General features: G+C 70.3%; 51 protein-coding genes, 1 tRNA gene and 4 pseudogenes (2 of these 56 cut by a window edge). 19 read left to right on the top strand and 37 right to left on the bottom strand.

The features are described from left to right. The 3 genes in view from R2740_RS10000 to hrcA are tightly spaced (at most 39 nt apart) and all read right to left on the bottom strand, a layout consistent with a single transcriptional unit that may run on beyond the window. A protein-coding gene (locus R2740_RS10000) for a 16S rRNA (uracil(1498)-N(3))-methyltransferase (protein ID WP_371302531.1) crosses the window boundary here: on the bottom strand, positions 1-360 show its beginning. It extends 381 nt beyond the left edge of the window; only the first 360 of its 741 coding nucleotides appear in the window; it begins with the start codon at positions 358-360; the stop codon falls past the left edge of the window. Then, a complete protein-coding gene (dnaJ, locus tag R2740_RS09995; protein WP_371302530.1) occupies positions 360-1,511 on the bottom strand; it encodes a molecular chaperone DnaJ in 1,152 nt (383 codons plus the stop codon). The genes R2740_RS10000 and dnaJ overlap by 1 nt, the downstream gene beginning before the upstream one ends. Positions 1,512-1,550: 39 nt before the next feature. Then, the gene (gene hrcA, locus R2740_RS09990) at positions 1,551-2,579 is read right to left on the bottom strand and encodes a heat-inducible transcriptional repressor HrcA (RefSeq protein WP_371302529.1); all 1,029 of its coding nucleotides are present in this window, start codon (positions 2,577-2,579) and stop codon (positions 1,551-1,553) included. Positions 2,580-2,676: 97 nt separating this feature from the next. Between hrcA and R2740_RS09985 the strand changes: the two genes are divergently transcribed. Both R2740_RS09985 and R2740_RS09980 read left to right on the top strand, forming a co-directional pair. Next, the gene (locus R2740_RS09985; RefSeq protein WP_371302528.1) at positions 2,677-3,525 is read left to right on the top strand and encodes an MBL fold metallo-hydrolase; all 849 of its coding nucleotides are present in this window, start codon (positions 2,677-2,679) and stop codon (positions 3,523-3,525) included. A gap of 53 nt (positions 3,526-3,578) precedes the next feature. Continuing rightward, the gene (locus R2740_RS09980) at positions 3,579-4,433 is read left to right on the top strand and encodes a DUF3097 domain-containing protein (protein WP_371302527.1); all 855 of its coding nucleotides are present in this window, start codon (positions 3,579-3,581) and stop codon (positions 4,431-4,433) included. 18 nt (positions 4,434-4,451) lie between these two features. Here R2740_RS09980 and R2740_RS09975 read toward each other — a convergent pair whose 3' ends face one another. From R2740_RS09975 to R2740_RS09945, 7 genes and pseudogenes are all read right to left on the bottom strand, one after another. Beyond that, the gene (locus R2740_RS09975; protein WP_371302526.1) at positions 4,452-5,021 is read right to left on the bottom strand and encodes a TM2 domain-containing protein; all 570 of its coding nucleotides are present in this window, start codon (positions 5,019-5,021) and stop codon (positions 4,452-4,454) included. A 35-nt stretch (positions 5,022-5,056) separates the two neighbouring features. Beyond that, positions 5,057-6,271, bottom strand: coding sequence for a radical SAM family heme chaperone HemW (gene hemW, locus R2740_RS09970; protein WP_371302525.1), 1,215 nt, complete (start codon positions 6,269-6,271; stop codon positions 5,057-5,059). A 44-nt stretch (positions 6,272-6,315) separates the two neighbouring features. Further along, positions 6,316-6,852 (bottom strand): hypothetical protein, encoded by a 537-nt coding sequence (locus R2740_RS09965; RefSeq protein WP_371302524.1) that lies wholly within the window; start codon positions 6,850-6,852, stop codon positions 6,316-6,318. Between the two features lie 14 nt (positions 6,853-6,866). Continuing rightward, positions 6,867-8,132, bottom strand: coding sequence for a long-chain fatty acid--CoA ligase (locus R2740_RS09960; protein ID WP_371302523.1), 1,266 nt, complete (start codon positions 8,130-8,132; stop codon positions 6,867-6,869). Positions 8,133-8,253: 121 nt separating this feature from the next. Beyond that, a complete protein-coding gene (locus R2740_RS09955; protein ID WP_371302522.1) occupies positions 8,254-9,066 on the bottom strand; it encodes a substrate-binding domain-containing protein in 813 nt (270 codons plus the stop codon). An 85-nt stretch (positions 9,067-9,151) separates the two neighbouring features. Continuing rightward, positions 9,152-9,247, bottom strand: a pseudogene (locus R2740_RS09950) (LacI family DNA-binding transcriptional regulator); the annotation flags it as partial. Between the two features lie 126 nt (positions 9,248-9,373). Beyond that, a complete protein-coding gene (locus R2740_RS09945) occupies positions 9,374-10,051 on the bottom strand; it encodes an MOSC domain-containing protein (RefSeq protein WP_371302521.1) in 678 nt (225 codons plus the stop codon). A 104-nt stretch (positions 10,052-10,155) separates the two neighbouring features. On the opposite strand from R2740_RS09945, the gene R2740_RS09940 reads away from it, so the two are divergent. Together R2740_RS09940 and R2740_RS09935 are read left to right on the top strand one after the other, a co-directional pair. Then, complete coding sequence (locus R2740_RS09940; protein WP_371302520.1) at positions 10,156-10,602, top strand: CBS domain-containing protein; 447 nt, start codon at positions 10,156-10,158, stop codon at positions 10,600-10,602. Beyond that, positions 10,602-11,891, top strand: a complete 1,290-nt coding sequence (locus R2740_RS09935; RefSeq protein ID WP_371302519.1) for an ArsB/NhaD family transporter — start codon at positions 10,602-10,604, stop codon at positions 11,889-11,891. Before R2740_RS09940 ends, R2740_RS09935 begins: the two co-directional genes overlap by 1 nt. 4 nt (positions 11,892-11,895) lie before the next feature. Here the strand turns inward: R2740_RS09935 and R2740_RS09930 are convergent, their stop codons facing one another. Genes R2740_RS09930 through lepA form a run of 3 tightly spaced genes read right to left on the bottom strand, consistent with a single transcriptional unit; the run spans position 11,896 to position 15,260 of the window. Further along, positions 11,896-12,834 carry an aminoglycoside phosphotransferase family protein gene (locus R2740_RS09930; protein WP_371302518.1) on the bottom strand — a complete coding sequence of 313 codons (939 nt, stop codon included), beginning with the start codon at positions 12,832-12,834 and terminating at the stop codon, positions 11,896-11,898. Further along, a complete protein-coding gene (locus R2740_RS09925; RefSeq protein WP_371302517.1) occupies positions 12,831-13,379 on the bottom strand; it encodes an adenylate kinase in 549 nt (182 codons plus the stop codon). The genes R2740_RS09930 and R2740_RS09925 overlap by 4 nt, the downstream gene beginning before the upstream one ends. Positions 13,380-13,382: 3 nt before the next feature. After that, on the bottom strand, positions 13,383-15,260 hold the full coding sequence (gene lepA / locus R2740_RS09920; protein ID WP_371302516.1) for a translation elongation factor 4: 1,878 nt from the start codon (positions 15,258-15,260) through the stop codon (positions 13,383-13,385). Positions 15,261-15,420: 160 nt separating this feature from the next. Between lepA and R2740_RS09915 the strand changes: the two genes are divergently transcribed. After that, a complete protein-coding gene (locus R2740_RS09915; protein ID WP_371302515.1) occupies positions 15,421-16,371 on the top strand; it encodes a hypothetical protein in 951 nt (316 codons plus the stop codon). A gap of 268 nt (positions 16,372-16,639) precedes the next feature. After that, positions 16,640-16,897, top strand: a complete 258-nt coding sequence (gene rpsT, locus R2740_RS09910; protein WP_371302514.1) for a 30S ribosomal protein S20 — start codon at positions 16,640-16,642, stop codon at positions 16,895-16,897. Between the two features lie 94 nt (positions 16,898-16,991). Here rpsT and holA read toward each other — a convergent pair whose 3' ends face one another. The 8 genes from holA to leuS form a co-directional block, all read right to left on the bottom strand. Continuing rightward, positions 16,992-17,975 carry a DNA polymerase III subunit delta gene (gene holA, locus R2740_RS09905; protein WP_371302513.1) on the bottom strand — a complete coding sequence of 328 codons (984 nt, stop codon included), beginning with the start codon at positions 17,973-17,975 and terminating at the stop codon, positions 16,992-16,994. A gap of 46 nt (positions 17,976-18,021) precedes the next feature. Beyond that, on the bottom strand, positions 18,022-19,839 hold the full coding sequence (locus tag R2740_RS09900) for a ComEC/Rec2 family competence protein (protein WP_371302512.1): 1,818 nt from the start codon (positions 19,837-19,839) through the stop codon (positions 18,022-18,024). Continuing rightward, positions 19,823-20,407, bottom strand: coding sequence for a DUF4131 domain-containing protein (locus R2740_RS09895; RefSeq protein WP_371302511.1), 585 nt, complete (start codon positions 20,405-20,407; stop codon positions 19,823-19,825). The genes R2740_RS09900 and R2740_RS09895 overlap by 17 nt, the downstream gene beginning before the upstream one ends. Next, positions 20,404-21,324: a helix-hairpin-helix domain-containing protein gene (locus R2740_RS09890; RefSeq protein WP_371302510.1), complete on the bottom strand. Its 921-nt coding sequence runs from the start codon at positions 21,322-21,324 to the stop codon at positions 20,404-20,406. Before R2740_RS09890 ends, R2740_RS09895 begins: the two co-directional genes overlap by 4 nt. A 212-nt stretch (positions 21,325-21,536) precedes the next feature. Beyond that, a complete protein-coding gene (locus R2740_RS09885) occupies positions 21,537-22,427 on the bottom strand; it encodes a DegV family protein (protein ID WP_371302509.1) in 891 nt (296 codons plus the stop codon). Positions 22,428-22,458: 31 nt separating this feature from the next. Then, on the bottom strand, positions 22,459-23,547 hold the full coding sequence (locus tag R2740_RS09880) for an amidohydrolase family protein (protein WP_371302508.1): 1,089 nt from the start codon (positions 23,545-23,547) through the stop codon (positions 22,459-22,461). Between the two features lie 59 nt (positions 23,548-23,606). After that, positions 23,607-23,876 (bottom strand): DUF1876 domain-containing protein, encoded by a 270-nt coding sequence (locus R2740_RS09875; protein ID WP_371302507.1) that lies wholly within the window; start codon positions 23,874-23,876, stop codon positions 23,607-23,609. 147 nt (positions 23,877-24,023) lie between these two features. Beyond that, positions 24,024-26,522: a leucine--tRNA ligase gene (leuS, locus tag R2740_RS09870; RefSeq protein WP_371302506.1), complete on the bottom strand. Its 2,499-nt coding sequence runs from the start codon at positions 26,520-26,522 to the stop codon at positions 24,024-24,026. A gap of 186 nt (positions 26,523-26,708) precedes the next feature. On the opposite strand from leuS, the gene R2740_RS09865 reads away from it, so the two are divergent. Further along, positions 26,709-28,511, top strand: coding sequence for an FG-GAP repeat domain-containing protein (locus tag R2740_RS09865; RefSeq protein ID WP_371302505.1), 1,803 nt, complete (start codon positions 26,709-26,711; stop codon positions 28,509-28,511). Between the two features lie 54 nt (positions 28,512-28,565). Here R2740_RS09865 and R2740_RS09860 read toward each other — a convergent pair whose 3' ends face one another. After that, positions 28,566-29,003: a DUF4870 domain-containing protein gene (locus R2740_RS09860; RefSeq protein ID WP_371302504.1), complete on the bottom strand. Its 438-nt coding sequence runs from the start codon at positions 29,001-29,003 to the stop codon at positions 28,566-28,568. A gap of 177 nt (positions 29,004-29,180) precedes the next feature. On the opposite strand from R2740_RS09860, the gene R2740_RS09855 reads away from it, so the two are divergent. Further along, the gene (locus tag R2740_RS09855) at positions 29,181-29,942 is read left to right on the top strand and encodes an SDR family NAD(P)-dependent oxidoreductase (RefSeq protein ID WP_371302503.1); all 762 of its coding nucleotides are present in this window, start codon (positions 29,181-29,183) and stop codon (positions 29,940-29,942) included. Continuing rightward, entirely contained in the window at positions 29,867-30,568 is a 702-nt protein-coding gene (locus R2740_RS09850) for a histone deacetylase (RefSeq protein WP_371302502.1), read from the top strand. Before R2740_RS09855 ends, R2740_RS09850 begins: the two co-directional genes overlap by 76 nt. 12 nt (positions 30,569-30,580) lie before the next feature. Here the strand turns inward: R2740_RS09850 and R2740_RS09845 are convergent, their stop codons facing one another. The 3 genes from R2740_RS09845 to R2740_RS09835 are packed head-to-tail and all read right to left on the bottom strand — an operon-like array spanning position 30,581 to position 32,552. After that, positions 30,581-31,177: a malonic semialdehyde reductase gene (locus R2740_RS09845; protein ID WP_371302644.1), complete on the bottom strand. Its 597-nt coding sequence runs from the start codon at positions 31,175-31,177 to the stop codon at positions 30,581-30,583. 56 nt (positions 31,178-31,233) lie between these two features. Further along, complete coding sequence (gene mmuM / locus R2740_RS09840; RefSeq protein WP_371302501.1) at positions 31,234-32,118, bottom strand: homocysteine S-methyltransferase; 885 nt, start codon at positions 32,116-32,118, stop codon at positions 31,234-31,236. Next, positions 32,115-32,552 (bottom strand): universal stress protein, encoded by a 438-nt coding sequence (locus R2740_RS09835; protein ID WP_371302500.1) that lies wholly within the window; start codon positions 32,550-32,552, stop codon positions 32,115-32,117. Before R2740_RS09835 ends, mmuM begins: the two co-directional genes overlap by 4 nt. A 118-nt stretch (positions 32,553-32,670) precedes the next feature. Here R2740_RS09835 and R2740_RS09830 point away from each other — a divergent pair, with 118 nt between their 5' ends. Next, complete coding sequence (locus R2740_RS09830; RefSeq protein WP_371302499.1) at positions 32,671-33,678, top strand: intradiol ring-cleavage dioxygenase; 1,008 nt, start codon at positions 32,671-32,673, stop codon at positions 33,676-33,678. Positions 33,679-34,415: 737 nt separating this feature from the next. Further along, positions 34,416-35,600: pseudogene (locus R2740_RS09825) on the top strand (IS481 family transposase); the annotation flags it as partial. A gap of 372 nt (positions 35,601-35,972) precedes the next feature. Here the strand turns inward: R2740_RS09825 and R2740_RS09820 are convergent. Further along, a protein-coding gene (locus R2740_RS09820) for an IS3 family transposase (RefSeq protein ID WP_371302498.1) occupies positions 35,973-37,153 on the bottom strand; the annotation gives its coding sequence in 2 pieces (ribosomal slippage) (positions 35,973-36,866 and positions 36,869-37,153; 1,179 coding nt in all). 393 nt (positions 37,154-37,546) lie between these two features. On the opposite strand from R2740_RS09820, the pseudogene R2740_RS09815 reads away from it, so the two are divergent. Beyond that, a pseudogene (locus R2740_RS09815) lies at positions 37,547-38,721 on the top strand (IS3 family transposase). A gap of 920 nt (positions 38,722-39,641) precedes the next feature. Here R2740_RS09815 and R2740_RS09810 read toward each other — a convergent pair. From R2740_RS09810 to R2740_RS09795, 4 genes and pseudogenes are all read right to left on the bottom strand, one after another. After that, positions 39,642-39,854, bottom strand: a pseudogene (locus R2740_RS09810) (integrase core domain-containing protein); the annotation flags it as partial. Between the two features lie 36 nt (positions 39,855-39,890). Further along, on the bottom strand, positions 39,891-40,379 hold the full coding sequence (locus tag R2740_RS09805) for a hypothetical protein (RefSeq protein WP_371302497.1): 489 nt from the start codon (positions 40,377-40,379) through the stop codon (positions 39,891-39,893). A 193-nt stretch (positions 40,380-40,572) separates the two neighbouring features. Continuing rightward, positions 40,573-40,869: a transposase gene (locus R2740_RS09800; protein ID WP_371302496.1), complete on the bottom strand. Its 297-nt coding sequence runs from the start codon at positions 40,867-40,869 to the stop codon at positions 40,573-40,575. Between the two features lie 246 nt (positions 40,870-41,115). Beyond that, positions 41,116-41,385, bottom strand: a complete 270-nt coding sequence (locus R2740_RS09795) for a transposase (RefSeq protein WP_371302495.1) — start codon at positions 41,383-41,385, stop codon at positions 41,116-41,118. A gap of 2,163 nt (positions 41,386-43,548) precedes the next feature. On the opposite strand from R2740_RS09795, the gene R2740_RS09790 reads away from it, so the two are divergent. Next, a complete protein-coding gene (locus R2740_RS09790; RefSeq protein WP_371302494.1) occupies positions 43,549-43,908 on the top strand; it encodes a hypothetical protein in 360 nt (119 codons plus the stop codon). Between the two features lie 288 nt (positions 43,909-44,196). After that, the gene (locus R2740_RS09785; protein WP_371302643.1) at positions 44,197-44,325 is read left to right on the top strand and encodes an Imm8 family immunity protein; all 129 of its coding nucleotides are present in this window, start codon (positions 44,197-44,199) and stop codon (positions 44,323-44,325) included. Positions 44,326-44,587: 262 nt separating this feature from the next. On the opposite strand, the gene R2740_RS09780 is transcribed toward R2740_RS09785, so the two are convergent. Beyond that, on the bottom strand, positions 44,588-44,686 hold the full coding sequence (locus R2740_RS09780) for a hypothetical protein (protein WP_371302493.1): 99 nt from the start codon (positions 44,684-44,686) through the stop codon (positions 44,588-44,590). Between the two features lie 37 nt (positions 44,687-44,723). Next, positions 44,724-44,999, bottom strand: coding sequence for a hypothetical protein (locus tag R2740_RS09775; protein ID WP_371302492.1), 276 nt, complete (start codon positions 44,997-44,999; stop codon positions 44,724-44,726). A 792-nt stretch (positions 45,000-45,791) separates the two neighbouring features. Between R2740_RS09775 and R2740_RS09770 the strand changes: the two genes are divergently transcribed. Both R2740_RS09770 and R2740_RS09765 read left to right on the top strand, forming a co-directional pair. Next, on the top strand, positions 45,792-46,160 hold the full coding sequence (locus tag R2740_RS09770) for a DUF4279 domain-containing protein (RefSeq protein WP_371302491.1): 369 nt from the start codon (positions 45,792-45,794) through the stop codon (positions 46,158-46,160). Between the two features lie 194 nt (positions 46,161-46,354). Next, positions 46,355-46,591, top strand: a complete 237-nt coding sequence (locus R2740_RS09765) for a hypothetical protein (RefSeq protein ID WP_371302490.1) — start codon at positions 46,355-46,357, stop codon at positions 46,589-46,591. Between the two features lie 805 nt (positions 46,592-47,396). On the opposite strand, the gene R2740_RS09760 is transcribed toward R2740_RS09765, so the two are convergent. After that, positions 47,397-47,690 carry a hypothetical protein gene (locus R2740_RS09760; RefSeq protein WP_371302489.1) on the bottom strand — a complete coding sequence of 98 codons (294 nt, stop codon included), beginning with the start codon at positions 47,688-47,690 and terminating at the stop codon, positions 47,397-47,399. 2,125 nt (positions 47,691-49,815) lie between these two features. Between R2740_RS09760 and R2740_RS09755 the strand changes: the two genes are divergently transcribed. From R2740_RS09755 to istB, 3 genes are all read left to right on the top strand, one after another. Beyond that, on the top strand, positions 49,816-49,971 hold the full coding sequence (locus R2740_RS09755; RefSeq protein ID WP_371302488.1) for a hypothetical protein: 156 nt from the start codon (positions 49,816-49,818) through the stop codon (positions 49,969-49,971). Positions 49,972-51,435: 1,464 nt separating this feature from the next. Then, on the top strand, positions 51,436-52,989 hold the full coding sequence (gene istA, locus R2740_RS09750) for an IS21 family transposase (RefSeq protein ID WP_371302642.1): 1,554 nt from the start codon (positions 51,436-51,438) through the stop codon (positions 52,987-52,989). After that, positions 52,989-53,777 (top strand): IS21-like element helper ATPase IstB, encoded by a 789-nt coding sequence (gene istB / locus R2740_RS09745; RefSeq protein ID WP_371302487.1) that lies wholly within the window; start codon positions 52,989-52,991, stop codon positions 53,775-53,777. The genes istA and istB overlap by 1 nt, the downstream gene beginning before the upstream one ends. Positions 53,778-55,336: 1,559 nt before the next feature. Here the strand turns inward: istB and R2740_RS09740 are convergent. The 4 genes from R2740_RS09740 to nadD all read right to left on the bottom strand — a co-directional run. Continuing rightward, positions 55,337-55,409 (bottom strand) — tRNA-Ala (locus tag R2740_RS09740). 40 nt (positions 55,410-55,449) lie between these two features. Then, positions 55,450-56,154 carry a histidine phosphatase family protein gene (locus tag R2740_RS09735; protein ID WP_371302486.1) on the bottom strand — a complete coding sequence of 235 codons (705 nt, stop codon included), beginning with the start codon at positions 56,152-56,154 and terminating at the stop codon, positions 55,450-55,452. Continuing rightward, positions 56,147-56,560 carry a ribosome silencing factor gene (gene rsfS, locus R2740_RS09730; protein ID WP_371302485.1) on the bottom strand — a complete coding sequence of 138 codons (414 nt, stop codon included), beginning with the start codon at positions 56,558-56,560 and terminating at the stop codon, positions 56,147-56,149. The genes R2740_RS09735 and rsfS overlap by 8 nt, the downstream gene beginning before the upstream one ends. Then, on the bottom strand, positions 56,557-56,920 hold the 3' portion of the coding sequence (gene nadD, locus R2740_RS09725) for a nicotinate-nucleotide adenylyltransferase (protein WP_371302641.1). It continues 284 nt past the right edge of the window; only the last 364 of its 648 coding nucleotides appear in the window; the start codon falls outside the window, past its right edge; its stop codon occupies positions 56,557-56,559. The genes rsfS and nadD overlap by 4 nt, the downstream gene beginning before the upstream one ends.

Here is a 56,920-nt window from a genome sequence, read left to right as displayed (position 1 = left end):
CCAGACCGCGACCGACCGGGAGGCGGCCCACGGCACCACGACGTCGACGCCGACCTCGGTGAGCACCTCGACGGCCAGCTCCCCGCGGTCGCCCTTCGGCAGCGCCTGGACGACGGTGACGGCCGGCTCCGGCCGCGCCACCCGCGTCACGGTCTCGGCCACGGCCGTCAGCTCCCGCTTGCCGGTGACCTCGACCACGGCCTCCACCCACGACCCCCGGCCGTCGGTGAGCGCGACCCGCTCCCCCACCCGGAGCCGGCGTACGACGACCGCGTGGTGCGCCTCGTCACCGGTCAGCACGACCCGGTCTCCCGCGGCGACCCCGACGAGGTCCGGAGCCAGGTGGACCGGCAGGCTCATCAGCCGTTGAACGCGTCGCGGAACCGGCTGAAGACCGACTTGTGCGAGGCCTTCATCGACCCCGAGGGCGCCTCCTCGTCGCGGATCGCCGCGAGCTCGCGGAGCAGCTCCTCCTGCCGCGGGTCGAGCCTGGTCGGCGTCTCCACGAGCACGGTCACCACCAGGTCGCCCCGGCCGCCCCGGAGCCCGGGCACGCCGAGGCCGCGCAGCGTCTGCTCGGTGCCCGACTGGGTGCCCGGCCGCAGGTCGAGCTCGAAGCTGGTGTCGGTGCGCGACTCGGCATCGGGCAGGTCGGCCTCGAGGGTGGGCAGCGTGAGCGTGGTGCCCAGGGCGGCCGCGGTCATCGGCACGGTCACCGCGCAGCGCAGGTCGGCACCGGCCCGCGAGAAGGTCTCGTGCGGCGCCACGTGGATCTCGACGTAGAGGTCGCCGGCGGGGCCGCCCCCCGGCCCGATCTCGCCCTGGCCGGCGAGCTGCACCCGGGTGCCGGTGTCGACGCCGGCCGGGATCTTGACGTTGAGCGCACGGCGAGACCGCACCCGGCCCTCGCCGGAGCACTCGCGGCACGGCTCGGGGATGATCGAGCCGTAGCCCCGACAGGCCGGGCAGGGCCGGAGCGTGCGGATCTCGCCGAGCAGCGAGCGCTGCACGTGGGCCACCTCGCCGGTCGCCTGGCAGGTCTCGCACGGCACCGGCTGGCTGCCCGCGGCGGCGCCCGAGCCGCGGCACGCGGTGCAGAGCACGGCGGTGTCGACCTTGAGCTCACGAGTGACGCCGAACGCCGCCTCGGCGAGCTCGACCTCGAGCCGGATCAGGGCGTCCTGGCCACGGCGTACCCGCGGCCGCGGACCGCGCGAGGCCCCCTGTCCGCCTCCGAAGAAGGCGTCCATGATGTCGGTGAACGAGAAGCCCGCGCCCTGACCGAAGCCGGCCCCGTCGAAGACGTCGCCGCCGCGGTCGTAGGCCGCCCGCTTCTGGGGGTCCGACAGCACCTCGTAGGCCATCGTGACCTCCTTGAACCGCTCCTGGGTCGCGGGGTCGGGGTTCACGTCGGGGTGCAGCTGACGGGCGAGCCGCCGATAGGCCTTCTTGATCGTGTCGGCGTCCGCGTCGCGCGGCACGTCGAGGATCGCGTAGAGGTCCTGGCTCACGGGGTTCCTTCTCGGTCGTGGGAATGCTCGGTGACGGGCTCAGGCCTCGTCGAGGATGCGGGAGACGTAGCGAGCCACCGCGCGTACGGCGGCCATGGTGCCGGGGTAGTCCATGCGGGTGGGGCCGACGATGCCGAGCGTCGCCAGCGCCTCGTCACCGGGGCCGTAGCCGCTGGCCACGACGCTGGTCGCCGACAGCTCCTGGTAGGGGCCCTCGTGGCCGATCCGCACGGTGACGGCGTCGCCGGTGTGCGCCTCGCCGAGCAGCTTGAGCAGCACGACGTGCTCCTCCAGCGCCTCGAGCAGCGGCCGCACCGCGGAGTCGAAGCTGTCGCCGTAGCGGGCCAGGTTGGCGGCTCCGCCGACGGCGACGCGCTGGTCGGAGCGGTGGTCGGACATCGCCTCGCAGAGCGCGGCCACCACGTCGTCGGTCACGTCTCGGTCGAGGCCGCCGGCCGTCTCGGGCGCACGCAGCGCCTGCAGCGCCGCGCCCGCGTCGGCGATCACCTCGCCGACCGTCGCCCGCAGCACCGTGGAGCGCAGCTCGGCCAGCTGCTCCTCGGTGATCGGCCGGTCGACCTCCACCAGCCGCTGCTCGACCCGGCCGGTGCTGAGGATCAGCACCAGCAGCAGCCGGCTCTCGGTCAGGGCGATCACGTCGATGTGCCGGACCGTGGAGCGCGAGAGCGTGGGGTACTGCACGACGGCGACCTGGCGGGTCAGCTGCGAGAGCAGCCGCACCGAGCGGTGCACGACGTCGTCGAGGTCGACCGCCTCGTCGAGGAAGGTGGCGATCGCGCGCCGCTCGGCCGAGCTCATCGGCTTGACCGTGGTCAGCCGGTCGACGAACAGCCGGTAGCCCTTGTCGGTGGGCACCCGCCCGGCGCTGGTGTGCGGCTGGGCGATGTAGCCCTCGTCCTCGAGCGCCGCCATGTCGTTGCGAACGGTGGCCGGGGAGACCCCGAGCCCGTGCCGCTCGACGAGGGCCTTGGAGCCGACCGGCTCCTCGGTCGCGACGTAGTCCTCGACGATGGCGCGCAGGACGTCGAGCTTGCGGTCGTCCGACACGTCCCGACACCTCCCTCACGCCCAGCCTCGGGCCAGCCCTGCCTCGCCGGACTGGCACTCGTCGCCACTGAGTGCCAAGCCTACTAGGCTCGCGCCCATGAGCGGCTTCATCGAGGTGGCCGACCGGGTCTGGGTGGCGCGCTACCCCTGGTGGGACGCCAATGTCACCGTGGTCGCGGGGTCCGCCGGTCTGGTCGTGGTCGACACGCACGCCTCCACCGCCGCGGGGCGCGCCGTGGTGGCCGACGTACGCCGGCTGGGCGCGGGCGAGGTGACCGCCGTGGTCAACACCCACTGGCACTTCGACCACACCTTCGGCAACGCGGCCTTCCGCGAGGCGTTCCCCGGCGTCCCGATCCATGCCACCGAGGAGGCGCAGCGCAACCTCGTCGAGTGGGGCGAGGAGGCGCGCGCCCGTCGGGCCGACGATGAGCCCGATCGCCGCGAGGAGCTGCTGGCCACCGAGCTGGTGCCGCCCGACACGACCTTCTCCTCGGCCGCGGCGCTGGACCTCGGCGACCGGCTGGTGGAGCTGGCCTTCCCGGGTCGCGGACACACCGCCGGCGACCTGGTGGTGCGGGTCCCCGACGCCGACGTGGTGCTCGCCGGCGATCTGGTGGAGGAGTCCGGTCCGCCGTGGTTCAACACCGACGCCTGGCCGCTGGAGTGGCCGGCCACCGTCGACGTGGTCGCCGGACTGCTGACCGGGAACACCGTGGTGGTGCCCGGCCACGGAGTGCCGGTCGACCGCGACTTCGTCATCTCCCAGGGGCTCGACCTGGCCCGGGTGTCGCGCACCATCCAGGAGCTCGCAGCCGCGGGCGTGCCGGCCGACCGGGCGCTCGCCGAGGGCGAGTGGCCCTGGCCGCGTGAGCACCTCGCGGAGGCCGTGACCTGCGGCTACGCGCAGCTGCCCCCGGAGGCGAAGCGACTGCCGCTGGCCTGAGCCGTCGGCGCGCCGCCCCGACACCGGGGGCGGCCGGCCCTAGCGTTGCCTCGGTGACCACCCGGCTTCCCGACCGCTACGGCTCCGACGTGCTCGCCGGCGACTGGCGGGCTCCGGCCCGCGGCCGTGCGACCGACGTCGAGGCCGAGGTCGGCATGGTCGTCGAGGAGGTCAGCGCCGACTGGGTCGGCGAGATCGTGGCCGTCGAGCGCGACCTGCGCACCCTCACCCTCGAGGACCGCCGGGGCAAGCGCCGCACCTTCCCGCTCGGGCCGGGCTTCCTGCTCGAGGGCCGACCCGTGGTGCTGCTCCCGCCCGTACGCCGGCGGGCGCCCGCCGCTCCCACCCGCACGGCGTCCGGCTCGGTCGCGGTGCCCGACGCCCGGGCCCGGGTGGCCCGAGCCAGCCGGATCTTCGTCGAGGGCCGCCACGACGCCGAGCTCGTGGAGAAGGTCTGGGGCGACGACCTGCGGGTCGAGGGCGTCGTCGTGGAGTACCTCGGTGGGGTCGACGACCTGGCCGCCGAGCTCGCCGACTTCGCCCCCGGCCCCGGCCGGCGCGTGGGCGTGCTGGTCGACCACCTCGTCGCCGGCAGCAAGGAGAGCCGGATCGCCGAGGAGGTCCGGCGCTCGACGCTGGGGCAGCACGTGCTGGTCGTCGGCCACCCGTTCATCGACATCTGGCAGGCGGTGCGACCCGAGCGGCTCGGGCTGAGCGCCTGGCCCGAGGTGCCCCGCGACGAGGACTGGAAGCGCGGCACCTGCCGGCGTCTCGGCTGGCCGCACGACGACCAGGCCGACCTCGCTCGAGCCTGGCAGCACATCCTCTCCCGGGTGTCGTCGTGGCACGACCTCGACCCGGCCCTGCTCGGCAGGGTCGAGGAGCTGATCGACTTCGTGACCGGGTGACCCGGCGCCGACGTCGGGTCAGCTGCGCAGCGGTCGTCCGTAGGAGTCGAGCGTGTTGTCGTTGACGAGGATCATGATCCCGTCGATGAACGGCCACAACGAGCCGATGCCGCAGGTCACCAGGGCGACGATCAGCTGGATCACGCCGGTCTGGGTGTCGCCGATGTACATCCGGCCGATGCCGAAGGGCACCAGGATCTGCAGCAGCCCAGCGACCAGCTTGGACTTGTCGGAGTAGGGCACGCCGGTGACCGGGTGGACGCCGTAGGGAGCGCCCGGGTGCGGCGGGGGGTAGCCCGGGGCGGCGCCGTACGCCGGCGGGGGCGGCGGGTAGCCCGGCGCGCCGTACGGCGGCGGCTGACCGTAGCCGGGCTGGCCCTGACCCTGCTGCTGCCCCGGCTGGCCCTGCCCCGGGTAGCCCTGCCCCGGCTGGCCGTAGCCCGGCTGGGGGCCCGCTGCCGGGGCGCCGTACGGCGCCGTCGGCTGCTCGGTCGGCGGCGGAGAGGTCGGCGGCTCGGCGGGGGTGCCCGCAGCGGAGGACGAGGGGTCGTGCGGGTCGGGCGTGGTGGCGTCGGGTCCGGTCGTCACGCCCTCACCCTACGGCGACCAGACCGCGGCGAGCGTCAGGGCAGCAGCCGACGCACCACCGCGTCGGCCAGGAGCCGGCCGGGACGGGTGAGCACCAACCGATCGCCGCGGAGCGAGACCAGGCCCTCCTCGGCCAGTGCGGGCACCTGGGCCGACCCCGCGTCGCCGAGCACCGCGACGTCCAGCCCGCTGCTCAGCCGGAGCTCCAACAGCACTCGCTCGACCCTGCGGGTCTCGGCGTCCAGCACCTCGCGCGCCGCCGCGGGGCTCCGGCCGGCCGCGAGTCGCTCGGCGTACGCCGCCGGGTGGCGGAGGTTCCACCAGCGGGTGCCGCCGACGTGGGAGTGCGCGCCCGGGCCGACGCCCCACCAGTCGGCACCGGTCCAGTAGAGCTCGTTGTGCCGGCAGCGGGCGGCGTCGTCGCGGGCCCAGTTGGACAGCTCGTACCACGCCAGCCCCCCGGCCCCGAGGAGCCCGTCGGCGAGCAGGTACTTGTCGGCGAGGTCGTCGTCGTCGGGAGGCGGCAGCTCGCCGCGTCGCACCCGACGGGCCATGGCGGTGCCGTCCTCCACGATGAGCGCGTAGGCCGACACGTGGTCGGGACCGCAGGCCAGCGCGGCCTCCAGGGAGCGTCTCCAGTCGTCGGGCGTCTCGCCCGGGGTGCCGTAGATGAGGTCCAGGCTGACCTGCTCGAAGCCGGCCTCGCGCGCCCAGCCCACGGCGCGCGGCACCCGGGCCGGGTCGTGGGTGCGGTCCAGGGTGGCCAGCACCGACGGCACCGCCGACTGCATGCCGAACGACACCCGGGTGAAGCCGGCCGCGCGCAGGGCCGCCAGCGACTCGGGCGAGACCGAGTCGGGGTTGGCCTCGGTGGTCACCTCGGCGTCGTCGACCAGGCCGAGCTCCGACCGCACCGCATCGAGCACTGCGGCCAGCTGGTCGGTCGCCAGCAGGGTCGGCGTGCCGCCGCCGACGAAGACCGTGCTCGCCGGCGGCGGCTCGCCCAGCACCCGCCGGGCCAGCCGGACCTCGGCCACCGCCGCGTTGGCGTACGACGCCTGCGAGGCGCCGGGCGCGCTCCCCAGCTCCGCGGCGGTGTAGGTGTTGAAGTCGCAGTAGCCACACCGCACCGCGCAGAACGGCACGTGGACGTAGACGCCTAGCGGTCGCTCGCCCAGGCCGGCCAGCGCCGACTCCGGCAGCGAGCCGTCGTGCGGCGCGGGGTCGCCGTCGGGCAGGGCGCTGGGCACCCGGTCATCGTGTCAGACGGCACCCGGGAGCCCCGGGCCCGCGGTCAGCTGTAGAAGCCGTCGATCACGTCGCTGTAGTTGGTCTCCACCACGTTGCGCTTGACCTTCATCGACGGGGTCAGCTCGCCCGACTCCACCGAGAGGTCATGGTCGAGCAGCTCCCACTTCTTGATCGTCTCCCAGCGGTTGAGCTGGGTGTTGAGCTCGTCGATGTAGCCCGACACCAGCTGGCGGCAGGCGTCGGAGGCGACGATCTCGGCATAGTCACCCGAGATGCCCTCGCCCTTGGCCCAGTCGCTGATCGCGTCGGGGTCGAGGGTCACCAACGCGACGCAGAAGTTGCGCTCGTTGCCGAACACCATGAACTGGCTCGCGTAGGGGCAGATCGCCTTGAACTTCGACTCGATGGCCGGTGGCGCGATGTACTTGCCACCGGAGGTCTTGAAGAGCTCCTTGATCCGGCCGGTGATCCGCAGCATCCCGTCGTCGTCGAGTGCGCCCTTGTCGCCCGTGCGCAGCCAGCCGTCGTCGGTGAGGTTGGCCGCCGTCTCCTCGGGCAGGTTGTGGTAGCCCTCCATCACGCCGGGCCCCTTGATCAGGATCTCGTCGCCCTCGCCGAGCTTGACCTCGCTGCCCGGGAAGACCGGGCCGACGGTGCCGAAGCGGTAGTTCTGGGGTGGTTGACGAACGACCCCGCAGACGTCTCGGTGAGGCCGTATCCCTCGAGGATGACGATGCCGGCGGCGTGGAACCACTCGGCGATGTCGCGGTTGAGCGCGGCGGCGCCGGAGATGAAGAACCGGACCCGGCCGCCGAAGCGCTCCCGGACCTTGCTGAACACCAGCTTGTCGAAGAGTCCGTGCTGCAGCTTGAGGGTCAGGGGGACGGGCTTGCCCTCGAAGGTGAGCTGGTCGACCTTCTTGCCGACCTCGAAGGCCTTGAGGAAGATCTTCTCCTTGGCGCCACCCTCGGCCTGCTGCATGGTGATGATGCGCGCGTGGGCCTTCTCGAAGATGCGGGGGGCCGCGCCCATGAACGTCGGCTGGACGACGCCGAGGTTCTCCACGATCTTGTCGACCCGGCCGTCGATGGCGGCGGCGAAGCCGCAGGCCATCTGGGTCGACATCAGCACCTTGCCGAAGGAGTGCGCCATCGGCAGCCACCGGAACTCGAGATCGGTCTCGTCGAGGATGTCCTGAGCCCTGATCGCCTCGCCCTCGTAGACCCACGACACGTGCCGCAGCCGCACACCCTTGGGCCGTCCGGTGGTGCCCGAGGTGTAGATGAGGGTGGCCAGCTGGTCGGGCGTGATGGCCGCGGCCGCCTCCTTCATGGCGTCGGGGTGCTCGGCGAGGTAGGCCTCCCCGAGCTTCTCGAGATCGGCGAGGCCGATCACCCAGTCGCCGTCGGAGGCGCCGTCGAAGGTGACCACCTTGGCCAGCGCCGGCAGCTCGGCCTTGCGCGCGGACAGCTTGGCGATCTGGTCGTCGTCCTCGGCGAACACCACGCGGCACTCGGAGTCGCTCAGGATGTACGCCGTGTCCTCCTCGTTGGTCGAGGGGTAGACGGTGGTCGTGGCGGCGCCGGCACACATGACCGCCAGGTCGGCGAGGATCCACTCGTAGCGCGTGCCCGAGGCGATGCCGACGCGCTGCTCCGACTCGATGCCGAGCGCCATCAGCCCCGCGGCCAGCCGGGCCACCCGGTCGCCGGCCTCCTTCCAGGTCACCGACTCCCACGCCTCGCCCACCGGATAGCGGAACGCCTCACGTTGCGGGGAGCTGGCCACCCGGTCCCAGAACTGCACCGCCACGTTGGCGGACATGTTCTCGACAAAGCTTGCATCGACGTGGTTGGCCATGACACTCCCTGCGCTGGGGCCGCGCGCCGCTGCGCGACCTTCGGACCTAGGTCTGGTCCGTAACCTAGTTCACCAGGTTACGGACCGGTAGCACCGCGAGGTCACGACTGCGCGACGCCCGTCATCGGGCGGGGCTGATCTCCCCGGACCCGCGCGCGACGATCGTGGTCGGCACCACCTCGACCCGGGCGGGTCCCTCGTCGCCGTCCAGGCGGGACAGCAGCATGTCGATGGCCAGCTCACCCTCCGTCACCACCGCCTGCTTGACACAGGTGACGCCGGGCTCGAGGAGGTCGGCCGTCGGGAAGTCGTCGAAGCCGACCAGGCCCACTCGGTCGCGGAGGTCGAGGTAGCGCAGGGCTCGGACGGCGCCGACGGTGAGCACGTTGCGCGCGGTGAACAGCGCGGTGGGCGGCTCGTCGAGGGACAGCATCTGGGTGACGGCCGCGCGGGCGTCGTCCTCCGTGCGGACGCCGGTTCGCACCAGGGCGTCGTCCAGGGTGAGGCCACCGGCGTCGAGGGCGTCGCGATAGCCGGCCAGCCGTTCGGTCGCCGTGCTGATCGACGGGTCGTCACCGAGGAAGCCGATCCGCCGGTGCCCGAACGACGCGAGGTGGCGCACCGCGTGGGCGGCCCCGGCCCGGTTGTCGGCGACCACGGCGTCCAGGGCCATGCCTCGGGGAGCGCGGTCGACCAGGACGACCGCGAGACCGGCGTGGACCTCGGGCATCAGGTAGCCCTGGTCGTCGGTGGCCGGCATCAGGATCAGGCCGTCGATCCGCCGTTCGACAAGGCCGTTGACCAGGTCGCGCTCGCGCTCCGCCTCCTCGTCCAGGCTGGCCGAGATCACCACGACGCCGCGAGTCCGTGCCCGCGCCTCGACCGCCCGCAGGAGCTCGGCGCAGTAGTCGTTGCCGAGGTCCTGCACCAGCATCCCGATCGAGGCGGTACGCCGCCCCCGCCGTAGGTTGCTCGCAGCCAGGTTGTGACGGTAGCCGAGCCGCCCCGGCGTCGCGGACCCTGAGGGCCAGCTCCTCCGAGACGCCGGGCTCCCCGTTGACCACACGGGAGACGGTCTTGAGCGACACGCCGGCCAGCGCCGCCACCTGCTGCATGGTCGCTCTGCCGTGGGGCACGCCGTCTCCTGACTGCCAGACCGACCGGTCCCGCGTGATCGCGGGACCGTCGTCGGCCCGCGCAGTGACAACGGTGTCACATCGGGGCGTGACCCCTCGACAGGCTCAGGCCTCGGGACGGGAGCCGTGGGCTGCCTCACCGGCCGGCGACGTACTCCTCGGCGGTTCGTCGTGCCTGCTCGACCAGCCCGTCGACCTCGAGCAGGCGCGGCAGCAGGACCGGTCGGTCGTCAGCGCCCGGAACATCGTCGCGACGGTGACCCCATGTCCCGGTCGATGGACGACGTCCACCGCGTCGCCGGCCTCGACCAGGCCCTCCTCGACCACCCGGAGGTAGGGGCCGGGACGACCCTCGGCGGTGAACCTCTTCACCCAGCCGCGGTTGTCGAAGCCGCACTCGCCCTGCCAGCCCTTGAAGTCGTTGCAGGGGATCCGGACCGAGGCGACCTCGAAGACGGCGGAGCCGATGGACCAGCGCTCTCCTACTTCGGCCTCGTTGACATCCAGGCCCTGGGTGGTGAGGTTCTCGCCGAACTGACCGTCGCGGACCGGGGCCCCGAGCAGCTCGGACCAGCGGTCGAGGTCCTCGCGCGCGAAGGCATAGACGGCCTGGTCGACGCCGCCGTGGTGGCGGGTGTCGGTGACCTGGTCGCCGTCGAGCCCGAGACTGGTGACCAGGACCGGACCCGCGACCGCGTGCTTGTCGATGGAGCTGCGACCCAGGCCGGCCCAGGCCCACTCCTGGGGTCGGCCGACGTTGACGCTGACGATGCGAGCGCTCATGGGTCCCATCCTGGCAACTCCGGCCGCGTCCGGCCATCGCGTTTCCGCGATCGCTCGCCGCATGGCCCGTTTCCGCCGTCGAGCGTTGCCCTAGGCTCGGGGCCATGCGCGCCAGTGACCTGATGGACCAGTACCCGTCGATCGACGAGAACGCTCCCGCCTCCGAGGCCGCCCGGATGATCGGGGTCGAACGCCGTCCGGCGGTGCTGGTGCTGGCCGACGGGAAGGTCAAGGCGGTCCTGCCCGGCTCGCAGGTGCTCAACTTCCTGATCCCCGGCTACCTCCAGGAGGACCCCTCGCTGGTCAAGGTCTACGGCGAGAAGGCGGCCGACACCTGTGCCGCCCGCCTGGAGGGCAAGGCGGTCGCCGACATGCTGCCGCCCAAGGACAAGCGGCCCCACATGCCGACGGTCACGCGGGAGGCCACGGTGATGGAGTGCGCGGCCGTGATGGCCGCGCTGCACAGCCCGCTGCTGGTCGTCGTCGAGGACGACGGCTCCGTCGCGGGGGCGATCACCGCCTCCAAGCTGCTGTCGGTGCTGGTGGCCTGATGGACCTCACCCAGTGGCTGGCCCTCGTCGTCTTCGTCGGGGCCTACATCCTGATCGCCACCGAGCGCATCCATCGGGTGGCGGCGGCGCTGGGAGGCGCGGCGCTGATGCTGGCGCTGGGCTTCACCGACGGCGAGGCGGCCTACTACTCCCACGAGACCGGCATCGACTGGAACGTCATCTTCCTGCTCTTCGGGATGATGATGATCGTCGGGGTGATCAAGACCACCGGCCTGTTCGAGGCGCTGGCGATCTACGCCGCCAAGCGCGCCCGCGGCCGGCCCTACCCGTTGATGGTGCTCCTCGCCGTCATCACCGCGGTGGCCTCCGCGCTGCTCGACAACGTCACGACGGTCCTGCTCATCGCGCCGGTGACCTTCCTCGTCTGCGAGCGCCTCGAGCTCAAGGTCACGCCGTTCCTCATCGCGGAGGTGCTCGCGTCCAACACCGGCGGCATGGCCACGCTGATCGGCGACCCGCCGAACATCATCATCGGCAGCCGCGCCGGGCTCAGCTTCAACGACTTCCTGCTGAACCTCGCACCGCTCGCCGTGATCATGACGATCGTGCTGGTGCTGATGATGCGGTTCATGTTCCGCGACTCCTTCACCTTCAATCCCGACCGGGTCTCGGAGGTGATGGCGTTGTCCGAACGCGACGCGATCCGCGACCGGACCCTGATGTGGCAGAGCCTGGCCGTGCTGGCCCTGGTGCTCGCGGGGTTCACCCTGCACTCCGTCTTCCACTACGAGCCCTCTGTGGTGGCGCTGCTCGGCGCCGGTCTGCTGCTGCTGATCTCCAAGGTGACCGTGCAGGACGCGCTGGTCGACATCGAGTGGGAGACGCTGACCTTCTTCATGGGGCTCTTCGTGATGGTCGGCGCCCTGGTCGAGACCGGGGTCATCGAGGAGTTCGCGACCTGGCTCGGCGAGACCACCGGCGGCAACCTCGCCGTGTCGTCGATCTCGATCCTGCTGGTCTCGATGGTCGCGTCCGGCATCGTGGACAACATCCCCTACGTCGCCACCATGTCGCCCGTCGTCGCCTCACTCGCCGCCTCCCATCCCGGCGCCGACGGGGACGTGCTCTGGTGGGCGCTGGCGATCGGCGCCGACCTGGGTGGCAACGCCACCGCCGTCGGTGCCAGCGCCAACGTGGTCGTGCTCGGGATGGCCGCTCGCTACGGCTCCCCGATCTCCTTCTGGGAGTTCACGAAGTACGGCATCGTCGTGGTCCTCGCCTCGGCGGTGATCTCCACGGCGTGGCTGTGGGTGCGCTACCTCGCCTGAGGGGTCAGTCCTGGACCGCCTTGGCGATGGCGATGCAGGTGGTGACCCACTCCTGGTCGACGGCGGTGAGTGCGGCTCCTGACCGCTGGGCGTCGCGGACGGTCCAGGAGGCGTTGAGGACCATCCGCACGATCGCCCAGTCACGGGCGCGGTCCTCGTCGAGGCGGGCCGCGTCGACCAGGGTGTGGAAGCGGCGCCGCACCGCCGGCCGCACCCCGTCGCCGGCGACCACCTCGTCCCAGCGGTTCCACAGCATCGGCGCCGGCTCGAAGTGCGGGTCGCCGCTGACCGGCTTGGGGTCGATCGCCAGCCACGGCTCGCGCCGCCCACGGAGCACGTTGTCGAAGTGCAGGTCGGCGTGGATGAGCGTGCCGTCGGAGGCCGGATCGGCCACCAGGTCGCGGGCCAGCGACGTCGCCTGCTCCACCAGCCGACGCGGCAGCGGGCCTCGCGCGGGCAGCGCGGCCAGGTCGGCGGCCCACCGGTCGACGTACGACGTCAGCGGGCGCAGCCGACCCGGCGCCGGCACGTGCAGCCGCGCGTACAGACCGGCCACCACCTCGCACGCGTCGAGGTCGGGCACCGCGGCCAGGCTGGCGTCGGCGTCGAGCCGCTCCAGCAGCAAGGCCCGGCGCCGAGGGTCGGCCCGCAGCAGCCGCACCGCTCCGTTGCCGGCCCAGGTGGTCAGGCCCAGCGCCTCGTGCTCGGACTCCTCGTCGGGGAAGGCGACCTTGAGCATCGCCGGCTCCGCCTCGGCCGTGCCCACGGGCAGCACCAGCGAGCAGTAGCCGTGCCGCGGCGCACCCTCGATCGTCAGCTCCCAGTCCTCCTGCAGACCCTCGACCAACCCGGGCAGCCGGTCGAGCCAGGCGCCCCAGGGCGCCCCCAGCGCTCGCCGCGCCTCGAGCCCCGCCGGGATCTCCACCCGGGACCGACCGCTCACACCAGCTCCAGCAGCCGGGTCGCCTCCCGCGGGTGCCGCAGCAGCAGGACGGGCGGGCCGGCCGGGTCGGCGGCGTAGTCCCGCATCTCACGTCTCTTCTTGGCCCAGGTGCGGAAGTGCCAGGCGAGGATCGACTCGCGGGAGGCGAAGGACATCCGGAAGGACTCGGTGTTGCCGTTGCAGATCGGCTGCTTGGTCCAGGCCCGCACGACGGTGCGACGCAGCAGGCGGCGCAGCGAGGTGAGCCGGGGATAGTCCAGGGCGACCATGACGTCGACGGCGGCGAGGACGTCCTGACGGACGCTGGAGTAGGGCGTGTCGAGCACCCACGAGTCCGCCGCGAGCAACGGCAACATCCGCGCCCGCTGCACGTCGGCCGGCGGCATCGACCACCCGGGGTCCCAGCAGGTGTCGTCGGCGGAGATCCACTGCGTGCCCAGCGCCTCGGCCAGCAGCCGGGCCAGCGTGGACTTGCCACTGCCGGCGGCCCCGAAGCAGACGACCCGGCGCGCCCCGCGGAGGTGGTCGACGGTGCCGTGCGCCACGGGCTACTTCTTGGCCTTCTCGACGGACCCCGGGCCGGTGGTCGACAGCGCGGCGATGAAGGCCTCCTGCGGCACCTCGACGCGGCCGACCATCTTCATCCGCTTCTTGCCTTCCTTCTGCTTCTCCAGCAGCTTGCGCTTGCGGGTGATGTCGCCGCCGTAGCACTTGGCGAGCACGTCCTTGCGGATCGCGCGGATGTTCTCGCGCGCGATCACCCGGGCGCCGATGGCCGCCTGGATCGGCACCTCGAACTGCTGCCGCGGGATCAGCTCCTTGAGCTTGCCGGCCATCATCACGCCGTAGGAGTACGCCGCGTCGCGGTGCACGATCGCCGAGAAGGCGTCGACGGGCTCGCCCTGGAGCAGGATGTCGACCTTGACCAGGGACGCGACCTGCTCGCCGGACCGCTCGTAGTCGAGCGAGGCGTAGCCCTTGGTGCGCGACTTGAGCTGGTCGAAGAAGTCGAAGACGATCTCGCCCATCGGCAGCGTGTAGCGCATCTCGACGCGGTCCTCGGAGAGGTAGTCCATGCCGAGCAGCGAGCCGCGCTTGGTCTGGCAGAGCTCCATGATGGTGCCGATGTAGTCGCTCGGCGAGAGGATCGTCGCGCGCACCACCGGCTCGCGCACCTCGGCGATCTTGCCGTCGGGGAACTCGCTGGGATTGGTGACCTCGTGCTCCGAGCCGTCCTCCATCACGACCTGGTAGACGACGTTGGGGGCGGTCGAGATCAGGTCGAGGCCGAACTCCCGCTCCAGGCGGTCGCGGGTGATCTCCATGTGCAGCAGGCCGAGGAACCCGCACCGGAAGCCGAAGCCCAGGGCACCGGAGGTCTCCGGCTCGTAGGTCAGCGCGGCGTCGTTGAGCTGGAGCTTCTCCAGCGCCTCGCGCAGGTCGCCGAACTGGTCGCCGTCGATCGGGTAGAGCCCCGCGAACACCATCGGGTTGGGGTGCTTGTAGCCACCGAGGGCCTCGGCGGCGCCGCCGTGCTGGGTGGTCACGGTGTCGCCGACCCGCGACTGCCGGACGTCCTTCACCCCGGTGATGAGGTAGCCCACCTCGCCCACGCCGAGCTCGCCGGCCGGCACCTGCTCGGGGCTGATCACCCCGACCTCGAGCATCTCGTGGACGGCGTTGGTCGACATCATCTTGATCCGGTCGCGGTGGCTCAGGTGGCCGTCGACCACCCGGACGTAGGTCACCACGCCGCGGTAGGTGTCATAGACGGAGTCGAAGATCAGCGCCCGCGGCGGCGCGGCGGCGTCACCCACCGGGGGCGGGGTCTGCTTGACGATCTCGTTGAGCAGGGCGTCGACGCCCAGCCCGGTCTTGGCGCTGACCTGGAGCACCTCGTCGGGGTCGCAGCCGACCAGCCCGGCCAGCTCGGCGGCGTACTTCTCGGGGTTGGCGCTGGGCAGGTCGATCTTGTTGAGCACCGGGATGATGTGCAGGTCGGCGCCCATCGCGAGGTAGAGGTTGGCGAGGGTCTGCGCCTCGATGCCCTGCGCGGCGTCGACGAGGAGGATCGCGGCCTCGCAGGCCTCGAGGGACCGGGACACCTCGTAGGTGAAGTCGACGTGGCCGGGCGTGTCGATCATGTTGAGGACGTAGGTGCCCGGCGCGGCGTCCTCGGCGTTGTCGGCGCGCACGGTCCACGGCATCCGCACGGCCTGGCTCTTGATGGTGATGCCGCGCTCGCGCTCGATGTCCATCCGGTCGAGGTACTGCGCCCGGGCGCTCCGCTCGTCGACGACGCCGGTCAGCTGCAGCATCCGGTCGGCCAGGGTCGACTTGCCGTGGTCGATGTGCGCGATGATGCAGAAGTTGCGGATGATCGCGGGGTCGGTGTGACCGGGCAGCGGCGCGTCGGGAACGGTCACGGCGGGATCGAGTGTCTTTCGCAGTCTGGCGGGTGGGAGGCGCGGCCGGAGGAGCCCGGGCGTCGGGTCGGACCGCCATTCTTCCATGGGGCACCGCCCCGCTCCGAACCCGCGAGAACCCGGTCGACGTCGCTCGCAGCGGGCCGGGACAATGGCGCCCATGCCGACCACCTCGCCCGCGCCCGCGGGACGCACCGCCCGCCGGCTCGAGTGGCGCTTCCTGCCTCCCGAGGTCCGCGAGCTCGTCGAGGCCCGATGCGGGTCTGCGGTGGTCGAGGCGGTGTCGCAAGGCGGTGGCTTCACGCCGGGGTTCGCCTCGGTGCTGACCTGCGCCGACGGGTCGCGGCACTTCGTGAAGGCGGCGTCCACCCGCGCGCAGCGCCCGATCGCCGACTCCTACCGCGAGGAGGCGCGCAAGCTCCGGGCCCTGCCCGCGGGGCTGCCGGCCGCGCGACTGCAGTGGTCACTCGACGACGAGTGGGTGGTGCTCGGGTTGGAGTACGCCGAGGGCCGGGCGCCGCGGCGCCCCTGGCGGGTGGCCGAGCTGAACCGCTGCCTGGATGCCCTGGAGGACGTGGCAGCCCGGCTGACCCCGGTGCCCGACGGGCTGGAGCTGGCGACGTTCGCCGACGACTTCGCCGACTTCGCGGCGGCCTGGGACGACGTCCTCGCGGGCGAGCCGGCGCTGCCCGGCATGACGGCCTCCCGGCTGGAGACGGCGGCCACGCTGGCCCGGGGGTTCGCCGAGGCGACCAGCGGGGACACCGTCGTGCACACCGACGTCCGCGACGACAACCTCCTACTCGGCGACCAGGTGGTGATCTGCGACTGGAACTGGCTGGCCACCGGAGCCGACTGGCTCGACACGGTCTTCCTCCTGCTCGGGCCCCGGGGCGACGGGCTCGATGTCGAGGCGGTGCTCCGCGAGCGCGAGCTCACCCGCGGCGTCGCGGACGAGCAGGTCGACATCGTGCTGGCGCTGCTCGTCGGCTACTTCCTGCGCCAGCGGGAGCTGCCCGCGCCGCCGAGCTCGCCGTACCTCCGCCAGCACCAGGCCTGGTGCGCCGAGACCTCCTGGGAGTGGCTCGCCGAGCGCCGCGGCTGGTCCTGACCGGGTCTGACCAGCCGCCCCCGTGGTCCCTGTGGTTGCGCCTCCGAGGAGCGAGATCGTTCGTTTCCAGGCTGGAATGGTGGGTTTGGCTCCTCGGAGGTACCACCGCCGCGAGAGCAGCCGCCGAGGCCGGGCGGAGATTTGGGCGGCTCGGCGCGCCGCTGGTAGCGTTGCCCCTTGCGTGTCCGGGCGCCAGCCTGCCCAGGCGGGCGCGGACCCACTCAGACTTATCTCCAGCATCGACAGTGAAGGCACACGAGGCAGATCAGTGGCGAACATCAAGTCCCAGATCAAGCGCAACAAGCAGAACGAGAAGCGTCACGAGCGCAACAAGGCCGTGAAGTCGTCTCTGAAGACTGCCGTGCGCAAGTTCCGTGAGGCCGCCGACGCCGGCGCGGACAACGCCGCCGAGCTCGGTCGCGACGCGATGAAGAAGCTCGACAAGGCCGCCTCCAAGGGCGTCATCCACAAGAACCAGGCGGCCAACCGCAAGTCGTCGATCGCCAAGCGTTCCTCGGCTCTCTGAGCCGCCTCGCCGCCCCGAAGGCGGTGATCCTCCGAGCCCGTCCGGCAGCCGCCGGGCGGGCTCGTTGCCTTTCCCGGCCAGCGGCCTTCCGGCGTCAGCGACCTTCGCGCAGGCCGGTGACGGTGAGGGCGAGCCGCTCCAGCGTGTAGGCCGGGTCGCTGGCCGCGCCCTTGATGTCGGCGTCGGCCTTGGCGATCGCCATGATCGCGTGGGCGACGCCGGCGTCGGACCAGCCACGCGACTGGTCGCGCACCGTGCGGAGCTTCCACGGCGGCACCCCCACCTCGCGAGCCAGGTCGGCCTCGCGAAGGCCTCGTGGCGCGGCCTTGTAGCGAGCGATGCCGCGGGCGCTGCCCGCGAACGCGCTGGTCACCAGCACCGGCGCGGTGCCGCCGTCCAGCGCCCAGCGGAGCTCCTCCAGCGCCGCCTCCCGACGACCCCAGAAGGCCGCATCGGCCACCGCGAAGGACTTGGCCTCCGCTCGCCCGCCGAAGTAGCGCTTGACCTTCTCGCTGGTGAGCGCCTCTCCGGGGAAGTCGTTGGCGAGCTGGTCGGCGGCGCCGGCCAGGGAGCGGAGGTCATGCCCGACCGACTGGACCAGCAGCTCGGCCGCCGGCTCGTCGATGGTCGCACCGAGCGAGCGCACCTCGGAGGCGACGAACCGCCCGAACTCCGAGGGCCGCAGCTCCGCGGACTTGTGCTCCGTGACCGCCTCGAGCTTGCGCAGCTTGGCCAGCACCCCGGAGCCTTTGGGGCCGCCGCCGTGCGCCAACACGAGCGCGACGTCCTCGACCGGCTCCGCGGCATAGCCCAGCAGCCCGTCGAACGCCTCCTCCGGCAGGTGCTCCAGGCCGCGCACCACAACGCAGCGGGTGCTCGAGAACAGCGACGGAGCGGACAGCTCGCCCAGGCTGGCCAGGCTCAGCTCGGAGCCCAGGGTCTCGGAGAGCTCGGCCTCCGGGTCGTGCTTGCGGCACGCGGCGCGCACCGCGGCGATGGTCCGCTCGTTGAGGAACTCCTCCTTGCCGGTGACCAGGGTCACCCGGCCGAGGACGTCGGTGGGACGAAGGGCTGCCATGGTGGAGCCAGCCTGCCACAGGGGGCCGACGACCGGGGACGGGCCGTCAGCCGCCGCGGTCGACGACCAGCCGACCGCCGCGAACGCCGACCACGACGTCGCCGTCGCGGTCGGTGCGGAAGACGTCCGCACCACCCTGCTCGAGGGCGCTCAGCGTCTCGCTGGCGGGGTGGCCGTAGTCGTTGTCGGCACCGACGCTGACCACGGCCACCCGCGCGTGCAGCGAGGTGAGGAACGCGAGGTCCTGGTAGCGGGACCCGTGGTGCGGAACCTTCAGCACGTCGACCCGTAGCCCCGGGACCATCCGCGCCAGCGCCTCCTGTCCGGGCGGCTCCAGATCACCGGTGAGCAGGAGGCGGACGCCGCGGACCTGCGCCAGCAGCACCACGCTCGCGTTGTTGGCGGTGCTGCCGTCGCCCGGGCCCTCGGTGGGCTGGTCGGGCCTCGGCCAGAGCACCTGCAGGGTGACGTCGCCGACCCGCGTCGTGGCGCCCAGGTCGGCGACCGCCTCGGGAGCCGACCAGCGCTGCGCCAGGTCGGCCACCGCGAGGGCGGCACCGGGTGGGTCGGCCAGCGCCGTCACCTCGATGGCGGACACCTCCCTCCCGCGCTCCACGCCGGCCAGCCCGTCGACGTGGTCGGCGTGGAAGTGGGTGAGGACGACCAGGGGGACCCGGCGTACGTCGAGCCGGCGCAGGCATCCGTCGACCAGCGCCGGGTCGGGACCGGCGTCGACGACCACCGCGCTGCCGGGGCCGGCGCGCAGCACCAGTGCATCGCCCTGCCCCACGTCGCAGGCAGCGAAGACCCAGCCCTCCGGCGGCCAGCCGGGGCTCGGTGGGCGCACGCAGGTGACGACACCGAGCACGACGCAGCACGTCAGGGACGCGGTCCGGTGCCTGAGCAGCGTCGGGGCGAGCAGGACCAGCAGCAGGCAGGCCACGGTGAGCATCGCCAGGGACACCGCCCCCGTGCCCCAGGACAGTGACGGCACCGGCAGGGCGGCCCCGCGACGGGCCACGGCGACCAGCCATGCGACGCACCAGCCGGCCGCGGAGCCGGCCACTCCTCCCCCGGCCGGCCAGAGCAGGCCGATCAGCCCACCGGCCAGGCCGAGCACGGTGGCCGGCCCGACGACCGGAGCGGCCAGCAGGTTGGCCGCCACGGCCACCAGGCTGACCTGACCGGAGATCGCCGCCACCACCGGGGTGCAGGCGAGCTGGGCCGCGGCCGGCACCGCGACCGCCTCCGCGGCCCAGCGCGGCAGCCAGGTCATCAGCGCGTCCCGCCAGCCCGGCGCCAGGAACACGATGCCGGCCGTGGCCAGCACCGACAGCGCGAAGCCCGGGGTCGGCGCCAGCCACGGGTCGACGAGCAGCAGGGCGGTCACCGCCACCCCGAGTGACCGCCCCCCGCGCCGCGCGCCACCCGACCCCATGCCGACCAACGCGACCGACCCCATCACCGCCGCGCGCAGCACGCTCGGCTCGGGCCGGGCGAGCAGCACGAAGCCGACCACACCCACCGCGCCCACGGCCAGCAGGCCGCGCCCGCGGACCCCGAGCCCGCGCGCCAGCACCAGCAGGAAGCCGAGGAGCAGCGTCAGGTTGGTGCCCGAGACGGCGAGCAGGTGGGTGAGGCCCGTGGTGCGGAAGTCGTCCGCGAGCGCCCGGTCGAGACCCTGGTCGTCGCCCACGACGAGCGCCGGCACGAGGGGTCTCCGGTCGGCGGGCACCGCTCCGACGGAGTCGCGCAGGGAGGCCCGTACGGCTGCCGCCGCGTCCCACCACCAGGCGGGGGCGTCCAGCGACACCGCCTGGCCGAACGGGCGCAACACGCCCGCCGTGTCACGGTCCTCGCTCACGTCGAGCCGGCCGGCCCGAGCATCCGACGCGCTCTCCCAGCCGGACCGGGGACCAGTCCTCGGCGGCCACCACGGTCACCGGCACCCCGACCTGGTACGCCGTGGCGCGCGACGTCACCCGCTCCACCCGGGCCCGGAACACCCATTGGTCCGCGAAGCGCCCCGCATGCAGCCGCGGGTCGGAGGTCACGACCATCTCGACCTGCACCGCCGAGCGGACCGACGCGAGCGACGCGACCGGGTTGTCCGCCACCCGGTCCACGCGCACCGCCGCGGCGTAGCCGGTGGCCGTCGCCACCAGGAGGAGCGCCGTGAGCAGCCGCCAGCCGATCCCGCAGGCGGGACGCCCACGACGACCCTCTGCCGTGCGTGCGAGCGCCGTGGCGACCGCACCGAGCAGACCGGCGGCGACCCAAGCGGCTGACCCGCGCCGGTCCGTCGGCCAGGCCAGCCCGGCCAGCGCCCCGACCCAGGCCGCAGCGCCGACCAGCGGCATCCGCAGATCGGGAACCGCGACCGCCCGGACGACCAGCTGCGTGAGGGCCCCACCCCATGACCGGGCCCTCACACCGTCACGAAAGGAGTGACGGTCGCGAGCGTGGCCTCGCCGATCCCGTCGACCTCGACCAGCTGGTCGATCGAACCGAACCCGCCGTGCTGCTCGCGCCACGCGATGATGGCGGCCGCGGTGACGGGACCCACCTCCGGCAGCGACTCGAGCTCGGCCTGTCCGGCCGTGTTGATGTTCACCAGCAGCCCGGCGCCGGGGGCGCCCGAGGCGGGCGCCGGCTGCGGACCGCCGCGCACTCCCACCAGGATCTGCTCGCCGTCGACCAGCGGGCGGGCCAGGTTGAGCGACGACAGGTCCACGCCCCGACGCGCCCCGCCGGCGGCCCTGAGGGCGTCGATCACCCGGGCGCCGGGCTCGAGGACCGCGATCCCCGGGTGCCGGACCTTGCCGGCCACATCGACCACCAGCGCGCTCGGGTCACCCGTGTCGGCAGGCACCTCGGCGGCCCCCTCGGCCACCGGGGTCACCAGGGCCGGTGCCGCCTCGGCACTCACCGGGACGACCTCCGGGGAGCTCCGCAGCAGCCACCAGCAGGTGACCGCCAGGCCGACCGCCACCAGCACGGCGAGCACGGTCAGCTGAGCGGGCCCGAGCAGCCCGACCACGGGGAGCGGCCGGAGCCGGCGGGCCGCGTGGCGACCGGGGACCGGCACCGCGACCGGGCCGGGCACCTCGGCAGCAGGGTCCAGGGTCGGGACCGATGCCCCGGGAACCGGTGCCGGCTCCCAGCCCTGGTCGGCGTCGCCCCATCCGAACCCCGCGGAGAGGTCCTCGGCCGGGCGCACCCGGGTGTGGGTGTGCTCCGTGCCGTCACCGACGACCGGCTCGCGCAGCACCGCCAGCTCGTCGCCGAGCCGGGCCAGGCGCCGGGCCGCCACGGCCCGGCGTTCGTCGCGCCCTCTGCCTCCTCGCATGACCGCAACCTAGGCCGAGCCGCGGCCCTCTCGCTGGCGTCGCCGGCCCGCCTGTGGACAACCCTCCCGACCGGTGTCCTTGGGGACGGACTCCGGCCCACGCACACTCTCGTGGAGGACCTCGCGCCCGGGCGCAGGCGGTGGTGTTCGCCTACGAGAGCGGCCTGGTGACGCCCGGCCACCTCGACATCGGCTACTAGGACGCCACGGCGTCAGTCGCTCGGCAGCCGCGGCGCCACACACAGCGCGACCATGCCCGGGCCGACGTGCGCGCCGAGCACCGCGCCGAGCTCCCCCGACCACACCTCGCGTCCCTCCAGGTTGTCGGCCAGCCGCGTCGAGAGCGCCTCGACCAGGGCGGCGGCCCGGTCGGGGCTCGCCAGGTGCGAGACACACAGGTCGATCGCCTCGGAGCCGGCCGCCTCGACGGCCAGGTCGGCCAGCCGGCCGAGCGCGCGGCCCGCCGTGCGGACCTTCTCCAGCGTCGAGACCCGACCGTCCTCCAGCGTCAGCAGCGGCTTGACGGCCAGTGCCCCGCCGAGCAGCGCGCTGGCCGCGCCGACGCGGCCGCCCCGCCGGAGATACTCCAGGGTGTCGACGTAGAAGAACGACGAGGAGCGCTCGGCGCGCTCGCGAGCCGCCGCGGCGGCGGCGTCGGCGGACCCGCCGGCGGCCAGCACCCGGGCGGCCGAGAGGGCGGCGTAGCCCGTCGCCACCCCGACCTCGCGGGAGTCCACACACGTCACCGCCACCGAGGCGTCGCGAGCGGCCAGCTGGGCGGCCTCGAACGTCCCGCTCATCTCGCCGGAGAGGTGGATCGACAGCACCGACTCGGCCCCCGCGGCCGCCGCGGCGTCGTACGCCGCCAGGAAGGTCGCCGGCGACGGACGCGACGTGCTGACCGGCAAGAACTCCCGCAGCGCGGCGGCCACCCGGTCCGACGTCGCCCCCTCGGCCCCCTCGTCATAGACCTCGGCACCGATCACGACCTGCAGCGGCACGACGACGATCCCGTGCCGTGCGGCGACCTCCGTCGGGAGCATCGCGGTGGAGTCGGTGACGACCACCGTGCGCCCAGCGGGCGCCGTGTCGTCCGTCACCATGCCCGCAGGCTACCCCCGGCGAAGGGCGGAGTCAGAGCCTCAGCAGCCGTGCCGCGTTGTCGTGGTAGACCGCGCGCAGCAGGCCCTCGGGCAGGTCGGCCCCGCTGACCCGCCAGCTGCCCTGCGGGGGCGGGCCGCCACCGGGGCTGTAGTCGAAGTGCTCGTCCCCCGTCTCGAGGAACCGCCACCAGAGCCGGTAGGCCGCCGGGTCGATCGGGAAGCAGTCGCTGCCGAAGAGCACCCGGTCGGGGAACCGCTCCACCAGACCGCGGAACGCGCGCGGCTGACGGCCCAGCTCGCCGAGCCGGCCACCGGTGTCGACGTGCAGGTTCGGCAGCCGGTCCAGCGCGGCGCCGACCGCCGCCAGGTCCTCGGCGTGGCCGCCGACGTGGGCGCCGACGAACGTCGTGCCCGGGCAGGCGCCCACCAGGGCGTGCATCCCCGCCAGGAGCTCCTCGAACGACGGGTGCTCGGGGCCGCCGAACCACCAGGACGGCATCTCGGCCAGCTCGTCCCACCGCTCGTTCGACTCGTCCAGGGGGTCGAAGAAGGCGACCGGGTCGGCGGTGTGGATCAGCACCGGCAGGCCCAGCTCACCGGCCGCCCGCAGCACCGCCGCCACCCGGGCGTCGTCGACCCGGACCAGCTCCCCGGTCGCGTCGCGCCGGCTGAGCCCGAGGTCCTTCCAGACCTTGACCCCGCGCGCACCGCGGGCGGCCGAGTCGGCCAGCTGCTCCGTCAGCCGCCGGGTGCACTCCGAGGACGACTCGTCACCGAGCAGCAGCAGGTCCCAGTCGAGGTGGCAGAAGGTCTGCACCCGACCGGGCAGCGCCGCGTCGAAGCGGGCGACGTTGGCGCTGAGCTCCTCGCCCCACCGGCCGTCGAGGTTGACCACGGCGCGCACCCCGACCCGGTCGAGCAGCGGCGCCAGCTCCGGCGCTTCACCCGCCAGGAAGCTCCCGTCCTCCGACAGCCAGCGACCGAGGTGCTGGTGCACGTCGACCACGGGGTACGCCGGCCCGTGGAGCGGCGTCCGGGGCAGCACCACGCGTGCGCGCGGCCACGGCCGGGCCGGGGCCCCCGTCGGTTCCCGCCCGGCGAGCGGTCGCATGTCGGCCATGGCGCCATCGTGGCACCACCGGCCCCGAGCCGGGCCCGGGCCCCGAGCCCCGAGCCTGGTCAGGCGTCGAGGGTGACCCCGGCGCCGATGTTCTCCTCGACGTCGTTGCTGGTGGCGACCAGCAGCAGGTGGGAGAGCTCGCTCAGCGCCCGGCAGCTGGCCAGCTCGTCCCCGATCTCGGGGACCTGCCGGTCGGCGGGGTGCTTGCGGGCCAGCCCGCTGGCGCGCAGCTCGGTGCCGGCGTCGGTGTGCAGGACGGCGTCCGCTCTGGTGTGGTCGCCCTCCTCGTAGAGGAACAGCTCGACCCGCCAGGTCTTGGTGGTGCTCACGACGGCCTCCTCGTCGGCCGCCCACGTCGACCCGTCGTGGACGCCCCACGACGGCGCGTGGAGGGCTTCACCTCCATCGTGCACCCGCGCGGCGACGGGCGCGACGGGACCTGCCTCACACTGCGGCGACGCCAGCGGAGGAGGCCGTCACACCACCACGTTGACCAGCTTGGGCGCCCGCACGATGACCTTGCGGATCGCGCGACCGTCGATGGCCGCGACCACGGCCGGCTCGGCCAGTGCCGCGGCCTCCAGGTCGGTCTCGGTGATGTCCGGCGAGACCTCCAGCCGCGCCTTGACCTTGCCCTGGATCTGGACGACGGCCGTCACCGACTCCTCGACCAGCAGCGCGGGGTCGACCTCGGGCCAGCCGGCCCGGGCGACCGAGGGGGCATGGCCCAGCCGCTCCCACATCTCCTCGGCGGTGTAGGGCGCCACCAGGGACAGCAGGATCGCCACGGCCTCCGCGGCCTCGCGGACGGCCGGGTCGGCCGGGCCGACGCCGCTGTCGATCGCCTTGCGGGTGGCGTTGACCAGCTCCATGGTGCGGGCGACCATCACGTTGAAGCGATAGCCCTCCACCAGCGTCGCCGCGTCGTGCACCGTCTTGTGGGTGACCTTGCGCAGCGACGTGCTCTCCGGGCCGCCGGAGGCCGGGTCGGTGCCCGGCTCCGAGGTGACGTCGCCGGCCAGCCGCCAGGCCCTTTGCAGGAAGCGCAGCGACCCGGCCGGGGAGACCTCTGCCCAGTCGATGTCGTCCTCCGGAGGCCCCGCGAACACCAGGGTCAGCCGCACCGCGTCCACGCCGAAGGCCGCAAGTTGGTCCCCCAGACTGACGCCGTTGCCCAGCGACTTGCTCATCTTCTTGCCCTGGTTGATCACGAAGCCCTGGTTCAGCTGCGCGGACCAGGGCTCGCGGAAGTCCAGCAGCCCGTGGTCGGCCAGCACCTTGGTGAAGAAGCGGCCGTACAGCAGGTGCAGCACGGCGTGCTCGACGCCGCCGATGTAGATGTCGCACGGCATCCACGCGTTGACCAGCTCGGGGTCGAACGCCCGCTCGGTCTCGTGCGGGCTGCAGTAGCGGAACATGTACCACGAGGAGTCCACGAAGGTGTCCATCGTGTCGCCGTCGCGCTTCCCCGGCCCGCCGCAGGTCGGGCAGGGGACGTTGACCCACTCCTCGGCGGCCGCCAGCGGCGAGACGCCCTGCGGTTTCAGGTCCGCGCCCTCCAGCTCGGGCAGCAGGACCGGCAGCTGGTCCTCCGGCACCGGGACCTCGCCGCAGTCGGGGCAGTGGATGACCGGGATCGGGGCCCCCCAGTAGCGCTGCCGGCTCAGCAGCCAGTCGCGCAGCCGGAAGTTGACCGCGCCCTTGCCGCGGCCGTCGGCCTCCAGCCGCTCGATGATCGCGTGGATGCCGGAGGCCTTGTCGGTCAGCCCGTCCAGCGGGCCGGAGCTGACGTAGACGCCGTCGCCGGTGGTGGCAACACCCGACTCCTCGGGGTTGTCCTCACCGGTGTCGATCACCCTGCGCACCGACAGCCCCATCGCGCGCGCGAAGTCCAGGTCGCGCTGGTCATGGGCCGGCACCGCCATGATCGCGCCGGTGCCGTAGTCGGCCAGCACGTAGTCGCTGGCCCACACCGGCACCTGCTCGCCGTTGACGGGGTTGGTCGCGACGACGCCCAGGTCGACCCCGGTCTTGGGCCGGTCGGTGGCCAGCCGGTCGATGTCGGAGGCCTTGCGCACCTCGACCAGGTAGTCCTCCAGCGCCTGCTCGCGGTCGGGTGCCACGATCTCGGCCGCCAGGTCGGCGTCGGCCGCCACGACCATGAACGTCGCGCCGTACAGCGTGTCGGGCCGGGTGGTGTAGACGGTGACCGGCCGGATGTCGCCGGAGGCCAGCGCGATGTCGAAGTCGACGTGGGCGCCCTCGGAACGGCCGATCCAGTTGCGCTGCGCCGTCACGACGCGCGCCGGCCAGGTCTTCTCCAGCTCGTCCAGCCCGTCCAGCAGCTCCTGGGCGTAGTCGGTGATCTTGAAGTACCACTGGGTCAGGTCGCGCTTGGTGACCTCCGCGCCGCAACGCTCGCAGTGTCCGTCGACGACCTGCTCGTTGGCCAGCACCGTCTGGTCCTGGGGACACCAGTTGACCGGCGACTTCTTGCGATAGGCCAGCCCCCACTCACGGAACTTCAGGAACAGCCACTGGGTCCAGCGGTAGTAGGACGGGTCGGAGGTGTTCAGCGTCCGCGACCAGTCGAACGACGCCGCCAGGTTCTGGCAGGACTCGATCGACCGCTGGATGTTGGCGTAGGTGTAGGCCGAAGGGTGCTCGTCGTTGCGGATCGCGGCGTTCTCGGCCGGCAGCCCGAAGGAGTCGAAGCCCATCGGGTTCAGCACCTCGTAGCCGCGCTGCCACCAGTAGCGCGCCACCACGTCGTGCAGGCTGAAGACCTCGGCGTGGCCCATGTGCAGATCGCCGCTGGGGTAGGGGAACATCGTCAGCGCATAGCGCTTCTCCTTGCCCCCGGCCCCGATCGCCTCGTCGCTGGCCCGGAACGGCTGCAGCTCCTCCCACACGGGCAGCCACTTGGCCTGCACCGCCTGCACGTCATAGCTCTCGCGCTCGGTCTGCTCGCTCATCGGTCTCTCTCGCTCGCTGTCGGGATCTGCTCGGGACATGAAAAAGCCCCTCGGGCACGAGGGGCAGCCGCGTCGGTGGTGTGGCGTTCGACGCGGCTAGATAAGGAGCAGGTTCCTGCGCATGGCACCATCCTACCGCGTTCGACTCCGGCGCCGCGCGCGCCTTTCGGTCGATAGTGTCCGGGCATGCTGACCCCGCAGCGCGCCTCTGCGCCGTCCTCGCTCCGCGCCCGGACCCCGGCCGCAGCGGCCGTCGCCGCGCTGGCGCTGCCGGTGGCGCTGTGGGCCGCGACCGCGTCCGGCCCACCGGCGGCGTCCACGCCGGCGCGAGTGAGCGTGCCCGCAGCAGCGGCCACGACGACCGCCGCGGCGGCCACCGCCGGGTGCGCCGACGACGGCGGCACCGCCCCGGTCGCCAAGCCGAGGTTCGTGCGCCGGATCAACACCGGGGAGACGGGGTGGTTCTCCTCTCCCGGCCTGGTCGATCTCGACCATGACGGGAAGCGCGAGATCGTGGCGCCGTTCTACTCCACGTTCGTCTACGACGCCCGGGGCCACCGGCTGGGCCGGGGTCGGGCCACCGCGGGCCGGGTCTACGCCCCGTCGGTCACCACCGACCTCGAGGGCGACGGCATCCCCGACATCGTGGTGGGTGGCAACAACGGCACCGTGGCGGCGTACGAGTTCCGCGGCCACCGGCTGGTCAAGAAGTGGAAGGCGTCGGTGTGCAGCGGCGGCCAGTGCCCGGAGGTGCGCGGCATGGCCGCGGCCGACCTCGACGGCAACGGCCGGGTGGAGATCGTGGTCACGACCACCAACACGTCGAGCAAGGGCGCGCAGGTGTTCGTGCTCAACGCGAAGGGCAAGCGGTTCCAGCCCCAGGACGGCCACTCCCCCGCCTGGCCGCGCTACAACCGGCTGCGCGGCAAGGGCAACGACCTGACCTTCAACAAGGTCGGCAACCACGGCTACGGCGCCTACGGCGAGAACGTCGGCATCGGCAACCTCGACGACGACCCCGAGCTCGAGATCGTCACCACCTTCGACAACCACCAGATCAACGTCTTCAACCTCGACGGCACCTCCGTGCTCGCCTCCCCGTGGTTCACCAACCGCGACTCCTCGGCGCTGGGCCGCCGGATGGGCTGGGGCCAGTTCATCCGCTGGCTGAGCCCGAAGGTCGAGCGCCGCCACTACCACCTGCACACCGGCACCTGGCCGCACCCGTCGCGACAGGCCTGGTTGCAGTGGACCGCCTCGCCTCAGTCGGTGGCCGACCTCGACGGCGACGGCCGCAACGAGGTGATCGGCCTCCCCAACGTCGAGCTGCACGTGCCCTACCGCACCCAGGGCTACGTCTTCATGGCTCTCGACGGGGCCTACGGCGACGGGTCGCGGTCGGCGCGACGGCACGCCGGCTTCGAGGACCTGCGGCTGACCGCCAAGCCGGCGTACCGGGGCAGTGGCGACTGGTACCCGCCGTCGGGCATCCCCGCCCCGACCGTCGTCGACCTGCGCGGCGACGACCGCCCGGAGATCGTGGCGGCGGTGCCGGGCGGCAAGGTCTACGCCGTGGGCCCGTCCGGCAAGCGGCTGTGGAGCTACTCCTACGCGTCGCGCCTCTCGAAGCGGTTCGCCTCCGAGGTGGTCGCCGCCGACCTCAACCGCGACGGGACCCCGGAGCTGGTGTTCGGCACCTACTCCCTGAAGAAGGGCGCGGCACGGCTGGTCGTGCTGCGTGCCGACGGGAAGCGGCTCTACTCCCTGAAGCTGCGCCACCAGACCCGCAACGGCAACGGCATCGGCGTGGCCGCGGCCCCGTCGATCGCCGACCTGGGTGGCAACGGGACGCTCGAGATCGTGCTGACGACCATCGACCACGGGATCGACGTCTACACCGTGCCCGGCTCCGGCACCGCCTGCCTGCCGTGGCCGACCGGTCGGGGCAACCCGCTGCGCAACGGCATGGGCCCGGCCACGGCGTCGTGACCGGGCCCTCGGGTCGCGGCCCGTGCCCTCGGGTGGCTCCAGTCGGGCGCCGGGTCAGCGCACGAACTGCGGGGTGAGCGGCGGGGTCCACCACTCGCCGTTGTTGGCCTTGATCGCGCCGATCACGTGCATGACGACGGCGTAGACCAGCGCCAGCGGGTAGGTCAGGAAGCCGACCAGCAGCAGCATCAGCGGGAACGACACCAGCAGCACGATGCCGGTCATGATCTGGATGTTGAGCGAGTTGGCGGCGTTGGCGCGGACGAACGGCCCGCGGTCCTTGTAGAGCAGGTAGATCACCAGCGACCCGACGAAGCCCAGCGTGCCGGCCGATGCCACGGTGGCGACCAGGGGGACGACGTGGGTGATCGTCCCCCAGCCGCGCTCGGCGGACGGGTCGATGGGGTGGGTGGCGTACGTCCCTGGGTGGCCCGCCGCGGGTGCTCCGACGGCGGGGTGGGCGCCCTGCGCGTCCTGGGCCTGGTCGTTCATCGGTCCTCCTTGGACCTCGTAGTGCGGACCGGATCTCGGTCCTGGGACCAGTAGAGCCGGTCCTGGGCCGCGACACACGCGAGCTCGGGGTGAGGTCAGGGTGCCCCCAGGGTCGGCGTACGCGGGTCCCTGGCCGGGTGAGCATGGTGAAGCGACGCCCCCCGCTAGCCTGAGCCCATGGGCGTGCTGGAGATGTTCGGCTTGGACGGCAAGGTGGCGATCGTGACGGGGCCTCCAGCGGGCTCGGGGTCGCGTTCGCGCAGGCGTTCGCGGAGGCGGGGGCCGACGTCGGCGCTCGGCGCCCGGCGCGTGGAGAAGCTCGAGGAGACCGCGCAGCTGGTGCGCGACACCGGCCGCCGGGCGATCACCGTGCCGACCGACGTGGCCGATCCCGACCAGTGCCAGGCGCTCGTCGACGCCACGGTGGCCGAGCTCGGCCGGGTCGACGTCCTCATCAACAACGCGGGCGTCGGCACCGCGGTGCCGGCGACCCGGGAGACGCCGGAGCAGTTCCGCTCCGTGGTCGACGTCAACCTCAACGGCTGCTACTGGATGGCCCAGGCCTGCGGGCGGGTGATGGAACCGGGCAGCAGCATCATCAACATCTCCTCGGTCCTCGGGCTGACCACCGGCGGCCTGCCGCAGGCGGCGTACTCCGCGACGAAGGCCGGGCTGATCGGCCTGACCCGCGACCTGGCCCAGCAGTGGACCGGCCGCAAGGGCATCCGGGTCAACGCGCTCGCCCCGGGGTTCTTCGACTCCGAGATGACCGAGCAGTACCCCGAGGGCTACCTCGACCTGATGAAGTGGCGGGTCGTGGTCGGCCGGATGGGCGACCCGGCCGAGCTCGCGGCGACCGCCGTGTGGCTGGCCTCGCCGGCGGCCGGCTACGTCACCGGCCAGACGATCGCCGTCGACGGCGGGGTGAGCATCACCTGACCGCACCGTCCGACGCGATCGGCCACGACGAGCTCGTCTGGTACGCCGCCTACGGCTCCAACCTGCTCGCCGGCCGGTTCACGTGCTACCTCGAGGGTGGCCGGCCGCCCGGCGCCGCCCGCACCTACGTCGGCTGCCGCGACACCAGGCCGTGGCGGGCGAGCCGGCCGGTCGCGATCCCCGGGCAGCTCTGCTTCGGCGGCCTGTCCCCGACCTGGGGCGGCGGGCTGGCGTTCCTGACCCATCCCGCGGCCGGCGAGGCGCGCGGCCGCGGCTACCTCGTCACGGCCGGGCAGCTCGCCGACCTCGCGCGCCAGGAGGCCAGGGTCGGGCCCGAGCACCGGCTGACGCTGACCCCGGCCGGCGGTCGCTGGCACGACGTCGTGCCGGCCTACGAGTCCGTCCTCGGGCTCGGGGAGCTCGACGGCCACCCGGCCTTCACGCTCACCACGGCCGGTTCCCTGGCGGCGGCGCCGCCCGCGCCGGCGTACGTCCGGACCATCCTGGCCGGCCTGGTCGAGACCTACGGCGGTACGCCGGCCGAGCACGCGGACTACCTCCTTGCCGCCCCCGGCGTGGCGGCGGGTTGGAGCGGGTCGACGCTGACCGCGCTGATCGACCCGTGACGCAACGCGGGGTCAGACCTCGGCGACGACCTCGTCGACCTCCAGGCGCGGCAGCCGGTCGAACCACGCGTTCTCGGCGGGGCGGCCGAGGTTGACCACGAGGAAGGACCTCCAGCTGCTGCCGGAGAAGAACTCCTCGTCGACGCCCGCGGCGTCGAAGCCGGTCATCGGACCGGCCGCGAGGCCGGCCGCCCGGACCCCGATCAGGAAGTAGCCCGCCTGGAGCCCGGCGTTGAAGCGGGCGGTGGCCTCACGCTTCTCGACACCCGCGGCGGCCAGGCCGTCACGCAGGTGCGGCGCGTGCGGGAAGGTGCGCGGCAGCTGCTCGTGGAAGTCGGTGTCGACGGCGAGGACGGCGACCATCGGGGCCTCGGCGGTCTTGTCGCGGTTGCCGTCGGCCATGTGCTTGAGCAACCGCTCGCGCGAGTCCCGGCCGACCAGCAGGATCCGCATCGGCTGGCCGTTCATCGCGGTGGGGCCGTACTTCACGAGGTCGTAGATCGCTGCCACCTGCTCGCGCGTCACCGGCTCCTGGGTGAAGGCGTTGGCGGTGCGGGCCTCACGGAAGAGGAGGTCCTGGGCGTCGGGGGGCAACAGCAGCTCGGTCATGTCCACCACAACGATGATTGATGTTTCAACCATACCGCAGGTGGGTGTGGGTCGCCTCACAGCCCACGGACGATGCTCGACACCTCGGCGATCCGATCCGGCCCCACCCGGCAGCAGCCCCCGACCAGCCGGGCACCGTGGTCGACCCAGCCGCGGACCCGGTCGACGGTGAACGTCGCCGCACCGGCCCAGCGCCGGCCCACCGGGTCCCACTCCTCCCCCGAGTTGGGATAGACCACACCGGGAAACACCGCCGCCAGGGCCAGCGCGGCGTCGGCCGAGTCCGCGGTGCAGCAGTTGACGCCCGCGGCGACCACCTCCGGAGCCTCTGCCGCCATCGCGAACGCCTCGGCGACCGGCTCATCGCGCCGGGTGCGGTCCCCGACGGCCGTCAGCGAGAGCCAGCAGGGCACGCCCAGCCCCTCGACCTCGGCGAGCAGCGCCTCGACCTCGGCCAGCGACGGGATGGTCTCCAACGCGAGAGCGTCGGGACCGGCCTCGGCCAGCACCTGCAGCCTGCGTCGGTGCCACCGCCGCAGGCCGGACACGTCGAGGTCGTAGTCGCCGGTGTACTCCTGGCCGCCGGCGAGCGCCGCGCCGTACGGCCCGACGGAGGCGGCCACCCACGACGCCCCGTCCGAGGCCTCCCGGGCCAGCGCCACGCTGCGGCGGAGCAGCTCGTCGACGCCCTCTCGGTCCACGCCACGGGCTGCCAGCGCGTCGTAGGACACCTGGTAGGACGCAGTGGTGGCGACCTCGGCGCCCGCGGCCGCATAGTCGCGGTGCGCGGCCCGGACCTCGGCCGGGTCGTCCACCAGCAACCGGGCCGACCAGAGCTCGTCGGACAGGTCGTGACCGTGCTCCTCGAGCCGGCTGGCCAGCCCACCGTCGAGGACGACGACCCGCTCGGCGAGCGCCGCGACCAGCGAGCCGGTGCTCACCCGCGGACCACCACCACCGGGCAGGCGGCGTGCTCGACCACCCGGTCGGCCACCGAGCCGAGGAGCAGCGCCTCGAACCCGCCGACACCGCGCGCACCGACGACCACCACGGCGGCGCTCCGGCTCGCGGCGATCAGCACCTCGTCGGCGCGTCCGTGGACCGGCTGCAGGACCACCTCAACCCCGCTGTCGAGGTCTCCCCAGCGCGCCTCGAGCTCGGCGGCGACGGCCCGACCCAGCTCCTCCTCCGAGGGCACCACGCCGAACGGCACGTCGGCCGGCCGACTGCTGCTCAGCAGTGTGAAGGCGCGCACGACGTGCAGCCCGCACCCGCGCCGCCGGGCCTCCTCGACGGCGTACCGCACCGCCGTGGCGGCGCCGGCGGACCCGTCGTCACCGACGACGACACCGGTCGGCCGAAACCCCTCGCTCATGCTTCGATCATGGCACCAGGCTCTGCCGCTCCCGACAGGGGTCGCACAGGAAACACCCAGACTCGCCGGTCAGAGTCGAGGCATGAGCCACCGACGACCGACGACCTCAGGAGCACCGATGCCCACCAGCCCCGAGCCCACGCCCACCCCCGCGGGGCCCGCCTTCGAGGGCCGCCTCCTCCCCCGACCCGACGACGAGGTCGTGGACCAGGGCGCCGGCTTCGACGTCGCCACGGTCTTCTCGCGCCGTCGGATGCTCGGCCTCTTCGGTGCCGGGCTCGGGGTGGCCGCGCTGGCCGCCTGCGGGGCCGACTCGAGCACCTCGTCCGGCTCGTCCTCGACCGCCGCCTCCGGGAGCACCGCGACGACCTCGGCGGGCGAGATCCCCGACGAGACCAACGGCCCCTACCCCGCCGACGGCAGCAACGGCCTCAACGTCCTCGAGCAGTCCGGTCTGGTGCGCAGCGACATCACCTCCAGCATCGACGGCGGCACCACCGTGGACGGCGTACCCCTCACCTTCACGTTCAACGTGGTCGACATGGCCGGCGGCAACGTGCCGTTCACCGGCGCGGCGCTCTACGCCTGGCACTGCGACGCCCAGGGCCGCTACTCCATGTACACCTCCGGCGTGGAGGACGAGACGTTCCTGCGCGGCATCCAGGTGGCCGACGACAGCGGCAACCTGACCTTCCAGACGATCGTGCCCGGCTGCTACCAGGGGCGCTGGCCGCACATCCACTTCGAGGTCTACCCCGACCTCGACTCCGCCACCGACGTCTCCAACGCGATCGCCACCTCCCAGCTCGCCTTCCCGCCCGAGATGCTGGCCAAGGTCTACGCCCTCGACACCTACGCCGGCTCGACGGAGAACCTCGCCGGGGTCGGCACCCAGATCTCCGACGACCACATCTTCGGCGACGGCGACTGGCAGCTCGAGGTGCCCACCATCAAGGGCAGCGTCGACGCGGGCTACACCGCCACCCTGACGGTCAACATCGACACCACCACGACGCCCAGCGTGACGAGCGGTGGTGGCCCCGGTGGCGGCGGCCCGGGTGGCGACGGCGGCCCCGGCGGTACGCCGCCCTCGGGCGACCCGCCGAGCGGCACACCGGGCAGCTGACCGGGTCTCAGGAGACCCGCGGCGGCCAGACCTGGGGTGAGCCGAGGTGCCGCTCCAGCGCGTCGGCCACCGCACCGGACAGCTCCGGCCCTCGGCCGCACGCTCGGCACGACGGTGACCGAGGACGAGGTGCCGGGGCCGGCACTGAGCACCCAGACCGTGGGCGCGTCGACCCACGAGGTGTAGCCCTGCCACGACCACCAGGTCCGTCGGCGTTCGCTGACCCACGCGACACCGGTCTCGTCGAACGTCATCGACTGCGGCTCACTCAGCGTCGGCATCGCCGCGAACGCGCGACGGGCAGCACGCCGGCACGCGACCAGCTGCCCGACGGCCGCCAGCAGGCTGGCCACTGCCAGGCCCTGCAGGAACCCGTCACCCAGCCAGACCGCCCAGGCCAGCAGCAGCGCCTGACAGCGCCAGCAACGCGCCGCTGGTGACCGCCGGGCCCCGGCCGGTGGCCCGCGCACGGGCCACGATCCCCGCTCGCCACTCGGCCTCGGTCAGTGCGAAGGTCAACGTCACGGGTGGCGACTGCGGCGTCGGGGCTGGGTCACCTGCGAACCCTAGACGAGGCAGGAGCAGCGGCACCCCCGAAGGACCGGCCCCGGGGCCGGTCCCACGAATCGCGAAGTGGAGCTGAGGGTGCCTGGGTTCACGACATAGGTCACAGGTGACAGGTCGCTGGTGAGTCGCGACATCGGTCGCACCTTGCTGGGTCGGCGGCCAGGGTCGCGACCATGTCCAAGGCTCGTGTCGCTGTCCTTAAGGTCGTCTCCAAGCAGCTCAGCGTGACCCAGGCCGCCGCCGAGTACGGGTACAGCCGGCGACATCTTCAACGGCTCCTGGCCCGCTACCGCCAAGACGGCATCGACGCGGTCGACCCGCGGTCGCGGCGACCACGGTCCAACCCGCAGGCCACCTCCGAGGTAGTGCGGGACCGGATCATCGCGCTCAGGCTCCAACTGACCACCGACGGTCTGGACGCCGGGCCGGTGACGATCGCCTGGCACCTCGAACACGAAGGCCACCGGGCACCCTCGACCTCGACGATCCGTCGGGTCCTGCACACGGCCGGGCTGATCCGTCCTGAACCGAAGAAACGCCCCAGGTCGTCCTACCGGCGGTTCCTGGCCGCACAGCCCAACGAGTGTTGGCAGTCCGACTTCACCCACTGGCGCCTGGCCGACGGCACCGACGTCGAGATCCTGACCTGGCTCGACGACCACTCCCGCTACCTGATCTCCTGCACCGTCCACACCCCCGTCACCGGCGACATCGTGGTCGAGTCGTTCCTAGCCGCAGGCAACGAAAACGGCTTCCCAGCTGCGACTTTGACCGACAACGGCCGCGTCTACACCGCCCGCCACGGTGGCGGGAAGAACGCCTTCGAGTACCTCCTGATCGCCCTACGGATCACCCAGAAGAACGGCAGGCCGAACCACCCCCAAACCCAAGGCAAGGTCGAACGCTTCCAGCAGACCCTCAAACGCTGGCTCGCCAAGCAACCCACTGCTGCGACCCCAGCCACCCTCCAGGTCCAACTCAACCGGTTCCGGCAGATCTACAACCAGCACCGTCCGCACCGCGAACTCGACCGACGTACCCCAGCCACCGCCTACCACACACTCCCCAAGGCCAGGCCCGCCAGCGGTCCCAGCGGCCACTACCGACTGCGCTACGACCGCGTCGACGACTGGGGCAAGATCTCGATGCGCCGCGCCGGCAAGATGCACCACCTCGGCATCGGCTACACCCACCGCGGCAAACGCGTCCTGGCCATCGCCGACGACACCACCGTCACCGCCATCGAACTCGAAACCGGCGAGGTCCTCTCCACCCACAACATCAACCCCACCAAGCACTACTGGAGCAACACACAAAGAGCCCCCGGCCGATGGCCGGGAGCTCCGAACGAGTGACGCATGTCGCGACTCAGGTGAGACCTATGTCGCGACTCATCACAAAGTGGAGCTGAGGGGACTCGAACCCCTGACCCCCTGAACTGACGTTCGGAGGGTCAGGCATTCGGCAGTTCTCGGACGAACTCGGCCCGTGCGGTCTGGCCTGGGACGATGCACCGGGTCAGGTGCAGTGTCTCCGCCATGCTACCGGGCTGGTTCACGCTATCTCGGGCGACTTCGACCCCGTTCGCAATCGCAAACTGCGCCAAATCTGCGCCCGCATGGGGTGCGTCCCAGCTCCCTCACGCTGAGGGCAGCAACTGACAACACATCCGATCCGTGAGGCGCTCGCGGCTGGGGGGGGCTGATGAACCGATCTGTGACAGTTGGTTAGGCGGCCTGGTCGGCCAGCGTGGTCATGATGGCTTCGAACTCGATGGGGGTCAATCGACCGAGGCGGGCCTGTCGTCGGCGGCGGTGGTAGGTGCGTTCGATCCAGGTCACGATCGCGATGCGGAGCTCGTCGCGGGTTGACCATCGCTGTCGGTCCAGGACGTTGCGTTGGAGCAGTGAGTAGAAGCTCTCCATGGCCGCGTTGTCGCCGGCCGAGCCGACCTGGCCCATCGATCCGAGCATGTGGTGGCGCCACAGCGACTGCTGGAGCTTCCTGCTTCGAAATTGACCGCCCCTGTCCGAATGCAGCTTGCAGCCGGCCACGTTCCCGCCGCGTCGGGCGACCGCGGACTCGACCGCGTCGACGGCGAGCTGGGAGGTCATCCGGTCGGCGATGGAGTAGCCGACGATCCGGTTGGACCAGACGTCCTTGACCGCGCAGATGTAGAGCTTGCCTTCGGTGGTGGGGTGTTCGGAGATGTCGGTGAGCCACAGCTGGTTCGGGCCTGGCGCGGTGAACTCGCGGCGGACCAGGTCATCGTGCGCGGGCGCGCCGGGCAGTCCCTTCCTGCCGCGGCGCTTCTTCCCGAAGGCACACCACCACTGGTTGGTCGAGCAGATCTTCCACACCGTCCGCTCACTGACCTGGTAGCCGGCCGCGGTGACCTCGTCGAAGAGGAACCGGTAGCCGAACTCGGGGTCCTCGCTGTGGGCATCGTAGATCGCGTTCGCCAGATACGCCTCGGTGTACTCGGCGTCGGTGACCGGGCGGGTGAGCCAGGCGTAGTAGTGCTGGCGATGGAGCTTGAGGACCCGGCACGAGACCACCACCGGCACCCGGATCGGGGCGCCGGCAGCAGCCAACTCCTTCACGAGCGGGTAGAGCCTTTTCCCGGGAGCGAGCCCTGGGCCAGGTAGGCCGCAGCCCTTCGGAGCACCTCGCTTTCCTGCTCCAGCAGCCGGTTGCGTCGCTTCAGGTCGCGGTTCTCTCGCAGCACCTCGGGCGAAGCCGTCGAGCGCGGGCTCTCCTCGACGTCAGCGGCACGCAGCCAGGTGTTCAGCGTGGTCTGGTGGATCCCGAAGTCACGAGCGACCTGCTCGATCGACACGTTCGGGCCCCGGTCCCGCGCGACCCGGACGACGTCCTCGCGGAACTCCTTGGGATAGGGCTCGGGCACTGCGACATCCTTCCAGCCTGACGACTCGTCAAGCGATCTCAGATGTCACAGATCCGTTCATCAGCCCCAGGCTTTGCAGAGACCGCACCAGTAGGACCCCGTTGGAGGTCCACGGGTGGCTTGAAGGTCGCCCTCGCCCCATGCCGCAATCCCGCTCGATCAGCACGAACCATCCTGCCGGACAAATCACTCATCTAGCCGCATAGCGTGCGCGATCCTGCCGGTGAGCGGTCGTCAGGCTTGAGCGCTGCAGGTCGAGGGACGCATGCTGAGGCGGATCTGTCGGTTCATGATCCGTCGCGCCGAGCACCGGCGCGCACCTGTGAAGCCGACTTGTGGGTGAGTCTGCTGCACGGATAGGTGACACCTGATCTGCGTCGATGTGTGTCGGCGCTGGAAGGATGTGCACATGCCCAGGCGTTTCCCAAGGAGTTCCGCCAGGACGTGATCCGGGTCTACGGGGACTCCGGTCTCGATGGCTCAGGTCGCGAAGGACTTCGGGATCTCCCTTCGTGTCTGAAGCGTTGGCTGGCGATCGACGAGCGCGGCCGCTGCAGGCTCGACCGGCTCGACCGGTCAGCAGGTCCGATGCGTTGCGTGAGGCCAACAAGCGGATCAAGCTGCTCGAGCAGGAGAACGAGGTCCTGCGTCGTGCCGCGGCGTATCTGTCGCAGGCCCATCTGCCGGGAAAATGATGTACCCGCTCGTCGCGAGCTGGCCGGCGACAGGATCCCCGTCACGGCGACGTGTCGGGTGCTGAAGATCGCTCGCCAGCCCTACTACCGGTGGCTGGCTCCTGCCCGATCACCGACGCCGAGCTGACCGCCGCCTACCGCGCCAACGCCTGTTCGACGCGCACCGCGGCGACCGAGTTCGGCTACCGGTTCCTGGTCTACGAGGCCCGCGAAGCCGGTGAGCCGATGGTATCGAGCGGACCGCCTGGAAGCTCTGCTCGGAGCTGGGCTGGTGGTCGGCGTTCGGGAAGAAGCGAGGCAAGAACAGAGGAAGAAGCCAGGTCCGCCGGTCCACGACGACCTGGTGCTGCGCGACTTCACCGCTGACGCTCCGAACCAGCTTTGGCTGGCCGACATCACCGAGCACTGGACTCGTGAGGGCAGAGGCTCTACCTGTGCGCGGTCAGGATCGTGTTTCTCAACCGAATCGTCGGCTACTCGATCGACTCACGGATGAAGTCGCGTCTGGCGGTCGCGGCGCTGCACCGTACGGTTGCCCGCCGGTGGTGACGTGGCCGGTTGTGCACTTCACACCGATCGCGGGTCGCGGTTCCGGAGCAGGAAGTTCGTCCACGCGCTCAACCGGCACACCATGGTCCGGTTCGATGGGCCGCGTCGGTGCCGCGAGCGACGGCGCGGCCATGGAGTCCTTCTTCTCGCTGCTGCAGAAGAACGTCCTCGACCGCCGCTCCTGGAACACCCGCGAGGAGCTAAGGATCGCAATCGTCTGGATCGAGAGGACCTATCACCGGCGGCGTCGGCAGGCCGCTCTCGGCCGGTTGACCCCATTGGTCTGAACTCATCATGACCACAACCGCCACCCAGGCGGTATAACCGAACCTGTCACCCGTTCGTGCAGCAGACCCGGTAGTCGTGCTCCAACACTGGGTGGTCCGGATCGTCAAGCAGCATCGGGATCTCGATCAGCCCGATGACCGGCGCACCAAGGTCAATGAAGAAGCCGAACCGGTGATGGCTAACACCGCTCCCCCTCAACGATGCGCCCCGGCGCGTAGCGACGAACGGCGTCGACCCACTCCTTCCCGGAGGGCGATCAGGACTCGAAGGCAGCCCATTCATCGCTCGACCCGGTCACATCGGTGATCGTTCCACATGGGCCAGAAGCCGTCCTGGCATACCGCCGTCGCGAGCCTCCGGCAGCGCCGATGTGCGGGCAAGGGAGCTGCATGGAATTCTGTGCGGATGACTGCCGGCAGCCCTCAAAGACGCACTCCGCGATCTCCTAGGCCCGGCTGCCCGATCGCACGGCTACAAGGGCTCCGCCCCCACCTTCCGCAGGTCTTCTGACGTGGGCGACTGGGCAGTGGTGAATGTCCAATCCTTGTCGTGGAGCACTTCAGAGCGTGTTCATGTCGTGAACCCTCGCCTTCGCGCCAGGAGCCGTGGCTGCGTTGGATCCGCGAGAAGTCGGGAAGTCGAGGCCAGGCATGCCAAGACAAGTGAGCAGAGTCCTTCGGGCTATACCGCGAGCGCCTCCATCTGAGGAACCCAGGAAGGCACGCATGGATGGTGGGAAGTCTCGGACAACGCAGTCGGCCCGCTTGCCGTCGAGGACATCAACTCCGAGTTGGAGCGGGCTGGTTGGCCGATCTGGAGAGGTGTTCTCTCGCGAGTCGATGCTGGCAAGGGTTCGTGACGGCACCGACCTCGGGGAGATGAAGCGCTCCGGCTCCACCTCGGCGTTGACCTGCCCCGAGAAGAATTGAGAGATGATGTGAGGAACTCGCAGTCGATCAGGTCTTGGGGTAGAGCGTCGACTGGTCCAGCCGTGGTGGTGGCAGGCACTCATTCACCCCTCTCACTGACTGCCACCGATAGCGTCGGTGGCAGGTCTGCAATGTACGCCGCGTAGGCCGCGGCGTCCTCATGTCGAGCCCGGAGTGGGGCCGTTCGTGGTTGTAGTGCCACGCCCAGTTGGCGACCACGACCCGGGCCTCGGTCAGGGAGTCCGAAGGTCTCGCGGTTGAGGAGCTCGTCGCGCATCAGCCGTTGGGCCGTTGATGCAGCCGTTCTGCTGTGGGTATGCTCTGGACCTGGATCCAGGGGTCACACCCTGGTCTCGCAGCCATTCCAGCGGCCCGGTGGCGATGAACTCCCGGCCGTTGTCGGAGCGGATCAGCTTCGGGCGGCCGTAGCGGTCGAAGACGTCCTCCAGCACCCGGCGCACCTCGGTGGTGCCGATGGAGTACCACGACATGGGAGCCGACACAAACCCGGGTGAACTCATCGACCACGTTCAAGATCCGCAGCCCGGTCCCGCGTGCTGTCCGCAGGCTCATGAAGTCGTAGGACCACACATGTCCTTGGTGGGTCGAGGGCAGGTTCCACAACGCATGTGCATCAGCCCCGATCGCCTTCTGACCTGACTGTTTGCTCCGCGCAGGCGGCACCCGGAGCCCCTCGCGCCGCCACAGCCGCTCCACCCGCTTGACGTTCACATCCCACCCGTCCGCGACCAGCATCGCGTGCACCCGCCGGTACCGAACCGCGGATGCCGGTCGGCGACCTTGACCATCGCCGCCACCAGCCGGACCTCGAAGTCACTGGGCACCGGGACGTACCGCTGGCTCGAGCGGTGCTGACCCACCAGCCGGCACGCCCGCCGTTCCGATACCCCGAACCGCCGGGTCAGCCGGGTCACTGCAGCCCGGCGCCGAGCCGGGCTCACCAGTTTCCCTTCTGCAGGTCCTTGAGCATCGAGATGTCCAACGCCTGCTCGGCAACAATCCGTTTCAGCCGGGCGTTCTCGGCCTCCAGCGCCTTCAACCGCTGGGCCTCGTCCTCCTTCAACGCCCGTGTGATCCGCCACCGATAGAACGTCTGCTCACTGATCCCCAGCCGCTTGCACACCTGCGGGATCGTCGACCCCTGCACCTGCAGCTTCTCAGCCTCCCGCAGCTTCGCCACGATCTGCTCAGTCGTGTACCGCTTCCTAGTCGCCATGACCACCTCCAACAGCACTCTCAAACATCCGAGCACTCACACAGAAGATGGACCGAAAAATCGGGGGGCAGGACATTCATCCCACCCGTCCGCGACCAGCATCGCGTGCACCCGCCGGTACCCGAACCGCGGATGCGGTCGGCGACCTTGACCATCGCCGCCACCAGCCGGACCTCGAAGTCACTGGGCACCGGGACGTACCGCTGGCTCGAGCGGTGCTGACCCACCAGCCAGCACCCGCCGTTCCGATACCCGAACGCCGGGTCAGCGGGTCACTGCAGCCCGGCGCGACCACTGACTCACCAGTTTCCCTTCTGCAGGTCCTTGAGCATCCAGATGTCCAACGCCTGCTCGGCAACAATCCCGTTTCAGCCGGGCGTTCTCGCTGGCCTCCAGCGCCTTCAACCGCTGGGCCTCGTCCTCCTTCAACGCCCCGTACTTGATCCGCCACCGATAGAACGTCTGCTCACTGATCCCCAGCCCAACGCACCTGCGGGATCGTCGACCCCTGCACCTGCAGCTTCTCAGCCTCACAGCTTCGCCACGATCTGCTCAGTCGTGTACCGCTTCCTAATCGCCATGACCACCTCCAACAGCACTCTCAAACATCCGAGCACTCACACAGAAGATGGACCGAAAATCGGGGGCAGGACACCCGCGATAATGAATGGGTGGTCCTTCATTCGCAAGCGAGTTCCACCTCCCCAGACTGGCGTGGTGCCAGATCCGACCGCACCACCATAGGTTTGCTGGGGAGGTACCACCCAGAACTGCTCGCGCGGATCTGCCGCTGTCCTGAGAGTCGGCCAGGGCGCGGCAACGACTGCTGGGGGTCACGGTCGCTGACCTCGAACGACCGGGCTCCCGCCTGCGCCTTACTCCTGCCGCTTCGGCTTGCGCCTCGAGCTCCCCTGGGAGCCTGTTGTCAGGATGCTCAAACGGTAACGCCGAACCGTCCGCATCTACCGCCGATCGAGCGCAACTCTGCCGAGATCAGCACGGCCTGAAGACATACTCGGCATGCCCAGCCAAACCGCGGAAAGCCTCTACCGGCGCTTCCGCGCAGCGATCGACAGCGGATCCGGAGGATGTCGATCGCCGCCAGCGACTGATGATTGAGATCGGCGACGCGCTCGCGCAACGCGGCCTTCCAGCCTCTGTGGCCGGGTTCGTGGACACCGTGCGCCTTGCGTGGCGCGTGTCGCCGGCGCCGAACCCAGAAATGCTCGTGCAGGTCAAGGTAGCGATCTGGCGCGCCCTCGACGCCAAGAACCCAGCGGTGACGGTTCCGCCATTCGGGACGAGGTCGATCGCAGCCTCCGGGCGGCGCTCTGTCTTGCCGAGTTGCCCGAGCCGGATGAACTCGCAGACGTCGCGGGCTGGGCCGCCGAGATGCTGTCGACTGAGCCCTGGCCGCGGCAAACCCGGTACGCATAGCCAACCGGCGGACCGCTCGGAACTGCCGCTGGCCGAGCGCAACCTGGCGTCCGGCACGATGGCTAGGTGCTCCACTCATTCCGCGCCTGGTTCCAGACGAGAGCAGACTGCCCGCGCTGCGGGAGCGCCTGAGCCCCGTCCGCGTCAGGCTCGCTCCTGGAGAGCACTGGCGCGGGCGTACTCTCGTGCCCTTCGTGCGGCGCGAACGACACGGAACGGAGCTCGCTGATTGTGAGCGGCGACTGATGGTGCTCGACCCGTCGAACATCCGCATGGCCGGATGCGCACGCTCTGCGGGGCAGATCGAGCGTTTTGATGGACTTCCAGCGATCCGGAAGCGAGTCTAGGTCCATAGCTAGGCACGCTACGGGTGAGCGGCGACAACGCATCCCTCCGCGGCATGCGAGGTCGTCAGCCACAGCCACCGAGGGCGCTCGTGGTGTGGTGGCGACCTCCTGCGCGGCGTCGGTGAGTCCGGCAGCTAACGAGCGAGGTCCCAGTCGCTGCCCGTGTCGATGTCGAGGTGTCCTCGGGCGTTTCCGATGACGCGGCCCGCTTGGCTCGGTCTCGTTCGCGCTCCTCGAGTACCGACAATGACGCCGTCAGCCGTACCCAGAGGGTCGAGTCAGCACGCAGGTCCCGACGCCATGCCGACACAGTCGAGTCGTCAATCGGCATCTCGTCAGGATCACGTTGTTGCCCGCTTCAGGAGCGCATTCACCGCCGCCCGCATCCCGTGAGAAGTCGCTCCGCACCTCGCCGTAGTTGATCTTGGCGCGTGGCGACCCGTCGGCATCCGCTGTGTGATCGACCGGAACCCTGAGCCGGGTTGACGCGGGTGGTCGCGCCACTCGTCCAGGAACATCGAGAAGAAGTGGTCGATACCGACATGCAGGTAGAATCTCGCAGGGCCAGCTACAGTTGCTCCGACACGGAGAGGTCTTGCCGACGCTGGACACACCTATGAGAACGATCACGTGCCCGCCCATGAGGAGAAGCCTGCCAGTCGCACGCGCCTCGTCAGCAGGCTGCGCTTCTCGCGGCAGAGTTGCGCTCAATCAGCGGCAGATCCCAGAGGATCTAGACTTGGCCTCGCGTGAGGCTCGGGAAGGGCCGTCCCGTTTCCAGGACCAGAGGCGATTCGCTGACCGAGCCCAGGGTCTTGGGCGCCGCTCCGGAATACAGGCCAGGCCGGAGCCTTGCGGGCCTCACGCCCCTTCCGACATGCGGCATAGAGACGTTCTCGGGCAGGATGCCGTCATGTCTCTCACGGCCTCGGAGTTCGTCACCGCGCTGACAGCGGAGGTGCCTGAGACCACAGCCACGCTCGGCAGGCACCTCGCGGACCAGAGGAGCGAACTGCTCCTGCACCTGCTCGCCGAGGACCTGCGGCTGCTTGCTCTCGACTGGTTTGGCGCCGGGCAGACCGACGCGCTGTCGCGCCTGCTATCGGTCATGGAGCGAGGGCTCCGCGATGGTGACGAGAACGTCGAGAACGCCGTTGCCGTGTCCTTCGTTGAAGACCTTGGCTGGTGGGAGCCAGAGATGCAGCCGTTCATCCAGGTGCTGCCGGGTGGAATGCTAGCGGAGGTAGAGAGGCAGCGGAGCCACAGCGAGTGATGCCCACGTTGGTCAACGGACGGCCCACTCAGCGGCATAGGCGGTCGCCTGATGAGGCACCATTCACTCCGTGCGAGAGCCGAGTTGAAGAGCCTGATGCTTGAACCGGATCAACGACGCTGTCCGGAGGATCCAGCCACGTTCGTGCTACGCGTTCGCATGATCATCGGACCTGCGGACGGTCCCGGCGAGTCGTTCGACATGACCCTGCACGCCGGAGTGGCTGGCAGGACAGGCGACGGGTGGTTTCTACGACACACGCCACCACGTAGTCGTTGACTTCAAGGCATTCGACAGAGACACGCTCCACGGTGGCTGACCAAGCAGGTGCAAGCCGTTCAAGCCGAGACTTGGGGCGAGATCGGTGAGCGCCTCGGGCGGCTGGGGTACTGGGAGTTCGAGGATTACCGACCCTGACCGCTCATCGGCAATGTCAGTGCACCGGACAGCGGCATGAGCGATCAGGGGTCAAGCACCCATGGCCCTTCCTAATCGTCGCGCCTAACGTAAGGCAGCGGAATGCCGTTGTCGTGGAGTACGGCCTCATACGCCAGTTGGACTGAACCCAGATCGCCAACGACGGAGGAGAGTTCGCAGCGCAAGACGCAACTTCTCCTGGAGAGGTGGCCCGGCTCAGGTCGTCCTTGAGGTGGCGGAGACGGTCAACAAATCGAGCGAATCATACACGGAACAGCACGCCCGGAAACTTCCGTTCTGGCAGCCGCAGCACAGCGTAGTTGTGCTGTCCCGTGAACATCTCCACCTCTATGCGATCCATGGATTGAGCATGTCAGGGCGTTGTGCCGGACGACCGCTCATCGGCAGAGTCGCGCACTACTCGCGGCATCCGCATACGCGGACTTCAGTGGGCGAGCGCAATTCGGTGTTCCCCGCTTGCTCGCCACGCCAACATACGCTCCGTCACGTCCGGTCCACCAGTCGATCTCACCGCGCTGTTCTGCTGCTTCGAGCATCAGTAGCCGTTGGAAGATGGCTTCAGCAGTGACTCCTTCCCAACGAGCAGGATGGTCATAAGCGTCGTCACGAAGGTCCCAGAAGTTGTCCACCAGCCTGCGCTCGAAGTTCGCCATGCCCGCATGCTAGGCCGTCGAATCTCGCGCACCCGTCGCACGATCACGCTCGCTCAGCGGAAGATCAGCGCGGCCGCGTGCCGCGGGCTGTTCGCGGCAGATCCGGTCGCATCAAACTAGAGAGGAGGTAGTGTTTCCAGCACCTCTTGGAGTTGCGGTGGGACCGCGACCTCGGCGTATTCGAAGTTGGAGCCGACCAACCAGGAGACTTTCCTGGGAAGCGCATGACTCTCCGGATCTCGCCCGACACCACCTCCTCGGTGACCACAGCGGCCTCCGACCTCGTGGTCTCGAGCCTGCTCGATCTCCCACGAGACCTCCGCCCCTGCATCTACGAAGGTGTAACCGATGCTGCGGATACGCAGGTGGCCGTCCTCGCGGGACCAGTCCGATACGGTCGCCTCGGTGGAGGTCGAAGGGATCACGTAGGCGAGGAAGCCTCTTCCGCCCGATTGCAGGACAAGAGTGATCCCCGAACCCGGTTGACGAGTACAACGGAGCGTCGCACCACACTCCTGAGACTTCGGCTGTTGTGATCACAGTTGGAGTATGCCGACCGGGGCAGGACGGGTGCCGGTTGAGGAACAGGGACGCCTCATCTCGGCAGATCCGAGCAGTCGATACCGGGATCTAGCCGAGATGCGGGCACCTCCGCGATATGTAGTGGTCACCCACATCCAGCGTGCGAGCATCCCATGCGTGGCCAGGAACTGCGCGTTGAGCAGTACGTGGAGTTGGTCATCTTCCCGGCGTCACGTGACGACGACCGACCAGACGAGCTAACCGAGGTCCTTGGCATTAGCCCATCGAGCGTATCGGAAGGGCCTCGCCCTTGAGAATGGAACGCGGCGGGCGTTCACCTCGTGGCACTGGTACACCACCGCCGAGCGGGTCGAGAGCGACTGTGAGCGGCTGATCCAGGAGGCTCTGGAGACCTTTAGCGAGCCGGTTGCAGATCGACTCGCAGAGGCCATGGCGCGGTGGCGGCTCTACCCGCAGATTGGGCTGGTCGGCACGATGTACGGGTTCATGGAAGATGCGCCCGACGGTTCTCGGGGCGCTGTCGTGTCGACGCCATCGATGCACCTTTCCCCCGAGACCCTGCAGCGGCTCGCCAACCTGGGATGCGGCCTAGACTTCCGATCAGTTCGTCGTCATTGACGAGTAGTCCCCACGGCTACGCTCGCCCGACTTTGCCGCAGCGAGTGCGCGGCCCTGCCGGCGAGCGGGTGGGCCTGTGCCCGGGTGACTTATAGCTCGGGAAAGTATGCCGCTGCGCGACTGCGCAGATGATTGTTGTAGATGAAGCCCAGCGCGGCGTCTGCTCTGAATAGATACGACTGTGCAGTGGGCGCGTGAATGACGACCGGACGAGCGAAACAGGCGAACTCGACTCGCTGCTTCTCGCACGCCCACGCAACAGCGTCGGGTTCTACCTGCTGCCCGACCATGACCGGGAACAGCGCGATGCCGGTCTGGAGACCGCGTGGGGAGCCACCCTTGGCGCCCCGGGCGTACTCGGTGGCTACTCGGGTGAAGTGCTGGATCGCCGCGAGCGTCACGTGAAGGGTCCTGCTCCGCAGCGATCGTGAACAAGTGAAGCCTCGTTAGTGCCCATCGGATCGGAAGTCGAGCGTCGCCCAACGAGTGCAGGCCCGCCCGGAAGCGAGGTCGTGGTGACCTCGCAGCCGTCGGCGCGCGTAACCGCAGCTCCAGGCCTGAGAGGTAGTCCAGGGGGTCGTTCATGCGCGGATCCTTGCAGAGCGACGTGTCCGAATTGTAGGAGATAAGGGCCAGTGCCCCAACCGGATCTCCCGCTGCCCGCGCGCAGCTCTGCCGATGTTCGGACGTCTTGCCCTTACGCAGGCGAGGATCTGTTCAGCACGTACTCGGCCCACTCGCGCTGGGTCGGCTCCCAAACGGACCGTCTATAGGCAAGCACGTCGGCCGCGCTCACAGGTTCCCGGTGCACCGCTGCGAGGCCATCACACGCGTCGGCAAGCAGCCGGATCCATTCAACATAGTCACCCTCGAAGTCGTCAGGTGCGTCGACGGGCCTCCTCAGGAATGCGGAGGTGCGAATGGTCATCAGAGCCCTTGCGCACAGGGCGGCGCAGGCGTCCATAGCCGCACGGTCCTGGGGTGACGGCCGCCGGGTGAACATGCCCGCAATGCTCCCATGCGTTGCGCCCGGATCTGATCCGGGCGGTCGATGCCAGGGAGTGATTCGGTCGACCAGCCGAGTTGTCCAGGCGGCGACCGGGGTGTCGCAAGCCGATCGTCGTCGCGGAGCGTGTTGACTGGGATGGGCTTGCGGCAGAGGCCGCGGGCGAAACCTCATCATCCAACTTGACCGACCATCCGCAGTTCGTGCAGCCCTAGCGCCCGATGCCGGGTTCACGACTCTAGGTCCGCGCGGATCGCGGAAGAGTCTGGCGCTCCAGTCACAGCGGTAGATCTGGGAGGCCAGGCTCTGATGAAGTTGGCCGTCTTGATCTCGGCGAAGATCTCGTCATCTGGGAGATCTACCTCCTCGTCGAAGTCCTCCTGCTCGTCGGTGGCAAGGAAGGCTTCGATCACCTCGGCCCGAGGCGATGCGTCGGTTTCGGCGGCCCGGGTCCATGAAGCAAGACCGGCCGCCTCAAGCGGTGCGTTCGTTGGTGCTGATGCCGTCGGCGAGTCGAAGTACATCCGGGGGTGTAGCTAAGGCATTCGCCCGTGCCGACGCCCGGTGGGAAGAACCGGACGGTGGTGAAGTCACTGTCGTGGATGGACACTGACAGCCAGATGCCGGCATCCGAGGGGGCCCCTGCGTCGGCTTCGACCTCAGTCCAGCGCCCTTCGGAGTAGACGTAGCTGCCAAAGTAGCCCACGTGTCCCCTCCGCCTTTGACCTGCGACGAGAGTACCGCTCGGCTCGTCTGGTGAGTCCGTGCTCGAGAAGGAGGTCAGGTCAGCAACCTCGGGTCCGAGGGGACAAGTGATGAGGAAGACAGGTTCGTGGCAGACCAGGCAGCATCGCTGTCCCGGTTCTGCTCATCGGTAACACGCGACCTCACGCGGTGCCGGAGCAGCTCGGCAATCCTCCAGGTGCCACTCCGAGAGGCACCGGAGGTCAGTCGCGTCCAGTAGTCGCCGAACTCGCCAGTGAATGAACGCAGCCGAGAGGTCGCCACGACGGTAGGCAGCACGCACAGCATCAAGCGTCATATGCTTCCCCAGATAGCCGCCCAACGCTCTCACACTGTTGTGTCGTGCCCTCGCGCCTCTCAACCGGTTGCACCCGCGACTCCAGGTCGAGGAGGACCAGCCACGGGACGTCCGCGAGCGCGGGCATCGTCTCCACGTGGAGCAGAACCGGGCAATCCGTGGAGGCCCCTGGGGCGGCTGGCAACCTGGTCCGGACCAACGTCAATGCCAGAGCGCGCCGTGTGGCAAGTCGTCCAGATGCACAACCCACTGAACGTCGGCACCGACCGTCGCCAAACAGACCCGCGCCGCCGCAGACCAGCCTCCGTCAGGGCGCCAGCCATCCAGCCTTTGACGACCTGCCTACTCGTCACCACGGCAGACGTGTATCCCGTCTCGCCATGACACTCAGAGGCGGACCCTCGGCTGACTCCATAGGCAGACGATAGATGACCGCCCCATCCCCGCACGCTCATCGGCATGTCCGCTTACGCCTGCCTGCCCAGCTGCGGCGAAACGGGGCACCCTCTTAGGAGCGCTAGTGGCAACGCGTGGCAGTTGGGCTGGTGTTCACGTCAGAGCGTGTGCTGCCTGGAACGGTGTCCCGCAACTCGGGCAGACCAAGGTGCCGAACACGACAGTGAGTTTCGCCCGATCTCGTGACGCCCCTGGTTCCTCGCTTCGGCGAGGATCATCCTTCCGGGAGTCCGCGCTGGGTTCGCAGCCCTGCACAGGAGTCGGCACGACAGGCTTATCAGGTAGTTAGTCAGCAGATGCTCCGGGCCGGCCAGACTGAGCAACAGGAACTCGTCGCAGTCAGGACATTCGACCGGGAGCTCACCGTCGGCGACGTGGCTGAGTGCCGCTGCCAGGCTCCCGTTCTCGAAGGCAAGCACGGCCTGGAGCCCGTAGATGAACTCGGTGTCATCGGCAACCCAGGAGCAGGTTCCGCTGGGCGAGGTCGTGCAACCGCTCGAGCGTTGCAGCCCAGTGCATGTGAACATCCAGACGCTCGCCCGGGCCGTCCGTCGAAGCGACAATGCCAGCCGCCAGATCAGGCGCTGCTATGTAGCCGGCAGGAGGATGCCGCTCGGCTATCTTTGTCAGCAGCGGGAGCGCCGCGTAGCTCGCGGTGTACACAGTGCCCTGATGACAAAGGTGGCTCCAGACCTTGTCCCAGGCCGGTCCGAAGTCGGTCCCGGACTCTTCCAGCTGCTGTGAGTAGGTCGGGGATGTTCTCGGCGGTGCCGTACGCGTGGCGCAGGGCAGCCCACTCGGTCATGCTCGCATCCAACCAGAGTCCGAGATCGGCCAAGAGGCAAGATGAGTCAGGGACCGCGATCTCATCGCGCAGGAGCCACCCTCAAAGTCGGCAAGATCGCGCACCTGCGGCGAATAAGTGCGTTTCGTGACAGAGTCACGCCGTGGATGATCGGGACCTTGCTCGCTGGCAAGAGCATGGGCGGGAGCACGGCTACATCCGTGCGAGGCTGCGGCTTCTGAGTACCGAGCAAGGCGGACGCCAAGAAGGGCCGATCTACTCAGGCTACAGATCATGCAGGAGCTTCCCATCCGAGGTGCGCGCGGACATGCATGCATGACGGCCCGCTCCTGATCGAGGGGAGGACATGCTGACTCCCGGAGAGACGGCCATCCTGCGCCTTCATCCTCTGTTTCCGGACTACTGGCCCGAGGTGTCCGACAGGCTGTCGCTGGGCATGTTCGAGGGCTCGCGCAAGGTCGGCGAGGCCGGGGTGATCGAGGTCGTAGCGCCAGATCGCTGACGCCCTCTCATTGGCTGAATTAGGCTCGACTGCGTCCACCGAAGGCCAACTTCGAATGGACACTTGGCGCCAGTAGGACCATGCAACGATCAGGGCATGGTGAATGAGCCAATGCCCGGGCAGTTGACCGTCGGTCGGCTGAGGGAAACACTTGAGGGCATCAGGACGCCGCCGTTGTCGCGCTAGAACTTCGCGCGCGTTCAGATGGCTTGACCCCCATCGTGGCTATCGAAGTAGCTGAAGAGCAGTCGATGGAGTCGCCGGTCTTCCGGCTTCGCGTGCCCGAGTAGCGGCGGAGGCAACAGCCGCTGCGGTCCTGATCTCGGCACGATCGCGCTCGCCAGGCGGTAGATCCGGGCGCCTACTTGGTGAAGTGGCGCTCGTGTTCCTCACCTGTCGCAAGGTCAGCCACCAAGTGATAGGCGGAAGTAGGTGTTCCACGTGAGCCGGTCGAACACCGCTACGCGGATACGGCAACAAATGTGTCCTTGTCCTCAGGCACCTTCTCCCACGCCATCGAGCCATCGGGGAGAACGCGAGAGATCTTCGAGAGTAGCCCCGCTCTCTGCGAACTCGATGATGACCTGACCAGTCACGCCGCTCGTCATGCGACCATCATCCATCCTCACATCGGCTGCGCTGCGCGCCTGCCCGACTAGATCAGTGCGCCAACGTGAGTCGAGCGATCCAGGAGCAGGTGCTCGTAGAAGGGCCGCGCATCCTCCGGGAACGAGGTCAGTGACCTCTCCAACTCGTCTGCCGCACGCTCAAGCCTGCTCGCTGGTCTGCCCGTAGGCGCCCGCCCGAGACCACGGACGACGCCTGGCAAAATACTGGATGTCTGCGTCAATCATGACCGCGTCAACCTCGCCGTAGTCGAGGCCCTTCTCAACGGAGGCAGGAAACGGCTCAGCGCTGTGACGGCACACTTCCTCCGCAAGTTCGACCACGGGTCCATCCCTAGGAACTGGTGCCCGGGTCTCGGCAAAGTCGTGCACTGGTCGTAGACGCGCGGGCGCCTACGGGGCTGGCGTTGACCCTCGGAAGTCCGAGACAATCGTCCAGCCCACAGCGCAACAACCAGAGGGAGGGCGGCAGGTGACCAGAGACCCAGAGCAACTACATGTGGGTACCGGCCGCCTACGCCGTCCTTGCCATTGGGATTGGCGCAGTCCTCGTCAGTCAAGCGACTTCGTCGGCCGCGTTGCTTCTCGCGGCAGTGGCGGTGGCCGCCGGCGGTGCGACAGGCTGGGTGCTCGGACGGTGACCGCGGACACTCCAAGATCCCTGTAGGCGGACACGTCATCTCCCTTCCTGCGGACAGCTGATCTCCCTTTCCGCGGGTGTTGTGGGCCGGTGTGTCGGTCCGAAGCCAGAGGTCCCTCCGGGGCTTCGCTCGAGGTCTCTGACCACGCACGAGCGGACCCACCGGAGGGACTGTTGAAGAAGTCTGACAGGGAGATCATGGAGATTCTGGAAGCGTTCGATGCCACCGGCTGTGCCCATTCGGCGGCCGCGCTGGCGGGGGTGGACCCGAAAACGGTGCGCCGGTATGTGGCCAAGCGGGAGGCCGGTGAGCCGGTCGATGGGCCGGTGGCGCGGCCCAAGCTGATCGACGCGTACGTGGACAAGATCGAGGAGCTGGTCGAGACCTCTCAGGGCGCTGTGCGAGCCGATGTGACCCATGAGCGGCTGATCGCGATGGGGTTCACCGGGGACGAGCGGACCACTCGCCGTGCGGTCGCAGCGGCCAAGGCCGCCTACGTCTCCGGGCACCGGCGCGGGTATCGGCCCTGGATCACCGAGCCGGGGCTGTGGCTGCAGTTCGACTGGGGCGCCGGGCCGGTGGTGTTCGGCCCCGATGGCCGGCCGCGTCCGACGCTGCTGTTCTGCGCCTGGCTGGCCTGGTCGCGGTTCCGGGTGGTGCTGCCGACCTGGGACCGCAAGATGGGCACGCTGTTGACCTGCCTGGACGCCACGCTGCGTCGGGTGGGTGGGGCCCCGGCGTTCGCGCTGACCGACAACGAGAAGACTGTGACCGTCGAGCACGTTGCCGGGATCGCGGTGCGGCACCCGCTGATGGTCGCGGCCGGCCGGCACTACGGGCTGACCGTGCACACCTGCGTGCCGTTCGACCCGGAGTCCAAGGGCGGCTCGGAGGCCACCGTCCGGATCGCGAAAGCGGATCTGGTGCCCACGAGCGCGAACCTGCGCACCGGCTACAACTCCTTTGCCGAGCTGGTCGAGGCGTGCGAGGCGTTCTGCGTCAAGGTCAACACCCGGATGCACCGGGAGACCCACCGGGTCCCGGCCGAGGCATTGCAGGTGGAGCAGGGTCGGATGCATCCGGTCCCGGCCGCACCGTTCACCGCGGCACTCGGCGAAACCAGAACGGTCACTACCGATCAGACGGTCCGGTTCGGGTCGGTGCGCTACTCCACTCCGCCCGGATTGATCGGCCAGGAGGTCTGGGTGCGCGTCGACGGTGAGGAGCTGGTGATCGCCGCCAGCGGGGATCTTGCCGGGCACGCGGGTCTGGTCGAGGTGGCCCGACACCGGCTGTCCACCCCGGGGAACCCGCGGATCGACCTGTCGCACTATCCCGACCACCCCCAGGACCCGGACGGGTCACCGAGGCCGCCCCGACCGCGACCGCGCAGCGATGCCGAGAAGGCGTTCCTGGCCCTGGGGCCGGGGGCGCACGCCTGGCTGGTCGAGGCCGCCGCGGCCGGCGCGCAGCGGGTCCGGTCGAAGATGACCGCCGCACTCGAGCTGGCCGCGCTGGTCGGGACCGAGCCGGTCGACGCCGCGTTGGGTGTCGCCGCGGCCGCAGGCCGGTTCGCCGAGGGCGACCTGCTCGCCATCGTCGAGCACCAAGCCGCCGGGGACTCAATCGCCGCACTGGTGGTCCCCGACGAAGAACACTCGGCCCAGCCCGGCACCAGCGCCTGGGCCACCTTCGGCACCCGAACCCCGGTCGACCAGCTCGGTCCCGATGTTGAAGGCGAGGTGTTCTGATGGCGACCCGCACCGCCAGCCCGACACCGGCGCCGGAGTTGCCCGAGGAGCTGCTGGCTGTGTTGAAGCGGATGCGGCTGCCCTACCTGCGCAACGCCGCCCCCGAAGTGCTCGCCACCGCACGGGCCCAACGCTGGGACCCCGCCGAAGTGCTCCGAGTGCTCATCGCCGAGGAGATCCGCGGCCGCGACGAGGCCACCCGGCGGATGCGCCGCAAGGCCGCCGGACTCCCGGCCGGGAAGACCTTCGACTCCTGGCGCGAAGCCGACTCCTCGATCCCACCCGGCACCCAGACCGGGCTGGCCACCCTGGAATGGGTCGGCCGCGCGGAGAACCTGGCCATCGCCGGACCATCCGGCACCGGGAAGACCCACTTCATCGAAGCGCTCGCGCACAAAGTCATCGACGCCGGCATGCGAGTCTCCTGGTTCACCCTGGAAACCCTTACCGCCGCGATCGGCAAAGCCGCCGTGGACGGGTCCATCGCCAAGACCGTCGCCCGGATCACCCGCGCCGAGCTCATCGTGATCGATGACATCGGCATGCTCCCCGCCGGGCAGGCCGCTGGCGAGGCGTTCTACCGCGTCGTCGACGCCGCCTACGAGCGCCGTTCCATCGCCGTCACCAGCAATCTGCATCCCTCCGGGTTCGACACGATCATGCCCAAGACCCTGGCCACCGCCACCGTCGACCGGCTCCTGCACCACGCCCACGTCGTGCTCACCGAGGGCACCTCGCTACGCCTGACCGAAGCCACCGCCGGCCGAGGAGTGGTGCCCCTGGAGTGAACCGACAGGGAGATCAACTGTCCGCGGACAAGGACATCACCTGTCCGCCAGCAGGGAGATCAGCCGACCGCCCACAGGGAGATCCCGCTGTCCGTTGACAGACGGTGGTACGAGAACAGGCGACTGGGGCGGGGCGCAGTCCCGAGTCTCGCAGTGCATCTGTGTGGGTTGTCGCCGGGCTCGGCTCCACCACGACGGTTGCGGTCACATCCCGGTTGGGCGGCGATTTCGCCTACGTTTCTGGTGCTTTCGCATGGTCGTCCTCTCGGTGAGGACCCAGCGCATCATCCTGCCGATGGCAGATCGCAGGTCAGGCGCTGTCGCCTCCGTCCCGCGGATCCCATCGGTGGAGCTGAGGGTGCCTGGGTTCACGACATAGGTCACAGGTGACAGGTCGCTGGTGAGTCGCGACATCGGTCGCACCTTGCTGGGTGGCGCTCGTGTTCCTCACCTGTCGCAAGGTCAGCCACCAAGTGATAGGCGGAGTAGGTGTTCCACGTGAGCCGGTCGAACACCGCTACGGATACGGCAACAAATGTGTCCTTGTCCTCGGGCACCTTCTCCCACGCCATCGAGCCATCGGGGAGAACGCGAGAGATCTTCGAGAGTAGCCGCTCTCTGCGAACTCGATGATGACCTGACCAGTCACGCCGCTCGTCATGCGACCATCATCCATCCTCACATCGGCTGCGCTGCGCGCTTCTCGCGACTAGATCAGTGCGCCAACGTGAGTCGAGCGATCCGGAGCAGGTGCTCGTAGAAGGGCCGCGCATCCTCGGGAACGAGGTCAGTGACCTCTCCAACTCGTCTGCCGCACGCTCAAGCCCTGCTCGCTGGTCTGCCCGTAGGCGCCCGCCCGAGACCACGGACGACGCCCAACCGTGGATGTCTGCGTCAATCATGACCGCGTCAACCTCGCCGTAGTCGAGGCCCTTCTCAACGGAGGCAGGAAACGGCTCGGCGCTGTGACGGCGCACTTCCTCCGCAAGTTCGACCACGGGTCCATCCTAGGAACTGGTGCCCGGGTCTCGGCAAAGTCGTGCACTGGTCGTAGACGCGCGGGCGCCTACGGGGCTTGGCGTTGACCCTCGGAAGTCCGAGACAATCGTCCAGCCCACAGCGCAACCAGAGGGAGGGCCGGCAGGTGACCGAGACCCAGAGCAACTACATGTGGGTACCGGCCGCCTACGCCGTCCTTGCCATTGGGATTGGCGCAGTCCTCGTCAGTCAAGCGACTTCGTCGGCCGCGTTGCTTCTCGCGGCAGTGGCGGTGGCCGCCGGCGGTGCGACAGGCTGGGTGCTCGGACGGTGGTACGAAAACAGGCGACTGGGGCGGGGCGCAGGTCCCGAGGAATCTCGCAGTGCATCTGTGTGGGTTGTCGCCGGGCTCGGCTCCACCACGACGGTTGCGGTCACATCCCGGTTGGGCGGCGATTTCGCCTACGTTTCTGGTGCTTTCGCATGGTCGTCCTCTCGGTGAGGACCCAGCGCATCATCCTGCCAAATGACGAATCCGCAGGTCAGAGGCACTGTCGCCTCCGTCCCGCGGATCCCATCGGTGGAGCTGAGGGGACTCGAACCCCTGACCCCCTGCATGCCATGCAGGTGCGCTACCAGCTGCGCCACAGCCCCGCGGTCGTCGCCCTGGCGGCGCCTGGGCAACTCGGGAATCTTAGCGGGCGGGCTCGTCGGAGACGAAATCGCCCCCGGCGGCCGCGGCTCCCGGGCCGGGCTCGTCGCGGGGGGCGTCCTCGGCGGACAGGTTGTAGCCGGCGAGCCGCCAGCGGGCCTCGCCGCCGAGGAAGCTCGAGGCCGAGTGCACCAGCTCCACCCAGTGGGCGTTGCGGAGCACTCCGAGCGCCTCACGTCCCGGGCGGCCCAGGCCGAGCACCTCGGCGAGCGCCGCCTTCAGGGCGGCCCCGTGGGTGACCACGACCCCGCACTCCCCCGGGCCGAGGTCGGCCATCGCCGCCGCGAGCGCGGGCACGAACCTGGCCAGCACCTCGTCGTCGGACTCGGCGCCCGGGATGCCGCCGTGGCCGGCCCGCCACGCGGCGTACTCCCGGGGGTGCCGCTCGGCGAACTCCGCAAGGGTCAGCCCGGTGCGCTCGCCGACGGAGTACTCCCGGAAGGCGGTGGTCGTCTCGACCAGGAGCCCGGTCGCGGCGGCCACCCGGTCGGCGGTCTCGCGCGCTCGCGCCAGATCGGACGACCACAGCCGGACCGGGCCGAGCGGCGCGAGGGCGCGGGCCGCGGCCTCCGCCTGCGCCCGGCCCAGGTCGTCGAGCGGTACGTCGGCGTGCCCCTGCGCGCGGCCCACGGCGTTCCAGGCGGTGCGGCCGTGGCGGAGCAGGATCAGCGCCCGCCGGTCACTCATCGTCGTCGACGGCCGGCTCGACCGGATCGCCCGACGGGCCCTCGGTGACCTCAGCCGGCAGCGTCATCAGTGGACAGTCTCGCCAGAGCCGCTCCAGGGCGTAGAACTGCCGCTCCTCCTCGTGCTGCACGTGCACCACGATCTCGCCGTAGTCGAGCAGCACCCAGCGGCCCTCGCGGTGCCCCTCGCGGCGGATCGGCTTGGCGTCGAGCTCGCGGAGCTTCTTCTCGATCTCGTCGACGATCGCGCGGACCTGGCGGTCGTTGGGCGCCGAGGCCAGCAGGAAGGCGTCGGTGATCGCCAGCTGCTCGGAGACGTCGAAGGCGATGATGTGCTGGGCAAGCTTGTCGGACGCCGCCAGCGCGGCGGTGCTGACGAGCTCGTGGGCGTGGTCGGTGGCGGTCATGCCGGAGGCGATCCTGCCGTCTGCGTCGGGGCGCCGGTCGCGTGGCCGGTGCCGGATGGTCGGTCGGGCTGGTAGAGGTCGTTCTTGGCGAGGTACTGGACCACCCCGTCGGGCACGAGGTACCACACCGGCTCGCCGCGCCGCCGCCGCTCCCGGCAGTCCGACGAGGAGATCGCCAGCGCCGGCACCTCGACCAGCGTCACCCGCTCGGCGGGGATCTTCGCCAGCGTCTCGGGCGGCATGGTGTAGCCGGGCCGGGTGCAGCCCACGAAGGTCGCCAGGTCGAACAGCTCGTCGGCGTCGCGCCAGGTGAAGATGTCGGCGAGCGCGTCGGCGCCGGTGATGAAGTAGAGCTCGGCG

The organism is Nocardioides sp. (assembly GCF_041393715.1).
In the GTDB taxonomy this organism is placed as follows: domain Bacteria; phylum Actinomycetota; class Actinomycetes; order Propionibacteriales; family Nocardioidaceae; genus Nocardioides.
This window is presented reverse-complemented; position numbering and strand designations above follow the sequence as displayed.

What these genes read in the sequence shown, in the direction of transcription:
- R2740_RS09880 (WP_371302508.1), bottom strand. Translation starts at nt 23,547, where the DNA reads ATGGCCGACATGCGACCGCTCGCCGGGCGGGAACCGACGGGGGCCCCG.
- leuS (WP_371302506.1), bottom strand. Translation starts at nt 26,522, where the DNA reads ATGAGCGAGCAGACCGAGCGCGAGAGCTATGACGTGCAGGCGGTGCAG.
- R2740_RS09945 (WP_371302521.1), bottom strand. Translation starts at nt 10,051, where the DNA reads ATGAGCGCTCGCATCGTCAGCGTCAACGTCGGCCGACCCCAGGAGTGG.
- holA (WP_371302513.1), bottom strand. Translation starts at nt 17,975, where the DNA reads ATGGCAGCCCTTCGTCCCACCGACGTCCTCGGCCGGGTGACCCTGGTC.
- R2740_RS09760 (WP_371302489.1), bottom strand. Translation starts at nt 47,690, where the DNA reads ATGTACTTCGACTCGCCGACGGCATCAGCACCAACGAACGCACCGCTT.
- R2740_RS09935 (WP_371302519.1), top strand. Translation starts at nt 10,602, where the DNA reads ATGGACCTCACCCAGTGGCTGGCCCTCGTCGTCTTCGTCGGGGCCTAC.
- R2740_RS09735 (WP_371302486.1), bottom strand. Translation starts at nt 56,154, where the DNA reads ATGAGTGACCGGCGGGCGCTGATCCTGCTCCGCCACGGCCGCACCGCC.
- R2740_RS09830 (WP_371302499.1), top strand. Translation starts at nt 32,671, where the DNA reads ATGCCCACCAGCCCCGAGCCCACGCCCACCCCCGCGGGGCCCGCCTTC.
- istB (WP_371302487.1), top strand. Translation starts at nt 52,989, where the DNA reads ATGGCGACCCGCACCGCCAGCCCGACACCGGCGCCGGAGTTGCCCGAG.
- R2740_RS09890 (WP_371302510.1), bottom strand. Translation starts at nt 21,324, where the DNA reads ATGCGAGGAGGCAGAGGGCGCGACGAACGCCGGGCCGTGGCGGCCCGG.
- rsfS (WP_371302485.1), bottom strand. Translation starts at nt 56,560, where the DNA reads ATGACCGCCACCGACCACGCCCACGAGCTCGTCAGCACCGCCGCGCTG.
- R2740_RS09985 (WP_371302528.1), top strand. Translation starts at nt 2,677, where the DNA reads ATGAGCGGCTTCATCGAGGTGGCCGACCGGGTCTGGGTGGCGCGCTAC.
- R2740_RS09960 (WP_371302523.1), bottom strand. Translation starts at nt 8,132, where the DNA reads ATGGCCAACCACGTCGATGCAAGCTTTGTCGAGAACATGTCCGCCAAC.
- R2740_RS09835 (WP_371302500.1), bottom strand. Translation starts at nt 32,552, where the DNA reads ATGAGCGAGGGGTTTCGGCCGACCGGTGTCGTCGTCGGTGACGACGGG.
- R2740_RS09855 (WP_371302503.1), top strand. Translation starts at nt 29,181, where the DNA reads ATGGGCGTGCTGGAGATGTTCGGCTTGGACGGCAAGGTGGCGATCGTG.
- R2740_RS09865 (WP_371302505.1), top strand. Translation starts at nt 26,709, where the DNA reads ATGCTGACCCCGCAGCGCGCCTCTGCGCCGTCCTCGCTCCGCGCCCGG.
- R2740_RS09860 (WP_371302504.1), bottom strand. Translation starts at nt 29,003, where the DNA reads ATGAACGACCAGGCCCAGGACGCGCAGGGCGCCCACCCCGCCGTCGGA.
- R2740_RS09915 (WP_371302515.1), top strand. Translation starts at nt 15,421, where the DNA reads ATGCCGACCACCTCGCCCGCGCCCGCGGGACGCACCGCCCGCCGGCTC.
- R2740_RS09885 (WP_371302509.1), bottom strand. Translation starts at nt 22,427, where the DNA reads ATGGTGACGGACGACACGGCGCCCGCTGGGCGCACGGTGGTCGTCACC.
- istA (WP_371302642.1), top strand. Translation starts at nt 51,436, where the DNA reads ATGGAGATTCTGGAAGCGTTCGATGCCACCGGCTGTGCCCATTCGGCG.
- R2740_RS09845 (WP_371302644.1), bottom strand. Translation starts at nt 31,177, where the DNA reads ATGACCGAGCTGCTGTTGCCCCCCGACGCCCAGGACCTCCTCTTCCGT.
- R2740_RS09780 (WP_371302493.1), bottom strand. Translation starts at nt 44,686, where the DNA reads ATGGATCGCATAGAGGTGGAGATGTTCACGGGACAGCACAACTACGCT.
- R2740_RS09790 (WP_371302494.1), top strand. Translation starts at nt 43,549, where the DNA reads ATGTCTCTCACGGCCTCGGAGTTCGTCACCGCGCTGACAGCGGAGGTG.
- R2740_RS09955 (WP_371302522.1), bottom strand. Translation starts at nt 9,066, where the DNA reads ATGCTGGTGCAGGACCTCGGCAACGACTACTGCGCCGAGCTCCTGCGG.
- R2740_RS09755 (WP_371302488.1), top strand. Translation starts at nt 49,816, where the DNA reads ATGCTGACTCCCGGAGAGACGGCCATCCTGCGCCTTCATCCTCTGTTT.
- R2740_RS09775 (WP_371302492.1), bottom strand. Translation starts at nt 44,999, where the DNA reads ATGGCGAACTTCGAGCGCAGGCTGGTGGACAACTTCTGGGACCTTCGT.
- R2740_RS09940 (WP_371302520.1), top strand. Translation starts at nt 10,156, where the DNA reads ATGCGCGCCAGTGACCTGATGGACCAGTACCCGTCGATCGACGAGAAC.